The sequence below is a fragment of the Streptomyces sp. JJ36 genome, from assembly GCF_021696945.1.
Classification (GTDB): Bacteria; Actinomycetota; Actinomycetes; order Streptomycetales; family Streptomycetaceae; genus Streptomyces.
Genome location: NZ_JACYHE010000023.1, coordinates 1 through 56,542 on the forward strand (window position 1 = coordinate 1; position 56,542 = coordinate 56,542).

Below are 56,542 nucleotides of genomic sequence, written 5' to 3' on the forward strand. Positions count from 1 at the left end.
GCTGACCCGAGCCGGCGCGCACCCGCCGGTTCACCCCCGCCTGCGCGGGGACCACCGCGGCCGGCTTGTTCTTCGGCCGCGGCCGGGCGGTTCACCCCCGCCTGCGCGGGGACCACAAAGACCAGGTGAACCAGCACCAGCGGTACAACGGTTCACCCCCGCCTGCGCGGGGACCACAAGTTCAGCGCCGCCTGCGCGATGGTCCACAGCGGTTCACCCCCGCCTGCGCGGGGACCACCGCGGTATCTGGGGCGTCCAGTCCTGACACCCCGGTTCACCCCCGCCTGCGCGGGGACCACCTTCGCGACCTGCGACGCTATAGTCGCTTTGCCATTTCGTTATCCGTCTCCATGGGATTCATCGCCACCAGCGTCAGACCATCGAAGTCGATCGGCCGGCGCCTGCGTTCGCCCGCCGTCCGCAGCGCGTAGCCCTGCTCCGTCGCGGCCGGATGCAGGAGGACGGCCGCACCGCTGCCGATGGTTCCGACAACGGCCTCCCATAGCTCGTCCCGGACCCGGGCGGACAGCGTTCCGACGTAGAGCCCCGGCATGGTCTCCGTCATCCACCGGCTGAGAGCACCACGCACATGGTCGGGTACTGCTGTGGTGGCGATGACGGTCATCTTGGCCATGGCTACACCTCGTCCTGGCCGTAGTTGACGCCGCCGCTGACGCGTCCGGTCTCCGGGTCCCAGAGGTCGACGAGTTCCTCCGTGGCTTCCTCCACGTCGTCGTCGGAGGCTCCGGAGCCCGGCTCGAGCAGGTTCTGGATGTCGGCGACGATCCGCGGGAGCAGGGCGAACAGCCGGAGTCCCTCGCGAAAGGACCGTCGGGCCTCGCCTTCGGGGTCTCCGGAGCTGTGCAGCGAGAACGCCAGGGGCAGGGTCAGCCGGGTCTTGTAGAGGTCGGCGACGTCGTAGACGAAGGACTGCGACGTGCCGGTGTGTACGAACCCGAGACCAGGCGTGCATCCAAGGGCGTTCACCGCCGCATGGACGATTCCGTACAGGCACGTGTTCGCCGCGGAGAGGGCCTGGTTGACGGGGTCCTGGGCGTCCCAGTCGTCCGGGTTGTAGGACCGCTTGAACGGCCGGACGCCGTGCTGGGTGGCGAGCATCCGGTAGAGCGCCTTCATCCGTTGGCCTTCAAGGCCGCGGAGCCGGGCGATGGTCGCGTCCGGTGGTGCGCTGTCGCCGAAGCGCATGCGGTACATGCGGCGTGCGACTTCCGCACGCTGTGCCTCGTCGGCCCAGACGCGTGCCTGAGTCTCCAGCCAGCGGGTCGGGAGCGAGTCGGCCACGGTGGTGCTGTAGCAGCGGACGCCTGCGGTTCCCGTGCACACGACGGTGGTGCGATGCCGCGCGAGCGTGGTGAGGGCACGTGTGGTGATGGACGCGCCGGGGCCCAGGAGCAGGCAGCTCAGTGCCGCGGTCGGCAGAGGGATGCGTTGTTCTCCGTCAGCGGTCTCGACGACGGCGTCGACGCCGGTGTCGTCCTGCACCACACGGACGATGTCCAGGTACAGGAAGGACAGGCTGTCGCCGATGCGCGGCAGCATCGCGGCGGTGGGGACGGCCAGGCGCCGCCGCGCCTGGCCGTGCGGGCGTGCGCTCATCGCGCCGGTGCGATGCTCAGGAGGCCGCAGCCGTAGGACTTGCCACGCCCGAAGCCCGAGGCCAGGTGTTCGGCCAGCGCTTCCGCGTCACGGACGACCGCCTGCCCGTCGAAGCGGGTGCGGGCATGTGTGACCGTATGCCGGTCGCGGCGTGCGCCGACGGCGTCCCCCAGCTGCACGCTGGTGAGCGTGCGGACCGCGAGGCCGGCGCGGTCGGCCTGGCGCAGCCACCACTCCTCGGCCTCCTGGCCGTGCAGGGGCACGACCTGTTTCGGTCGCCCGGCAGTGGTGTTCTTCCCCAGCTTCCGGGTGGCGTTGGCGGTGATCCGGTAGTGCACCGTCGTCCCGTTGCGGAGCTGTTCCAGCAGGGGTGTGAGTTCCTTGGCTCGTGCCATCCCGTAGGCCGGGTCGAGACGGGCAGGGTCGGGCTTCACGGCGCTCTGGACGAGAATCATGTGCCCGGATGGCGTCTCGTCGAGCCGGAAGAGCACGCCGGCCTGTCGGCGTGCGTCGGCGCCGAGGTCGTCGGGGAAGAGGCTCATCACGCGGTGGTGCAGTCCGACGGCGCTGCGCACGTCGCGTCGGGCGTCCCGGCTGTTGCGGGTGTCGGGGCGGATCTGCGTGACCCACAAGGGCTTGGTGATCACGAGACCTCCGTGCGGTGGTCGGGGGCTAGGTAGTCGTGAAGGGCTTCGAGGTAGTCAGCGCCGTAGCCGCCGCAGAGTCCGGCGGGCAGTTGCAGCGTGATGCGGTGGACGGGCCGCGTTCGGTAGCGCCGGTCGAGCGGCGCGAAGGAGACGGGGTCGTCCTGGGCCTCACTGGCGATGTGTGCGGACCCCTCGCTCACGGTGTCCCCCGCGAGTCCGTCCAGGGGCCGGTCGGAGGTGAAGCCCACGGCCACCGTCCGCCCTGCCGCCGGTTTCCCGCTGTCGTGCGGGGCAGGGCGGGCCAGCGGAAGGTGCAGGAGTCGCCGTTCCGCTTCCGGGACGGGGCCAGTGAGCAGCAGCGGACCGCTGGGCGGACACGAGCGGCGGCCGAGGTAGGGCGGCCACTCAGGGCGGCGCAGGGCCTGCGCACAGCGTTCCAGCAGCGCGTCGTCCGTCGCCGTGGCGGCGACCGTGAACACGGCGTCCTGCAGGTAGTACCTGTGCGAGAGGAGCGTTCCGGTGTCTCCCGGACGCCGCTTGCCTTCGGCGGTGGCGACGGTGAGGTGACGCGGCAGTCCGCCGCCGACGGTGTGCAGGTCCCGCATGCGGGTGCCGGGACGGTCGATGCGCACGGTGAAGCCCAGGGCCGCCAGGTCGTCGCAGGGCTCGTCCCTGCGGCGTCCCAGAGCAGCGCTGATCAGGCCGATGAGTGCGGACCGCGTCGGTGCCGGGGCGGTGTCGCGCTTGTGGGTGAAGCGCGAGTGCTCACCCCAGGACTGCAGGGGTGCGGCGAGCTGGAGCAGCAGCCCCTGGGCGTTCGGGGCGTCGGACGTCATGCGGTCTCCGCCGCGGAGTTGTCGAGGGCGGCCTGAACGGCTCCGCTGGTGAGGTCCTCGAAGGAGTCCACACGGCGTCCCAGGGCGGCGAGGTCCTTGGCCTCCAGGGAGGCGTGGGCGCTGTAGATGGTGCCGGAGTCGCCGAGGAGGCGTCCTGCCGCCGCGGCGTAGGTCTCCAGGGCCTCGATGGACGGCCGGGTGTAGCCGCCCTCCATGTCGGCGCGGACGGGCCGTTCGAAGGCAGAGGCGTAGGAGACGGGCCGGTCGGTGCGGACGCAGACGTGGGCCAGGTCGGGGATGGTGTGGGGGGCCGTGGAGTTCTTCTTGGCCGCCGGCATCGACAGCAGGGCCGCGTCGAGGAATGCGACGGCGAGGCGGCGGGCGTCGTCGGTGTCGCCGCCGAGGTTGTGCAGCAGGTCGGCCAGGTCGAGGACGACGTAGCGGTAGAGGACTCCGGCGCTGTGCTCGGCGTGACCCATGTGGGCGCTTCCCGTGCTGTCACCCCAGCCGTCGGTCACGTCGTCGACGGCGCTGAAGTAGTCGATCTCGGTGTCGGTGCCGTGCGTGGTGAAGGCGTGCGCCACCTGGACGGCACCGTCGACCTTGGCGTCCTCGACCTGGGCGAGCATCCGCCCGAAGAGGTTGATCACGCCGTTCCGGGAACGCAGCACGGCATCGACGCGGTCGGTGGGGACCACGGCGTCCTTCTGCTTGAGCGTCTTGGTGTCCTTGGCCGACTCCAGCGCGGAGCGGTGTTCGGCGGCCAGGGCGGCGAGTTCGGCCACAGCGGTGTCCGGTACGTAGACCATGGCGGCGCTGGACCAGGCTGCGTCGCCCGCTTCCTTGCTCGGGGGCTCGGCTCCGACACTGCTGGCGACCACGATGTGGCGGCCGGCGCGGGCGGCCAGGCCCTGCGGCCAGTTGTGCGGTTCGGCGGTGAGGTGCCGCTCGATGCGCTCGGCGAGACGCCGCGTGCGCAGGGCGCCCTCTCCCACCTGCTGCTGCAGGCGGAGCCGCATGACGCGCTTCCAGGACTGGCTGCTGATGCGGGTGCGGTTGACGCCGCCGAACTCGACGGTCTTGACCGAGTTGGTGTCGTCGCGGTTGAGGTTGGCGTAGGGGATGGTCTGCAGGATGTGGGCTTCGATGAAGCGGCCGGGGACGGCGGTCACGGGGGTCTCCTCGGGAGTCGGTGCGGGGTCAGCTGTCGTCGTGTGCGGTGTGCTGGTGCTCTTCGGTGTCGGCCGCTTCGGCGGCCTCCTGCGCGGCGCGCATCCGCCGCCGGTAGTAGGTCTGCAGCCAGGTGCGGCCGATGCGTTGGCGGTGGCGATCCCAGTAGGTGAGGTCGAGCAGGAGCTGGGCGAAGTCGACGTGGTCCTGCCGGGTGGTGATGAGGCGGACGGCGGCCGGGATGTGGCGGTGCAGGCCGCTCACGCTCTGCCGGGTGAGAAGGCTGAGGCGGGCTTCCGCCGCGCTCTCACGGACGCGGCCCCCGTCCACGGCGTCGGCGAGACAGCGTCCGAGGTTGCGGGGCTTCCTCTCCTGCTGCTGGGCGCTCTGCTCCTCGTCGGCGCGGCGCCGGGCTGCAGGGGGGAGGGACGCGATCATCGAGGCGACGGCGTAGTAGGCGCGCTGCCTGCTCTCGGGGAGGTCGTCCGGGACGTGTCCTGCGATGACCGCGTGCATGCGCGGGCTGCGGTCCAGCGTGCGTCCCAGTCCGCTGCGCAGTGCCGCCCGCCGGCCGGGGTCGTCGCAGAGATCGTGCACTCGGCTGACGTACTTCTCGGCACGGGCGTATGCGGCAGACGGACCGCGCGCCTCTGCCGGGTCCTTGGAGGGTGGGGAGAGCGTGTCGGTCATGGTGCTCCTTTCGGGTGCCGGTCGGGCGGTGCTTCCCGGGCCGGTCGGGTGGGAGTGCTCTATCGGCGCCGGCGACCGCCGAAGATCTCCAAACGGGCTTCCTCCACGGCCCGGACGGCCCGCGGCGTCGGCGGGGCGGAATCGGTGACACGCTCGAAGGTGTCCAGGGCCGATCGCCGGAAGTCCCGCCAGCCGCCCTCGAAGTCGCGGGCCTGCAACCGTGTCCAGAACAAGGCCTCGGCCGCCGGCCAGTAGAGCGCGGCCGCCTGGTCGGACCAGGCGCATTCGCCGACCTTGTTGCTCTCGGTGATGTCGGCCCACGCCTTCTTCACCGCCCAGGCCAGACGTCCGCCGTAGCGCTCACCCGCGACACGGAGGGCGCCGATGCTGTGCGCGAGCTCCGGTTCGTTGTCGTCGATGTTCGCCAGGACGGGCGGAGTCGTTGCGGATACGTACTGGACGTCCTTCGTCTTGCCGTCCTGCTCGAAACCGAGGGCGCGCACGGCCAGGTTGTCCAGCACCTCTTCCAGTTCTGCGGTACTGGCGAGCACGGTCGGCCGACGCGGCCGGCCGGCCCCGGTGGCGTTCTTCAGAAGGAGAGCGTCCAGGTCCCGCCACAGCGCGCGGCCCGAATCCGCGTACCGCGGGTAGGGATTGCCCTGCTGGCTGGTCTGCCAGATCAGGTACGCGTCATCGGTCCTGGGGAGCTTCTGCCGGTGTGCCCAGGTGACGTACGCGTCCTTGACGGTCCGGCCGTCTTCGTCCGGGACGAGGAGAACGGCGTGCTGCCATCCACTGGTGAGCCGCGAGCAGGGCCCCTTGCCGGTTTCCGGGGCGGAGAGCGGATCGAGCGGACCGGGCCGCTCCCACGGGCACAGGTCGGTCTCGGCTCTGTCGGTCGTCTCCGGCGGCACGAGTCCGGCGAGCAGGCTCTCCAGGAGGGTCGAGCCCTCGGGGTGGTAGGAGAGGCTGGACCGGAGCGGGCCTGCGGAAACGTCTGCGGCGCTGGCCTTCTCGACGTTCCGCGTGCCGCAGCGTCCCGAGGGCCCGTAGTAGAGCCACATGAGGAGGTGCAGGGCGGCTTCCGGCGCCTGAGGCAGGTGAGGTGCGGCGTCGCGATGGTGGCCGAACCAGGAGTGGTTGTTGCCGGCGGAGCGGCCGAACAGCAGCTTGTTCACCCCGGCGGGCTTGGGGCACTGCTCGGCGAGCCGCGGGTCCTGCAGGAAGGGGCGCGGGCCGAACAGGTCGAAGGATTCGGAGAGGGGCTCCAGATAGTCGTCCACACGCTGTGCGTCGATGCCCGTGTGAAGAACGTCCGCGCGCCGGTCCAGCCAGTCCTCTCTGCCCTTCCGCGCCTCGTCCAGCCCGGTGACGCGTGCGGTCAGGGCGTAGAGGATGCGGTAGAGAGCCGACAGGGCGGGGGGCGGGCTCACGGTCAGGGCGGCGATGTCCTGAGCGTGGACGAGCACATCGCGCAGCCCTACCGCCGGTGGGCCCTGGTGGCCGGGTTTCCACCTCACGCCGAGCCACGGCTTCGTCGTCAGCGGGTAGCGAGCCCCACGAGGCATGGTGATTCTGCCTTTCTACGGCTGGGCAGGATGAGAAGCGGGAGAAGAGCTGCGTCACGGGCCTGGACCTGGGAACGGAGCAGGGGACGCTTGCGTCAGGCCCCTGGCTGGGCAGCGTCCTCGGCAGACCGGAATTCGCCCGCTGAGCCGTCCGGCTCCGAAGCAGGCGCAAGCCCGTCCTCGCCATAGGCCACAGCCCCGGGCTTGAGCTTGCCCCGCCAGACGCCGCGTACATCCCGGCGCATCGGCATCAGTGCCCAGGAGCGCAGAACGGCGTTCTCCTCCCACGCTGCGGGCCGCGGCATCATCTCGGCGCCTTCACCCAGCCAGCGGCCGGGCACCGGAATCACGTGGTGCGCGACCAGCTGGGCCTCGTCACGGGTGATCCGCTGAGGGCCGTGGGCCCCGGGAACGGGAAGCGTGCCGGCCTCGTCGAGAGTCCAGCCGGACTCGCCCTGCTCGTACGCGCACACCACCCGTGCGGAGTCCGCGCCGAGACGCGTGGCGATCAGGGACTCGTCGACCGGAACGGAGGTCTCACTCAGCCGACGCAAGTCCTTCCCGAGGCCCCTCGGGGAAGGGATGCGCACCATGGCGGCAAGCTGTTCCTCGGCCGCCTCCCCAGCGAGTCGCTCGGCATCCGCCGACGCCAGCCGGCGTTCCATATCCTCGCTGAGGTCTTCCACGTCGAACTCTTCGGCGTACACGGCATCCACGAGGCTTTGCAGGTCCCGGGGGACGTCGAAGGCCCGCTCCTCCGACGACGCGAGCAGCCGGCTGGTCCGCAGCAGGAGCCCTTCGTCGTAGACGGCGCCCCACTCCTTCGGCCTTTCGAACGTCCCGTCGGAGCTGACGGGGTCGAGGACGACCACATCAACCGTGGGGCGCCCGGCGTGGGCGTCCGAGAGCCACCGGGGCCGCCGGGCGGCATGGGGATCGGGCACGTCGGGATGGAGTCGGTGCCGCTGGCAGCGTCCGGCCCGCTGGACGAGCTGGGCAACCGGGGCAAGGTCGCTGATGACCAGATCGAAGTCCAGGTCCAGCGACTGCTCGACGATCTGCGTGGCCACCATCACCGCACCGTGGCGTGGCCGGCCACCGTGCTTCCCGAATGTCGCCTCGGAACCGTCCTGGATCTCGGCGCGGTCGCGGGCGCGGAACCGCGAGTGCAGCAGGGACAGTTCAGGGACTTCGCCTTCCTGGGACTTCAGTTCGGCGAGCCACTCTCGGAGCACGTTCCAGGTTGCCTGTGCTTCAGACACGGTGGTGCAGCACACGAGCACGCAGCCGCCGTCGTCCAGGACCGGGCGCAGGAGGTCCTTGATCACGAAGAGTCTGTGTTGCGGGTTCGAGGGCTCCAAGTCCCGCCGTACCGGCTCGACCTGGAAGCGCAGCCGATGCGGGCGTTCGCTCGGCACCTCACGAGGCCGGCTGACGGACCCGTCGGCATCCACCCATGCCCAGCCGGGATAGTGAAGTTGCAGCCCTCCCGTGCCCGCTGGGGCTTCCTCCTCTTCGCCGCGGCCACGTACGTAGGCCGCGAGCAACGATCGTGCCGTGTCGCCCGTCAGCGTCGCGGACAGCACGACGACGGGTACGCGCATCGCGCCCAGCCACTCCAGGAGTCGCACCAGCAGGGCGTGCATCCACGGGCCGTAGGCGTGAGCCTCGTCGATGACGAGAACCTTCCCGGACAGGGCCAGCATCCGCAGCACGTTGTAGCGGACGGGGAGAACCGCAGCCAACGCCTGGTCGATCGTAAAGACGCTCAGCGGCGCCAGGAGCCCGCGCCGGCCACCGTGCAGCCATCGCCCGGCTTCGGTGGACGACCGCCGTCCGGACAGCACCTGATCGGCTTCGGACGACTCCGCTGCCGCGGAACCCGCTGCGGTGGTCGCGAGCCACGCCATGCTGTGCACCCGGGTCAGAGCAGCGTCGTTCTGCAGCGCTCGCCGTGCGAAGGCGTCGACACGCTCGTACATCGCATCGGCAGTCGCCATGGTGGGCAGCGAGAAGCCGATTCCGGTGGAGCCGGTTGCTTCAGCGAGCACCGCGGCCGCCTCCAGTGCGGCCTCCGTCTTGCCGTCCCCAGCGGGAGCGGTGATCAGCAGCAGACCGCTCCCCGATCCCTGGTCCACGAGTCCGGGCAGGTCGCTCGCCAGGGATGACTGCAGCCGGTTCGGCTCGAAGCCGTAGCGTCCGCTGAAGGACGTTGCCGAGGTGAGCCGGGCGCGGCCGAGGCCGGCATCGCGCACGACGCCTGGGGCATCCATGACCGACTGCTTCCAGTGGGCCTGGAGGTCGTCCTCGTCAGCGGCCCATCCACCAGCAGGCAGGCGAGGGGCGATGAACGCTTCCTGGCTCGCCAGCCAGTCGGCGACCACCACCAGCCCGGAGACCACGACGGCAAGCGCAGGCGGCAGAGACGCGGTGAGAGCCCCGGCTCCGGTCACACGCTGCAACGCACGTACGTGCGCGCGGCATTGGTCGTCCCATGCAGGCCCTCCGCCGAGGGCCGGGCAATGAGCCCGCGGAGCCGTGAGCGCCCCGCGCTGCAACGAGTCCCAGAACCGGCCGTGATGGCCGCCGAGTATCTGAGCGACCTGATGGCCGACGTGCCTTCGCGCGGTGCGGCCGGACGGGTAACCGAGCTCGGCGAGGAGCTCCGGCAACACCCTGTGCGTGGCCTCGCTGTGGTGCAGTCGCCGTTCCTCGTCGGTGACCTTCCCGGAACCGTAGTCCTGTTCCCCGGCCATCAGCGCCTCGTACAGCTCGGGCACCTTCACCTGAAAGGGTGGGCTGATCTTGCCGACGTCGTGCAGACCCGCCCAGAAGCTCACCAGTTGACGTAACTCTCCTGGCGACAGCCCAGTCTCCGCCGCGGCCCGTTCAGCAGCCAGGCCCTCAAGCCAGACGTCCCAGAGCGCCCCCGCCATGGCAGCGGTGTCCAGCAGGTGACATACCAGCGGATACGCGCGATCCAGTCCCGCCTGCTTCCCCCACAGGCGAGAATCAACTTGAGTGCGCAACCGAACCCCCACACGCAGTGCTGTCCGATCAGCAAAGCACGCACCTCTGACAATCGGACCGACCAGGCGAAAACTCTTATCACAGGTGAAGAGCGCGAAACATGGAAAGAGCATGATGCGACTGACTATGCGAAGCTTGCTGGCTTCGCCCGTTCATAACGGAACGGCAAAGACCCGATAGCGCCGCAGGTCGCGAAGGGTGGTCCCCGCGCAGGCGGGGGTGAGCCTTCGGGCTTGAGCGCCATTTCAGGGTCTCACTTGTGGTCCCCGCGCAGGCGGGGGTGAGCCGGTCCGTTCCCTGAATTGCTTTGAAGGGGTTCCGTGGTCCCCGCGCAGGCGGGGGTGAGCCGGAGATAGACCCGGCGGCGGACCACCCGTTCGAGTGGTCCCCGCGCAGGCGGGGGTGAGCCGGACACGCTGTCGTCCTCGGAGTCGGTGCGGTGGTGGTCCCCGCGCAGGCGGGGGTGAGCCGGCGCGCTCCGCGAGGCCCTTCTGCTGGCACGAGTGGTCCCCGCGCAGGCGGGGGACCGTGAGTGCTGCCGCCATGACACAAGTGGTCCCCGCGCAGGCGGGGGTGAGCCGGCGGGTGCGTTTTGCCGTTTCGCCACCCGGGCGGTGGTCCCCGCGCAGGCGGGGGTGAGCCGCCCCGACCGGTCATCCGGGAACACGCTGACCGGTGGTCCCCGCGCAGGCGGGGGTGAGCCGGTAGCCCGCTGTAGCTACAGGCAATGACCGTGGTCCCCGCGCAGGCGGGGGTGAGCCGCTGCACTGCCGCCTGGCGGTGAACGAGGAGCAGTGGTCCCCGCGCAGGCGGGGGTGAGCCGGCGACGAGCACGGCCGCGGTGGGGCGGCTGGAGTGGTCCCCGCGCAGGCGGGGGTGAGGAGAAGCCCACGACGACGTACTACCTGGACACGGATCACCTCCGCCTGCGCGGAGAGCACTGCGCGAGGCCCGTCTGCGGCGGCTCACGGGGCGGATCACCCCCGCCTGCGCAGGAAGCACAGGAGCGGCTGCCCGTCCTCGCCGCAGACGACCGCATCACCCCCGCCTGCGCGGGGAGCACGCGGCTCATGTGCGGCCCGGACCACTGGCAGACGGATCACCCCCGCCTGCGCGGGGAGCACGTCCTCGATGCCGCGCAGCCGGTCCAGGGTGGCGGATCACCCCCGCCTGCGCGGGGAGCACGGCCCGACCCGGCGCGCGTTCGCCAGCTCGGCCGGATCACCCCCGCCTGCGCGGGGAGCACGTGATCTTGCCGTGCGAGCGCTCGTTGCCGTCCGGATCACCCCCGCCTGCGCGGGGAGCACTGACTTTCGTTTCACTCGACCGTCCTCCAGTCCGGATCACCCCCGCCTGCGCGGGGAGCACTCGGACATGTTCTTCCGCGTGAAGCCCAGCACCGGATCACCCCCGCCTGCGCGGGGAGCACACCCCGCAGGAAGTCGCCGGCCTGCGCTCGTGCGGATCACCCCCGCCTGCGCGGGGAGCACCGGGCGTTTCCATCTCCCTCCCTCTCCTCCATCGGATCACCCCCGCCTGCGCGGGGAGCACCGGCGCCGAATGTCCGCGCCCTGCTTCGCCCACGGATCACCCCCGCCTGCGCGGGGAGCACGTACTCGAACGTCCACCCCGACGGCGGCGGGCCGGATCACCCCCGCCTGCGCGGGGAGCACCCCTCGGGCAGCCGCTCGGCGGCCCGGCGGGCCGGATCACCCCCGCCTGCGCGGGGAGCACATGCGACCTTCGCGGAGCAGTCGCTCCAGCTCCGGATCACCCCCGCCTGCGCGGGGAGCACACCAGGGCGTGTGTGACTGTCGGGGCCGAGAGCGGATCACCCCCGCCTGCGCGGGGAGCACGGCTCGGCCGGGATGACGACACTGTCGGCGGTCGGATCACCCCCGCCTGCGCGGGGAGCACCCTTCGCGACCTGCGGGTCTATGCGGGCTTTGCCATTTTGTGATCTGCAGGACGCGGAGTCATGGGAGCAGTCTAGAGAGACTGTGGGGCCGACGAGAGAGGACCGTCAGCAGGGGCTCGCGGCCTCTCCAAGGCGTTGGCGGCGCAGCGCTGGTCGCCGGCGGCTGCGGGGCGGCGCGGGTGCCGCGGTGACCGTCCGTGGCCGGGGCAGCGGCGCGATCAGGACACCGAGGGCTGCGTGGACGGCCTTACGGCGGTGCGGAGAAGGCGATCAGCAAGGGGATGAGCAAGCAGACACGAGAGGGCCCGCGGAGCACGTCCTCGGGCCTGTGACCTGGAGCCGCCTGTCGGATTCGAACCGACGACCTTCTGTTGACAAGTGTGCAGGAAACCCTCCGGCACACTCCGGCCACGCCGGGCAACTCCGAAAAGCCCAGGTCAGCAGCACCAGCACTCCGACACACACCAGCAACCCCGACCCACGGCGGGACCCCCGCTCACGCACGGCTCACGCAAACAGCCCCCGGGAACGAGCCCGCCCCGGGCCGCCACTACCGCAGACCCGAGGCGGAACACCTACCAGCCCCGGTCAGCCGCCTCCGGGGGGCCGGGCCCCTCCCGCTTCCCACCCCGCACAAGGAGACGTCCCCGACTACCGACCCCGGGACGGTGACCGGTCATGCCAGGACGCCAGCGACCGTGCCGCCGAGAGGACGGTTCCCGTCCACGGCGCCGTGCTGGCGGCCGCGACGTCCTCCCACATAGCCGAAGCCATCACGGCGTAGGCCCGGAGAGCCGCCGGGGCGGCACGCTGATAGGCCGGGACCCGGCCGGCCCACCCGTGGGCCGCTTCAGGCGTGTGCCCGTACGCAACGAGCCAGACGGCCCACGCCGCCGCGTCGAGCCACGGCGCGCCTACGGTGGCCCACCCCCAGTCAACGAGCCGCGGCGTGCCCCCGCCGGCGATGAGGACGTTCTCCGGGTTCAGATCCGTGTGCAGCAGCGTGCCGCCCACAACATGCCGTAGCTGCTCCCGCGTCCCGTACGCAGCGAGACGCTGTTCCGCGCGCCGAAGCTCGACGGCGCCCGGCACACGGTGCTGAGCGACCGACCGGAGCAGCGCGGCAACCGCGGGCAGGTCCGGCGAGCCGGGCCGGTAGTCCGCCTGGCGGGCACCGTCGAGATGGTCGAAGGCGACCAGGTACCAGCCTCCGGCTCGGATCTCCCAGCGCGCCCGGGGCGCGAGACCTCCCAGGTGACGGCCGATCTCGTATTCACGTCGCTGTGTCGCGACCCGCCCGGGGGACGTGTCAGGCAGGCCCTTGACGAACAGCGGCCCGGTCGGGGTGTCGAGCCGCACGGACAGCGGGCTGTTGTGTCCGGCGTCCACCCTGTTCATGGACAGGATCAGACCAGTGCGTCTCGACACAGCGATACGCACGGGGAGTGGCATCTCTGCCAGCGTGACCGTGTCCATCACTCGCCCTTCGCCATCTCGGCCCCGTAGTGTGCTGCTCCGCCGCACGACCATGGAGCTTCTTCCTTGTACCGCATGCGTCCCGCCGCCGTGGGCGACCGCGACACGATCGAGCGCCTGGCGACCGCCCGCTTCAAGTGGATGGCCGACCGGGGATACCCGCCGTGGCCCCAGGACGCCGCCGAAATCGCGGGCAAGGCCGGCCACGCCCCGATGTGGTGTCTCCTCGAGGGCGCCCGCGTGTGCGGCGTCACGATCATCGTCGGCAGGCTGGGCACCGCGGCCTGGACCGAGGCGGAGCGCCGGGAGGCGAGCCTCCTCCTAACGGCCACCCTCACCGACCCTGCACGGGCCGGGCAACGCCTCGGCCACCGCATCGCCACGTGGGCTGTCGACCACGCCGCCCGGCAAGCCAAGCCCTGGGCACGTCGCGTCACCACGGAGCCGCGTCTTGCCGACTACTACCAGCGGCAAGGCTTCACCCTGGTGCGCGAGGGGACCTATCAGGGCCGCCGCCTCTACGCCCTCCAGCGTCGAGCCGAGCGCCTACCGAACCCCCTGGGGGACTGAGCAGACCCGGGGGCCCGCGCGAGCGGACCCCCAGGCTTCACGCCTTCGCCATACCGGCTCGGCGCTGCCGGCTCAGTACGGGTTGTCGTCGCCGGCGTTGCAGGAGCACTTCTCGCTCTCGACGACCGTCTCCAGGTCGTCGACGAGGACGATCGCGCTCTGCTTGCTCGGCGCGATGTCGACGGGCACGGGCCCGGTCGCGGGCAGTTCGGTGGTGACGGCGGTCATGCCGTTGCCTCCTTCGTGGCGTGTTGACAGTACATCCCCAGTGGGGCCTTCGCCTCCTGGTAGAGCTTGGCGAGCGGCCTGCACACCCGGCAGGTGCCGGACAGGGCGCAGCCGGAGCAGCCACCGGTGCGAAGCATGAGGCGATCCGCGATCTGGCTGAGGCGGGCGAGCCCTTCGACGCCTTCAGCGACGAGATTGATCTGCTCGTCCCGGCCGACCTTGCAGATCGAGACCCGGCCGTGCGGGTCGGAGTGGAAGAACGTGTGCCCGGCGTGGCAGCCCGCGAACGGCTTACGCTCGCGCAGGTGCTCCTTCGACTGGGCGGGCAGCGAGTCAGCACCGCCGTAGATGGTGGGCGACATGTTCGAGAAGACGTGGAACGGGAGGCTCCAGGCCTTCGCCATGTCGATCATCTGCTGCTCCTCGTGAGCGCAGCTCTCTGTGATGATCAGGTTCAGCGTCAGCGGCAGACCGGCGTCCAGCGCGGTCTCGACACCTCGCCGGAACTTCCGGAACGCCCCTCGGCGCTTGGTCAACCCATCGAACGAGTCCTCGGTGGCTCCGTACACGCTGACGGTGACCCGATACGGGCGTCGCTCAGTGAGGAGGGTGATGTTCTCCGGCTTCCACATCACCGAGGCGTTCGTGCTGACCGACAGCATCATGCCCAAGTCGTAGGCGTACCGGTACGTCTCCGCCCACAGTCGGTCGATCATGGGCTCGCCGCCGGTGAGCTGAAGCCAGACGACACCCGCGTCACGCATCGCGGTAAGCAGCCGCTCCCGGTCCGGCCACTCCAGGCCCTCGAAACGCTTCTGCGCGAGGTAGCAATGCGCGCAGTCGAAGTTGCAGCCGAGGTTCAGCTCGTAGGAGGCACGGCAGTAGCCGTAGGGCGAGGGTTCCCGCACCAGGACGGTGCCCTCGATGGGGCGGCCGGCGATCTCGAGCCCCCAGGCCTCCTCCGCGGTGTCGGCCAGCCACACCGGGACCTCCCCGCCGTCGCGTGCCGTAACCCGTAGCTCCTCGTACAGCGACGCCGGCAGAGTCGCGCCGCTCTGGCGACCTGGCCGTAGCAGGAGATGCTTCTCCAAGAACGGTGCCGCTAATACCTCGTAGCCCATGTCGCTCCCTGGGTGTCGTGTGCGGATTGGCGAACGGTCTGTGTCTGCGGTCGGCGGAGTTCGCGCCGGGCACAGCCGGGGCCCGTGTCAGCGCACACGGGCACGGAACGCGCGGAGTTGGCGGCCCGCCGGGAGGTCGTACGTGCCGCCGCCGGCGAGGTGCAGCCGCTTGCCGCCGCCAGCCAGCGGTTGCATCGTGACGACCTCCACACTCTCCCTCCGCCGGTGGGGAGTTGTACGCGATCCCCGAGCCGTACGATCGTCGAGTCCACGTCGACCCAGTCCTGTGCCACGCTCGTCCTCCTCTTCGCTCATCGGCGCCGGGCCCCTCCTGCCGGCCTCCGGTCCGGAGGGGGTGTTGCGGTGCGGCCCTGACCCTGCGGTCGCCATGGGGTGGGGGCGCCGCGCCCGCCGACGGGTAAGGCGCGGCGCCCCGGTGAGGAGCACCGTCGTCGGCCCGGTCGGGGGAGTCCGGGCGGTGCTCCTCGCCTGCACCGCCCCTGGCCTCCAACCGCCGTCACGCGGCAGGGGCGGGGCCCAGGTGTGGGGGGCCGGCCGCCGCCGGCCCCCCACGCTGCGGTCCCTCTCACCGCAGCCGCATGCCTGCTCGCCGGTCATCCGGCGAGCTCCGCGTCCAAGTCGACCGGGACGCACCCGTGGAGGCTCACGACCATCCGGGCAGCGAGCACCCACCGGAGGAGCGGCGAGCCGTAGGACACCTCCTCCAGCTCCCGCCCCGGGATGCGCTCCAGCGTCTCCGGGTCGTGCAGCACGCCGGCGACGCCCCACGCCGGGGCGTGTTGCACACGTACGGCGACATGCCCACGGCGCAGTGGCGGGCACTCCTCCACCGCCGTGCCTGCGCAGGGCACGCACAGCGGCGGTGCCGTGGTGCGCTCGCCCTCGGCCACCGGCCGGCCGACGTCCCGCAACAAGAACAGGTGCCGCCCCTCATCTTCCGGGATCGTGTGCTTACCGCACACCTGGCAGAGCAGGTCGAGCATCGCTCGCCGCTGCCGCAGGGCATGCACCGTCTCGAACTGCGGCTCCCCGCGGCGGTCCCTCGGGACGATCGCCTGCCGTACCCACAGGGCGCCGTCAGCGTCCCGGTCGTACGGCGTCTCGTTCCGGTAGCCGAGGCCCTGCCCACCCCAGCCGTAGCGCCGTACGACCGGCGGTGAGACGTGCGGCTCACGCTGGTGGGCGGTGATGTACGGGACGACACTGGGCGCCGGGGGCGCTCCGGTAGGCGGTCTCACGGTCGGTGCCTTCCATGTTCGGCTCATAGGGTGCAAACGGGGGCGTGCGGCGGCCCGAGGAGGGCGAAGTCGGGCGGCCACGAGCGGCATGCAGGGCGGCGGCGCACTGGCCGGTCAGGCCGGCGCGGGGGCGTCCTTGTGCAGGAGGTAGGCGCGGACCTTGGCCGTGAGCCGCTGGAGGCATGGGGCGCAGGCGTAGACAGGGGCGTGCTGGCCGAGCCACTGCGCCGGACCGACCCACGTCACGGGCACGTCCTGCCGCTCGCAGTACAGCCAGCACTCACCCACGAGCCAGGTCTGGCCGTCGGGCCCGAGGGCGGGCCGGTCCGCCGGGGTCACGCGGTGACGTGTTCGCCGAGCACCTGGTCGAGGGCATCCTGGAGGGCGAGGCGCAGCAGCTCGGGGTCGGTGAGGCAGTGATCCGCGCGGTAGGGGCGGGCCCAGTACACGCCGTCTCCGCGGAGACGGTCGCGGCCGGGAACCGCGACGTAGCCGGCGGTGCCGATGATGCGGACGTAGCTGGGGTCGGTGAGTGCGGAGGCCGGGTTGAGGACCCAGTCGTCTGCCGCGCGGCAGGGGACGAGCCAGTAGAGGTAGTGGCTCCAGTTGTCCCGGATCACCGCACCGTTGGCGTCACCGAGGGCGGCCAGGGCCCGGTCCCCGATGGAGGAGTTGGCTTTTACGGCGTCCCACCACTGGCCGCAGGATTGGGCCATGATTTCCGATCCTGCGGGCGGGGCCCACGCGGAAGACAGGGAGGGGACGGTGCTGCCGGACGGCATGTGCCCCGTCGCGATGTCGGAGAGGGAGCTGCGGCGGGCCGCCTGCCCGGGGATTCGGTTACTCGTCATGGTCGGCTCCATGAACGGATCGTGTGCTGACGGTCACAATCCTCCCGGGCAGAAAGGCCCCAACTATCAGAGGTGACTGATAGCCGGGGCCAGAGGTTTGACGTGCTGTGAGCGCTACATGCCCAGCCACGAGCCATAGTTCGCGAACGTGCCCGGCATCCGCCGCTTCGCGGACTCCAGACCCGCGAAGGTCTCCCGCACCAGCGGGTGATACTTCGTCTGCTGCGGCGCCGTCCGCCGCGCCTCCTGAAGGCTGGCGAACGACCCGTCAGTGTCGCCCATCCAGAGCTGCGCCCGCGCGACCTCCGCCAGGTGATGACTCGTCCTCGACTTCGGCCAGTCCCCCGGCACCGTCAGTCCCCTCGCCTCCTGCACGGCCTCCTCGTATCGGTCCTGCTCGGACAGGGTGGACACCTTGTGCACGCCCACGTTGGTCGGCCCGAACGCCAGCCAGTGCATCTTCACGGCCTCGCCGGTGCGCCCGGCGATCCGCTGGGCCTCAGCCAGGTGTCCGTCGGCGCTGTCACCGTCCTGGCTACGGGCGGTCAGCACCGCTGCGCCGAGGTGGAGCTGTCCGGTGACCACGTCGCGCTCCCGGCCCGGGACGGCCTGCTCCAGCGTGGAGAGGCCCAGACGCACCAGGCGCCGCCCGATGCCGTACTGGCTGGCCCGCAGGTGCACCAGCGACCGCATGTACTGGCGGATGGCCGAAGTCACCGGATCGCTGCCCCGGTGCGCTGCCCAGTCCATGCGGTCCAGCGCGACCGTGCACAGATCGACATACCCCAGCTTGGTCGTGACGTCGTACGCGGTGCGGTAGGTCGAGGCCAGGGCACGCCACGCCCGGTCCGAACCGTCGGTGTGCGCCAGCGTCGTCGCCTCGCAGATCAGCGACGGCAGCCCGCCGGCGGCCTTCTTCAAGTCTCCGGCCCGAACGGCCACGCACATCGCCTCCGCGTCCTGGCGGACCTCCTCCAGCGGGCGCGGCGTGACGTCCGGGTCCGGCCCGAGGTCGTAGACGTCAAGCGCATCACGGATCGGCTGGATCAGTTTGTCCAGGTCATCGGCCTGGAGCTCCTCCACGTACGGCTGGCCAGTGAGGTCGGTGACCGGGATGGACATGGCCCGGGCCAGCGCGCCGATGACGGACGGGCTGGCCGGCATCACGCCTTGCTCGACCTTCGTGACGGTGGAGTACGAGACATGCGACAGATCAGCGAGCTCACGCTGCGTCAACCGTCGGATCTTCCGCGCACGCTTGATCCGCGCACCCGCGTACTGTTCGGCAGTGCGGTGCATACTGGTCTCCGTTCTGTGCTGACACCCAGAACGGTACCCGCGGTCGGCTCCGCTGGTACGGCAACGGCCCCCAGCCCCTTGCGGGGTGGGGACCGTCGTGTGCCCGGAGGGCGCGGTGCATCGACTGGGTAATAATCACCTCAGGGACTGCTGCATGATCGGGTGACATCTGATCTGGCTTGCCCGTAGGGCGGCCTGGAAGGATGTAGTCGTGCCAGTTCCCTATCCCCAAGACTTCCGTGACGACGTGGTCCGCGTCGCGCTCAACCGCGAGAAGGGCGTCACCCTCGCGCAGATCGCGAAGGACTTCGGCGTCCATGAGATGACGCTGTCGAAGTGGATCCGCCAGGCCGCGATCGAGGACGGCGAGAAGCCCGGCGTCACCAGGTCTGAGTCGGCGGAGAACAGTGAGCTGAAGAAGCGGGTCCGGCTGCTGGAGCAGGAGAACGAGGTCCTGCGCCGCGCGGCGGCCTACCTGTCGCAGGCGAACCTGCCGGGAAAAGGCTCTACCCGCTCGTGAGAGAGCTCGCCGCCGACTCAGTCCCCGTTGCGGTCGCGTGCCGAGTACTCAAGCTCTCTCGCCAGCACTACTACCGCTGGCTGCGTCAGCCCGTGACCGGCTCAGAGGTCACCGCGGCCTACAGCGCGAACGCGCTGTTCGACGCCCACCGCGACGATCCCGAGTTCGGCTACCGCTTCCTCGCCGGCGAAGCCGAGACGGCCGGGGAGCGCATGAGTGAGCGGACCGCTTGGCGGATCTGCCGGGACAACTCCTGGTGGTCGGCGTTCGGCAAGAAGCGATCGAAGAACGGCAAGAGACCCGGGCCGCCCGTCCACGAACGATCTCGTCCAGCGCGACTTCACCGCGACCGGCCCGAACCAGCTGTGGCTGACCGACACCACCGAACACCCCACCGGCCAGGGCAAGCTGTACCTGTGCGCGGTCAAGGACGCCTTCTCCGGCCCGATCGTCGGCTACTCCATCGACACCCGGATGAAGGCCCGCCTCGCGGTGAACGCGCTGGATAACGCGGTCACCAGGAGAGGGAACGTGGCCGGCTGCGTCGTCCATTCGGACCGCGGGTCCCAATTTCGATCAAGGAAGTTCGTCCACGCTCTGCACCGCCACGGCCTGACCGGGTCCATGGGAAGAGTCGGCGCCGCCGGCGACAACGCCGCGATGGAGTCCTTCTTCGCTCTGCTGCAGAAGAACGTCCTCGACCGCCGCACGTGGACCACCCGGCAGGACCTCCGCACCGCGATCGTCACGTGGATCGAGCGGACCTACCACCGGCGCCGCCGACAGCTACGGCTGGGCCGTTTGACGCCCATCGAGTACGAGACGACCATGAGGCCCGCCGCTCTCGCGGCATGAAACCCGACTGTCACCTATACGTGCAGCAGTCCCTTTGCCGTGCGCATCCGGCAGGCAGGCGTGCGGCAGATCCCGCTCCGGAACACCCGCCACACCACCGGCTCACTCCTGGTGGCGCTGAAGGTGCACCCCAAGGTGGCGCAGCGCATCCTGCGGCAGTCACAGCTCACGATCACCTTCGACGTCTACGCGGAGGCGAGTGACGAGGAAATCCGGGAGGCACTGCAACGGCTGACGCTGGGCTTCGGCCAGAGCCGGGAGGTCCCGCCCGGTCCGTAGCGATCACGGCGGTTGCTGTACTTCGCTGCTGTACTCACGCGAGAAGGCCCCGTTCCGATCATGGGACGGGGCCCTCTGAGCCGGAGCCGCCTGTCGGATTCGAACCGACGACCTTCTGTTTACAAGGCGTGGGCACCGCCACTCGGCGTCTCGGCCAGTGGGAGCCCCGGCGGGGACGTCCCCACTTGGCTCTGTCGGCCCTACCTGGAGGACCGCCTGCGTACGTTCTTGTTGATGTCAGGCGCTGATGTCACAGGGAGGCATAACCAGGCGACACAGGGCCACTAGGGCGGGCACCATTGTGGGGGCATCACAGGGGGCCACATGGGGAGAGCAAGCAGGAGACGGTCAGAGCTTCGGAAGTCGCCTACGACGGAGCAGGAGCGGCAGCGCCGCCAAGCGCGCTACGCCCACAGAGCACAGAGACGTGCCGCAAAGCACGGTTCCACTGTTCAGGAGTATGAGGAGATAGCGCGTCGACATCACAAATACATCGGGGAGGCACTGCTAGCCAGACACAATCGACGCATGGCGAACATGTCCTCGGCTGCGTCTAACTTGGCAACGGAAGCTGTCCTGGAAGTGCTCGCTTCAGCTTCAACGATGGACTTTGCCTTGCACAAGCTGGGTGCCACAAGAAATAGATTCCCCATGCACACAGGCGAAAGATGGATTGACCAGATCGCTTGGGGCATAGATAGCGCGTATCAGATTGCGCGATTCATTTTCAGCGGCCAGTTCGTCGGAGCTGCGGTAGTACTGCGGACTCAATTCGAACGATGGACGGAAAACGCTGCCTACAACTGCGGCGTGCGCCATCGTGCGGGCGAGTCCTCTGGAAGTTTCGCGGCACGCGCTTGGTCGCACTGCCATTCAAGTTACCCCCTATCGCCGGTCACATTGTACGAACACGTCAGAAAATACGGATTCGAACTAGAAGAGGCTATCTTCCCCTGGGAAAACGAGTCACATGCAAACGAAGGGAGGGGACTCGGAGTACACCTCGGCGACGATAAAACGGTATACCCAGAACAAATGATGGGTGAGCTGTCTGAATTTTTGCACGGACGCGGCCCTTGGCTCCCAATAGTGCATTGGGAAGCGGCCGATCTACTGGGTTCCAACCCGCCCTCCTTCAGCGACGCATCCTCCTGCCTCATCGACGTTATGCGACTGAATCTTCGACAGCTTCGCCTCTGTTTAGCGACTCTAGCGCAAGAAGAGCAAATACCTGAACTGCCTAGCAGGTACCTATTTGCGCTTCCAGACACCTTGCCAGCTGGCGACACGCCCCCTCCTTTGATGCTGCTAGAGCCCTTGTTGCCCCGCACAGGTTTGCAGTCGGACGTCCTGGAGTACTACGCGCAGATCCGTAGTGCCCACACTGAAGTCTTGCACCGCAGAAGGCCGGCAGGCCGCCTATACCGCGATGACGAGATGGCGCACCTCGCCTTTGCCGAGCGGCGATCCCGTGCAGCTCACCACGCCCTGAAAGCGCTCGCAAGCGAGAAGCGCGAACTAGGAGCCGATTTCAATCTGGATGGCCTGGAATTTCGAGCAACGAAGTATGTTTTTGCAGCCGAGATGGCTGGACTACTCGCGGTCTGGAAGCACGGAGAACCACAGGCAGACGCGGCTGCCACGTGCTCTTCGGTGCTGCGCACTGCCTCTTGGCTGTGGCTTGAGGATGACGATCGTGCACTAGCACAGATGCGAATCTTGCTTGAGCAGTGCGCGAGAATGCGGGTATGGAGCCTAAAGCCCGAAAAGGCGAGGCGGCTTGAGGATTCTCGACAAACGACACCGAAGGATTGGATAATCGCCGCAGGGTGGAAGCGCCTCAACGCATTGAACCGAGCGCTAGGGGAGTTCGCTCACGCCCATGCTCGCGTGAGACAAGACGGGGCTCGGGAAATCCTTTGGAAAATTCAGCTCGACGGGGCGGAGTCTTCCATCCGCACAGCTCGGGGCCACACAATGGATGCACTGACTGCTGTCACAATGTTGGAGGCAGCAAGAGCCGTGAAACACGTCTCCCCTGCGATACACGAGGCTTTCATTGCTCTATCAGAGGACATGGAAGTATGTGATGAGCGCGTTAATGAACTGCTCGATAGAGTAATGAGACTAAGAGACGCTTCGCTTGGAAGCTACTCCTTCGTCGGGCCCGCAGCCGAGTGGCGGGATCAGAATTCGAAGCAATAGCAGCTGGCAAAAGCATGCACTAGCCGCTTGCACGCACCGCCAATGCCCCGTAGGCAATCCGCTTGGTCAAGGTCCGCCCTCGTACCGTGCGCGACGGCCGGGTATCGGCCACGGGAGATCGTCGATGCTCATACTCCGCTCTTTCTGCCCCGAGGGACGCGCCTCTCTCAGCGCGTGGAGCTGTTGCTCCGTCATGCCACTGAACAGCCCCTCCTCGCGAATCAGTCCGGTTGCGTTACTCATCCAAGGTCTGCCGCGAGTGTCCGGCTGAGGCAGGTATAGCCCCCCGAGCGGCGACTCGTCGGGATGGTGGTAGACGTACCTTCTTGCCCTCACCGCCGTCTCTTGATTGATAGTTCTGGCGATGCTTGTTGTGCCTTGTTGAATGAAATCCGGAACCTTCGCCTCTTCTGCCAGGAACTTGGAGAGTCTTCGCCGAGGCTGAATCGTCATGGCCACTCGGCGACTGAGTGGTATCAGGAATATCTCGGCTGTCGCAATGCCGACTCCTTGCCACTCTGGGTGGTCCAAGGATTCAATAAGAGAGACAGGGTGGTCAGAAGTGATGATGGATCGTCTCTTGAACTGAAAAAGGGTCCAGTGGCAGTCGTGTAGGTATGCCGTGGTCCCGGGAAGCAGGTCTACTAGAAGACGCAGGTGCTGATTTATGTCTGCAACAAGGTCAGGACCTCCAGGTTTGGTGATGTCTCGCCACTCCCAGTCCAGCTCTTCGTCAGAAACTACCCTAGACTCGGCTTTCTGGATCAGTACACGCAGAGCTTCCTTACCAGAGACTCCGACAAGTAGTCGGATCACTTCGGCGTTGAAGTGCCCCTGGCCAGACCTAACGTCCTCCGACCGCAGGTGCTGAAGAGCGATCCATTCAGCAAGCGCTTCTCTGTGTTCACCGCCAATCGGCCAAATGCCCGAGAGGATGCGTCGCAGCGCCTCTGCGGCAGCACCTTCCACGTCGCCAAATAATTTCTCAAAAAAGTCCGACTTGGAACCGTCGGGCAATGTGATCGTGTAAAAATCCTTGATCACGCTCGCGTCGCCGGTGGATAGCACTACCGCAGGCTCCCCCGGCAGGGCTAGGCGACGGATTCGGCCTGCTGCGTCAGCGAACCCTTTCAGGTAAAATCTAGATACAGTGTGTTGCCGCCGCACGCGCTGAGCCACTTTTCCTCCGTACATATCGAGTAGGCGGCAGTACCTCATCCGAGCCTTTCGAGCCCGCCACAGCGGTTCCGTCAGCCGCGCACCAGATCGGTCGCCTGCACCGGAGCTGGTCGCATCCGGCTGTTCATACCTGACTAGACCTGCGAGTGGGTGGGGAGGTTGTGTCCTGGAACCCGTGCTTTGCAGGCCATGTGCGTCGCTGTGCTAGCCACCCAGACACCCGCGGGCCGCCGTTCACAGCGACGCCGCCCCGTACCGTTCGCACGTGTTCGAGCCCTTGCCGAAGGTAGTAGCGCTGGAGGCCCTCGTTCGTCGTCCATGCATCGAGTCGCAGCCACTTCGCGCCGGCACGGTAAGCACGATCACTTGCCCAGTCGAGCAGCCGCCCGCCGAGGTTGCGGCCGGCATGGCTGCGCGCGACCGTGAGCTTGGTGATGAACAGGGACGGCTCTCCCAGTTCCTGATCGGTCCAGAGCCCCTCCTCCGCTTGCGCGTCGAGGGTGATCGTCGCCGCTGTGACATCCCCATCGGTGACCATGAATACCGACCCTGCCTCGATCGCCGCAAGGAGGCGGTCCGCCGGATACGGGCGCTGCCACTGGTCGCTGCCGAGGCGGTGCAGCCAAGCTGCGGCCTCCTCACGGAATCCGCCGAGTACGGGTTCACGACCTGCGGCACACATGCGCCTCGCTGCTGCTCCTCCAGGGCGTGGATGCCCGGACCATCATGGAGACGCTCGGGCACAGCACCATCACGCTGACGCTGAACACCTACGCCCACGTGATGGACACGACACTCAAGGCTGCCGCCAATCGCCTGGACGACGCGCTCGGCTCAGGTGACGAGGAAGGGGGCGCGATCGGCGACGGAAATGCCGACTGAGCCCCCTACTGATGTCAGAGGGCCCCTGCGCTTCCGCAGGGGCCCTCTGAGCTGGAGCCGCCTGTCGGATTCGAACCGACGACCTTCTGTTTACAAGACAGATGCTCTAACCAGCTGAGCTAAGGCGGCCTGCCGCCCGTGCAGTGTACCGGTCCGCGACGGGGTGGTGACGGGGTGGCGACGGGTGGTTTCCCTGCGGCACACCTGCTGACAAGGGTGGCCACGCCGGGTTAACGTCACCGCAACGTCCTCCCGGTGGGAAGCGTCCTGCCGGAGGACAGACCCCCTTTACTACGGATCGTCCGGCACGTACCTGCCGGTGAAGGAGACACAGGACCATGGCCACGGTCACCTATGACGCGGCTTCCCGGGTCTACCCGGGAGCCGACAAGCCCGCCGTCGACAAGCTCGACATCGAGATCGAGGACGGCGAGTTCCTCGTCCTCGTCGGCCCCTCGGGGTGCGGAAAGTCCACCTCGCTCCGCATGCTCGCGGGCCTCGAGGACGTGAACGAAGGCGCCATCCGGATCGGTGACCGAGACGTCACGCACCTTCCGCCGAAGGACCGGGACATCGCGATGGTGTTCCAGAACTACGCGCTCTATCCGCACATGTCGGTCGCCGACAACATGGGCTTCGCGCTCAAGATCGCCGGTGTGCCGAAGGCGGAGATCCGGCAGAAGGTCGAGGACGCGGCGAAGATCCTGGACCTCACCGAGTACCTGGGCCGCAAGCCCAAGGCGCTCTCCGGCGGTCAGCGGCAGCGTGTGGCGATGGGCCGCGCGATCGTCCGGGAGCCGCAGGTCTTCCTCATGGACGAGCCGCTGTCGAACCTCGACGCCAAGCTCCGCGTCCAGACCCGTACGCAGATCGCCAGCCTGCAGCGCCGGCTCGGCATCACCACGGTGTACGTCACGCACGACCAGGTCGAGGCCATGACGATGGGCGACCGGGTGGCCGTGCTGAAGGACGGGCTGCTGCAGCAGATCGACTCACCGCGGCACATGTACGACAAGCCCGCCAACCTCTTCGTGGCCGGCTTCATCGGCTCCCCGGCGATGAACCTGGTCGAGCTGCCGATCATCGACGGCGGCGTGAAGTTCGGCAACAGCGTGGTGCCGGTCGAGCGCGAGGCGCTGGCCTCGGCCACGGAGAAGGGCGACACCACGGTGACCGTGGGCTGCCGCCCGGAGCACTTCGACCTGGTCAACGGCGAGGCGAAGGCGCTGGCCAAGGACGAGCCGGCGGGCCTGCCGGTCCGGGTGGACGTCGTCGAGGAGCTCGGTGCGGACGGCTACATCTACGGCAACGCCCAGATCGGCGGCCAGGAGAAGGAGCTGGTGATCCGGGTCGGGGGCCGCCAGGTGCCGGAGAAGGGCTCCCTGGTGCACGTGGTGCCGAAGGCCGGTGAGACGCATGTCTTCTCCACCTCCACCGGTGAGCGTCTGAGCGACTGACCGCACCGCGCCCGGCGGGTTCGCAGCACCCGCACGGGACGTGGCGTGAGAGGGGTCGTACTTCCCGGACTCTCCGGGGCGTACGGCCCCTTTCGGCGTGCGGGGCGAGCAGCATGCGGGGGGAGCGGTATGCCGTGAAAGGGCGGCGGGCGCGGGTCGTTCGCCGTGGTCGCGCGGGCCGGTCGGGACACTGCGGGGCCGGGCGGCCGGCGGTCTGTACGGCGCCCTACTCGAACACCGCAAAATTAATCTCCCTCATCAGAGTGACCAAATGTCTCCACATCGCTACTCCTCGCTACCATCGCCACCGTGAACCACGCAGCCCGCCGAATCGGCCGATCACTCGCACTTGTCCTCCCGGTCGTCCTCGTCCTCTCCGGGACGCTCGCGGTCACCCGCGTGCCCTGGGCGTCCGCGCCGTCCGACTCGCAGATCCTCACCGCCGCCGCGGAGAAGGCCTCCAGCCCACGGGGCACGGAGGCGTCGCGCGCGCCGCAGGCCGTGCTGCGCGAGCGCCTGGTGGCCCAGCTCCAGGAGAAGGACCCGGGCACCGCGCTGACCAGCCTGCAGCGCGAGATGCAGCGCCGCCCGTCGCTCGCCCGGCACTGTTCCGGCATCGCCCGGGCGCTGGGGCGCGCGGCGGTGCAGAAGTACGGCGGCGCCGTGCACCGCGCGCAGGCGTTCGCCCGCCCGGTCTGCGACACCTCCTACGCGCAGGGCGTGGCGCAGTTCGACTGACCGGCTCGTAGGGTGCGGGCATGACCCGTGACGAGCCGGACCGCGTACGGGCGCCGAGGCAGGAGCCGGCGCCCGCGCGGCAGCAGGCGCCGGCGCAGCCGTACCCCGCACATCCCACCCAGGCCGTGGTCCTGGCCGGGGGTCAGGGGTCGCGGCTGCGCCCGTACACCGACGACCGTCCCAAGCCGATGGTGGAGATCCCGGGCACCGGGACGCCCATCATCGGGCATCAGCTCGCCTGGCTGGCCGCGGAGGGTGTGACGGACGCGGTGGTCTCCTGCGGTCATCTTGCCGAGGTGCTCCAGGAGTGGCTGGAGCGCGCCGAACTGCCCCTGCGGGTCCGCACCGTGGTGGAGCGGGAGCCGCTGGGACGCGGTGGCGGGCTGCGCTTCGCGGCCGCCTCGCTGCCCCGCCCGCAGGAGCCCTGGTACGCCACCAACGGGGACATCTGGACCCGCTTCTCGCTGCGCGAGATGGCGGAGTTCCACGCCGAACGTGACGCAACCGCGACGCTCGCCCTCGCCCGCCCGCGGATTCCGTGGGGCGCGGTGGAGACCGACGAGTTCGGGCATGTGCTGGACTTCATCGAGTCCCCGCTGTCGCCGTATCACATCAACGCGGGCGTCTACGTCTTCTCCGCCGCCTTCACCGGGCTGCTGCCGGAGCGCGGCGACCACGAGCGCACCACCTTCCCGCGGCTCGCCCGCGAGCGTCTGCTCGCGGGCTTTCCGCTGCCGCAGGGGGCGTACTGGCGGGCCATCGACACGGCGAAGGACCTGGAGGAGGCGGCCCGGGAGCTGACGGGCGAGCGGTAGGGCGCCCCACCGGGGCGCTGCCGGAGCGGGAGCGGCGCGTGCCCGAGCCGGGCACGAGGCGTGGGCGGCGCCTGGCCGGTCGTGAGGTCGGCGCATGCCCGGACGAGCGGGCCGTGTGACGCCGCATGCCCGCCCGCGCGGCCCGGGGACGGCCGGGCCGCCCGGCGGCTGGGGTGCCGTGTGACGCGAGCTGCTCCGGACGCGCCCGCACCGTACGGGCTACGCCGGGCTCGCCCGCACCGGGGCCTCGCCCGGGGCGCGCCCGCAACGGACCGGAGCGGCGCGGACGGCCGGCGCACGCGCGCAGGGGGTGGGCCGCAGGACGCGGCCCACCCCCTGGGGCGGGGCGGCTCAGCCCAGGAGCCCGCCGAGCGCACCGCCGCTGCTGCCGCCCTCCTCGCCGCCCGAGGACCCGGAGGTCTCCGAGGAGCCGCCGGAGGAACCGGACTCCCGGGAGGTCGAGCCGCCGCTGGCGCCGGTCGTCGCGCTGCCGGAGGCGGTACCGCCCGGCGTACCGGTGGCGCCGGCGGAGGGTGCGGTCTCCGGGGCCTCGGCGGCCGGCGGGGCCGTCGGCTGCGGCGCCCGTACGGTCTGCCGCTGGCTCGGCGAGGACCCGGTGCCGCTGGTGCGGCCGCTCGGCGTACCGGAGCTGGAGGCCGACGGGCCCGGGGAGTTCCCGGCCTCCGGGGCGCGGGAGCCGGGGCCCTGGGTGCTGCGGGTCTCGCGGCCGCCGGGTTCGCCGGGGAGCGGGGAGCCGGGGAGGTGGTTGGTCGGCGGCTCGCCGGGCTCCGGCACGGTGACGGTACGGGAGGAGCGTACGGCGCCGCCGAGCAGCGCGCCGACGAGCAGCGCGAGCCCGGTGACGACGGCGGCGAGGGTGGTGCCGCGGCGCAGCACCCGGCGCCGCAGGTCCCAGATGTCGGTGCGGGGGCCGAGCCGCCGCCATGCCTCCCCCGCCAACCGGGCGTCCATCGAGTAGACGGGTGCGCCCGCGATGATCAGCGGGCTCCAGGCGGCGAGGTAGACGATGTCCGGGGCGTCGTACGCCGGGACGGTGCGCCAGCTCACCGTCACCAGCAGGGCGGCGGAGAGCAGCGCGCCGAGCCCCGCGGCGAGCCGCTGCCAGAGCCCGCACATCGTCAGCACGCCGACGATGACCTGGAGGAAGGCGACCGTGAGCCCGGCGCCGACCGGGTGCGCGAGCGCGAACTCGTGCAGCGGCGCGGCGATCGTCCAGGGTTCGAGGGAGCGCAGCCAGGTCACCATCGAGCCGCGTTCGCCGCCGTCGAAGTAGACCGGGTCGCAGAGCTTGCCCATGCCGGCGTAGATGGAGATGAAGCCGAGGAAGACGCGCAGCGGGAGCAGCACGACGCCCAGGTTCATCCGCCGGCCCGGGTAGTAGGCGTGCCGCACCGGGTCCGCACCGCGGCGGACGATGCGCACGGTCTCCCGGGTGTCGGGGCCGTCGTCCGGACCGGTGGCGGTGTCCGGGCCGGCGGCACCGTACGGCCGCCCGCCGGTTCCGCCCGCCCGGCCGGTGCCGTACGGGCCGTGTGGCGCGCGCCCTGCGGGGGGCTCCCCGGGGCCGGCCGTACGGACCGGCTCGCCGGTGTCCAGGTCGTAGGCGCCACGGGCCGGGCGGAGACCCGTGAGCAACGGCTGTGTCGTCTCCGCCGGTTCCGGGTCGCGTGGGCCGACGACCAGCGGGGAGGCGGGCTCGTCGACGCGTGGCAGGGTCTGCGTGGTGGCGGCGGCGTGCCCGGCGCCGGTGGCGGGAACGCCGGGCGCCGGTACCGCCCCCGACGGGCCGGCGGTGCCGGCGCGGACCGTCTGGAGCAGCCGGTGTGTCCCGGTGTCCTCGGGGTTGGTGTGGCCGCTCCAGACGACGGGGCGCCGTCTGGCGGGCCGCGGCGCCGCGCCTCCGGCCCCCGCGGGGACGGCGGCCGCCCGGGCCCGCGCGGCGCGCAGGCGCGCGGTGTCGAGCGCGGCGTTGTGCGGGACGGGTGTGGCGAGCCGTACCCGGAAGCTCGCGTGGTTCACGACGACCTGGGCGGGGTCGCAGGGAACCTTGACCGTACTCAGCACGGGCTCCTCGTCGAGGAAACCGCGCGGCGTCCCCCCGGAGGCTGTGCGGGGTGTTCTGGTGTCCACACTCATCTAACCGAGTGATGGACGCAGAAGACACTGCCACGAACCGGTCGATCTGTCCGAGACCCGTCAAGGTCTCGTCAAACGGCCGGATGGCCACACCGAGCGATCGGTTCCGGTCGGATCTGCCCCCGGGGCGGCACGCCCCGGCACGGATCCGCCGCACGGGCCGGCACCGGGGTGCGGGGGACGGGGGGCGCTGCGGCCGGCGCGCCCGCGCCGACGTTCCCGCAGGCGCGCAGCGCCTCCGTCCTGCGCCTGAGGGGCCCGCGCCGTCCGTCCCGGACCCTCAGGCGCGGCGGCGCGCCGCCTCGTAGAGGACGACCCCGGCGGCCACGCCCGCGTTGAGCGACTCCGCACCGCCCGGCATGGGGATGCGCACCCGGAGGTCGCAGGTCTCGCCGACCAGCCGGGAGAGCCCCTTGCCCTCGGACCCGATCACCAGTGCGACCGGACCGTCCAGCGCCTCCAGCGCCGGCAGCTCGACGTCCCCGTCGGCGTCCAGGCCGACGACGGTGAGCCCGGCCTTCTGGTACGTCTGCAGGGCCCGGGTCAGGTTGGTCGCGCGGGCCACCGGCGTACGGGCGGCGGTGCCGGCGGAGGTCTTCCAGGCGCCGGCGGTCATGCCGGCCGCACGGCGTTCCGGGACCACGACGCCGTGGCCGCCGAAGGCGGAGACGGAGCGGACGACGGCGCCGAGGTTCCGCGGGTCGGTGACGCCGTCCAGGGCGACGATCAGCGGGTCCTCGCCCTCGTCGAAGGCGGCGGCGGTGAGGTCCTCGGGGTGCGCGTAGTCGTAGGGCGGGACCTGGAGGACGATGCCCTGGTGGTTCAGCCGGTTGGTCATCCGGTCCAGCTCGGGACGCGGCGCCTCCAGCAGGTGGACGGTGCCGCGCTCGCCGGCGATCCGGACGGCCTCGCGCACCCGGTCGTCGTTGTCGATGAACTGCTGGACGTAGAGGGTGGTGGCCGGTACGCCCTCGCGGAGCGCCTCGACCACCGGGTTCCGCCCGACGACCAGCTCGGCCGTCCCCTTGGCGCCGCCGCGGCGCGGCGCGGCACGGCGCGCCCGGGCCTGGGCGGCGCGCTGCTTGGCGTGTCCCTTGCGCATCTCGGCGGGCGGGGTCGGGCCCTTGCCCTCGAGCCCGCGACGGCGCTTGCCGCCGCTGCCGACCTGCGCGCCCTTCTTGCTGGACGTGCGCCGGTTGGGGCGCTGGCTGTTCCCGGCCATGAGGCCACCTACTTCTGTCTGCGTCTGCGGTGTGCTGCCGAATGGGGTGACGGGGGCGGGGCCGCCGCGGCGGGCGGCCCCGGCGGGCTACCGGGAGCCGCCGCGCAGTTCCCAGCGCGGCCCCGCGGGGGTGTCCTCGATGACCAGCCCGGAGCTCTGCAACTGGTCGCGGATGGCGTCCGCCGTGGCGTAGTCCTTGCGGGCGCGGGCCGCCTGCCGCTGCTCCAGCACCAGGCCGACCAGTGCGTCGACGACGCCGTGCAGGTCCTCGCCGCGGGCGGCCCCGGCGCCGGTCCACCGCTCGTCCAGCGGGTCGAGGCCGAGGACGCCGAGCATCGCGCGGACCTCGGCGGCATGGGCGGCCGCGGCGTCCTTGTCGTCGGCGGTCAGCGCGGAGTTGCCCTGCCGGACGGTCTGGTGCACCACGGCGAGGGCTTGCGGGACGGACAGGTCGTCGTCCATCGCCTCGGCGAAGGCGGTGGGCACCCCGTCGGCCGGGGCCACCTCCCCGGCGAGCTCGGTCACCCGCTGGAGGAAGCCCTCGATACGGCCGAAGGCGGCCTCCGCCTCGTGCAGCGACTCCTCGCTGTACTCGATGGTGGAGCGGTAGTGCGGGGTGCCGAGGTAGTAGCGGAGCACGATGGGCCGCCACCGCTTGACCATCTCGGAGACCAGCACGGAGTTCCCGAGCGACTTGCTCATCTTCTCGCCGCTCATGGTCACCCAGGCGTTGTGCAGCCAGTAGGCGGCGAAGTCGTCGCCGTACGCCTGGGACTGGGCGATCTCGTTCTCGTGGTGCGGGAAGACCAGGTCGACGCCGCCGCCGTGGATGTCGAAGGCGGAGCCGAGGTACTTGTGCGCCATCGCCGAGCACTCCAGGTGCCAGCCGGGGCGGCCGGGGCCCCAGGGCGTGTCCCAGCTCGGCTCGCCGGGCCGGGCGGCCTTCCACATGGCGAAGTCGCGCGGGTCGCGCTTGCCGGTCTCGCCCTCGCCCTCGGGCTGCCGCAGGCTGTCCAGCTCCTGGTTGGAGAGGGCCAGGTAGCCGGGGTGGGAGCGGACGTCGAAGTAGACGTTGCCGTCGGCGGCGTAGGCGTGGCCGCGGTCGATCAGCTCGCGCATCATGGCGATCATCTCGGGGATATGGCCGGTCGCCCGGGGCTCGTACGTCGGCGGCAGGCAGCCGAGCGCGTCGTAGCCGGCGGTGAAGGCGCGCTCGTTCTCGAAGCCGATGGCCCACCAGGGGCGGTCCTGCTCGGCGGCCTTCACGATGATCTTGTCGTCGATGTCGGTGACGTTCCGGACGAAGGTCACCTGGTAACCGCGGTACAGCAGCCAGCGGCGCAGGATGTCGAAGTTGAGGCCGGAACGGATGTGCCCGATGTGCGGCGCGGCCTGCACGGTGGCACCGCACAGGTAGATCGAGACGTGCCCCGGCCGCAGCGGGGTGAAGTCGCGGATCTGCCGGGCGCTGGTGTCGTACAGGCGAAGAGTCACGGGGACAAGCGTAGTCGGCCGCGGGCGGTGCCCGTGCGGGCCCGTCCGGCCGCCCGCGGGGCGGCCGGGCGGGACGGGCCCGGGACGCGGGTCAGAGGCGGCCCACGACCTTGCGCGGGGTGACGCGCACGACGACGCGCTGGGCGTCCTTGTGGGCCTCGGGGTTGAACTCGGCGTAGTTCTTGCCGGCGTACTTCCGGGCCAGCTCGTCGATCAGCTCCGGGCCGCCGTCGGTGGTCACGGAGGCGGTTCCGCGGATCTCGGCGTAGGTGTAGGGGTCGTCGGCGGGCTGCACCACCACGGTGACGCGCGGGTCGCGCTGGAGGTTCTTGGTCTTGCGCCGGTCGACGGTGGTGGAGAAGAGCAGCTCGTCGCCGTCCCGCTTCACCCAGACCGGCGAGACCTGCGGGCTGCCGTCGGGCTGGAGGGTGGCGACCTGGATGAAGATCTTTCCGTCGAGGACGCTCTTGAGCTTGTCGGAGAGCTCGGCTGCCACGGCGTTCCCTTCTTCGGTGGGTGACGTTCGGGTACCGCGATTCTCCGCTTCCCCCTTCCCCGTACGGCGATGCCGCGCCGCGCGGGGGGTACGCCGCCCCGCGCGAGCCGGGGTACGAGCGCGAGCGGGTTCGGGCGGGCGGGGGCGCTCGGGACCGGCGCAGGCTGCCGGGCCGGGGGCGGCGCCGGGGCGGGCTGCTCCGCGCCCCGGCGGCTCCCGCGTCAGGCGAGCAGCAGGGCGGTGGCGACGGCGGCGAGCCCCTCGGCGCGGCCGGTGAGGCCGAGGCCGTCGGTGGTGGTGCCGGAGACGGACACCGGCGCGCCCACCGCCTCCGTGAGCACCCGCTGCGCCTCCGCACGCCGGGTGCCGATCTTCGGCCGCACGCCGATCACCTGGATCGCGATGTTGCCCACGGTGTAGCCCTCGGCCCGTACGATCCGGGCCGCCTCGGCGAGCAGGGCGGTCCCGGAGGCGCCGGCCCACTCGGGGCGGGCGGTGCCGAAGTGGGCGCCGAGGTCACCGAGCCCGGCGGCGGAGAAGAGGGCGTCGCAGGCGGCGTGCGCGGCCACGTCGCCGTCGGAGTGCCCGGCGAGGCCGTCCCCGGCGTCCGGCCAGTGCAGGCCGGCGCACCACAGCTCACGGCCGGGGCCGAAGGCGTGCACGTCGGTGCCGATGCCGACGCGGGGGGTGGCCGCCGGGGGCGGCACCGGGGTACCGGGCCAGGCGGTGCGGTCCGCGGGCGCGGAGGCTCCGGGGTCCGCGCCGCCGGGGCGGGCCGTCTCCGCGGGGTCAGAAGCCATCGGTGGCCCTCCTCCGGGCGAGAACGGCCTCCGCGAGAACCAGGTCCAGGGGCCGGGTGACCTTGAACGCCTCCTCGTGCCCGGGCACCAGGACCACGGGCACGCCCAGCCGCTCGACCATGCCGGCGTCGTCCGTCGCGCCGTCGCCCGCCGCGCCGTCCGTGCGGGCGAAGCGGGCGTGGGCCTCGGCGAGGGTGGCGCGGGAGAAGCCCTGGGGGGTCTGCACGGCGCGCAGCAGGGAGCGGTCGGGCGTGCCGACCACCGGCTCCGGGTCTCCGGGCCGCTCCGCCGGGCCCACCTGCTTGACGGTGTCCGGCACCGGCAGCGCCGGCACGACCGCGGGGGCCCCGTCCCGTACGGCGGCGGCGACGGCGTCCACCGTGTCGACCGGCACCAGGGGGCGGGCGGCGTCGTGCACCAGGACCGTGGCGATGTCGTCGGGGAGGGCCGCGAGGCCCCGCCGTACGGACTCCTGGCGGGTGGGGCCGCCGGGGACCACGAGCACGTCGGGCAGGTTGTGCTCGTCCAGCAGGTTGCGGACGCCGGTCGCGCCGTCCGGCGGGGCGACCACGACGACCAGGGAGACCGCGCGGGCACGGGCCATCGCCCGTACGGCGTGGACCAGCATGGGTGTGCCGCCGAGCGCCCGCAGCGCCTTGGGCGCACCGGCGCCGAGGCGTACGCCGCGCCCGGCCGCCGGGATCACGGCTGCGGTGCGGGGCTCCGGGGCGGCGGGGGCGGGGTGATCTGACATTGGTTGCACGTTCAGGTTTGTGTCCTCAGCCGACATGGGTATGGCCACAGCGTGCCGGGCGCGACGCCTCGAACGGCCCCTTCCGTGACGACCGGTCGAGCGAGCTGCCCGGGCCCGGCACGCCCGAGAGCACGAAGCGTACTGAACGGCCGTGCCCGCCCCGGCGCGGGCCCGGAAAACGACATGCCGCAGCGCCCGGCAACGGAGTAGCGTCCCGGGCACCGCGGCATTCCTGTGCGGCGTTCACGCTGACGCCCGCGGGCGCCGGCGCCGTGCGTCACGCGTTGCTCCCGGCTTCGGGATTCCGTACGCCCGGTGTCCCTGGCGATCCCGGAGCGGCCGCAGCGTCGCCGCGACGCGGGTCAGGATGCGAGGACCTCGTCGAGCAGCGCCTCGGCCTTGTCCTCGTTGGTGTTCTCCGCGAGAGCGAGCTCGCTCACCAGGATCTGGCGCGCCTTGGCGAGCATCCTCTTCTCCCCGGCGGACAGTCCGCGCTCGCGCTCCCGGCGCCACAGATCGCGGACGACCTCCGCCACCTTGATCACATCGCCCGAGGCGAGCTTCTCGAGATTCGCCTTGTACCGGCGGGACCAGTTGGTGGGCTCCTCGGCGTACGGTGCGCGGAGCACCTCGAAGACCCGGTCCAGCCCGTCCGAACCCACAACATCGCGCACGCCGACGAACTCCGCATTGTCCGCTGGCACACGAACCGTCAAGTCGCCCTGCGCGACCTTCAGAACCAAGTAGGTCTTGTCCACGCCTTTGATCTGGCGAGTTTCGATGGCCTCGATCAGCGCGGCCCCGTGATGGGGATAGACCACGGTGTCGCCAACCTTGAACGTCATGTGTCAGGTACCCCTTCCGTGGCCATCCAGGATAACACGGGGGCAGCCGGTTCTGAATGACGTTTTCGCAGGTCAGGGCGCATCTCGGGGCTTGACAAGCGACCCCGCGTCGTGCTTCGCGAACCGAACGGAAGCAAATATCCGCAGGTCGGGACGGTTCTGCGGGGCCACCGAAAGCGGATCGGACGCCTCCTGCGCCGACTCGAACGTGCGACACCTTCGCCTGATTTGTCCGATTCTCGACGGTCACCCGTTCGACGGTTCCCGGCGAATTGATCAACCTTCGGTTGATCAATTCCACGGCGTTCTCCCATTCTTTCCGGAGAATCCGCGGCGCCGCTCCGGGGTGGATATTCCGCCACGCCGCCGCACCCGGAACCCGGCAGCGGTCCACGCCGCGCCGGAGGGGCGGGTGAGAAGCGTGCACGCGGGCTGGGTAACCTGTGGCCGCACCAACGTCATCGTGACCGTCCGCGACCGGGCACCCCAGGTTCGGCCGCACGAGCTCGTCCAAGGAGATGCCGCCGCCGTGAGCAGCAGCCTTCGACGCGGCACCCTCGCCGCCACCGCCCTCGCGCTCGCCGTCGCCACCCTCACGGCCTGCGGGGCGGGCAACAACGCCGAGACCCTGCAGGTCCGTCCGGACCACGCCTCGGAGACGGTGGGCAACATCAGCGTCCAGGCCGTCACGGTGGTGACCCCGACGCAGCCCGCCGGTTCCCCCACCATCAGCGCGCGCATCTACAACGCCTCCGACCGGGCGGAACGCCTGCGGTCCGTCCGGCTGCCCGGCAGCGACACCGAGGTGCGCCTCAGCCCCCCGAAGGGCGAGCAGGCGCTCACCGTGCCGGCCGGCGGGCACCTGCAGCTCGGCGGCACGGGTCACGCCTCCGCGCAGCTGACGCAGGGCGGCGAGACCCTGCGGGAGGGCGCGATGGTGCCGGTCGTCTTCCAGCTCAGCCGCACCGGCGACGTAGATCTGCGCGCCATGGTGATGCCCGCGGACGTCGACCGCTTCCACAAGTTCGGCCCGAGCACCTCGCCGACCTCCTCCCCCGCGCTGCCGGAGGAGTCCCCCGCCACCGAGGGTCCGGAGGCCCCGGGCGGCGAGGTCTCCCCCGAGGAGACGGCCACCGGCACCCCGGGCGGGACCGAGAGCCCCGCCGGTACGGAGAGCCCCGCCGCGCCGGGCGGCACGGCCCCCGGCGAGGACGCCGCCGGCGACGCCTCCGGAGACGACGCGCACGAGGACGACGCCGGGCACTGACCCGGACGGCGCCGCCCGTACGACCGCCCGCCCCTGACGACACCATCCGGCCGGGCCGCCCCCGAGGGGACGGCCCGGCCGGATGTGTACGGGCCGGCGGGCGGATGCGGCCCCCCGCGACCCGCCCGTCCAGGAACGCCGGCCTACGGCTCGAACTTGTACCCCAGGCCGCGGACCGTCACCAGATACCGCGGCGCCCCCGGGTCCGGCTCGATCTTGGCGCGCAGCCGCTTCACATGGACGTCCAGGGTCTTGGTGTCCCCGACGTAGTCCGCGCCCCAGACCCGGTCGATGAGCTGCATCCGGGTCAGCACCCGGCCGGCGTTCCGCAGCAGCATCTCCAGCAGGTCGAACTCCTTGAGCGGGAGGTCCACCTTGGCCCCGGAGACCGTCACCACGTGCCGGTCCACGTCCATCCGCACCGGCCCGGCCTCCAGGGCCGCCGGGGCGGCCTCCTCCGGCTCGCCGCGACGCCGCAGCACCGCCCGCACCCGGGCGACCAGCTCCCGGGAGGAGAAGGGCTTGGTCACGTAGTCGTCGGCCCCTATCTCCAGCCCGACGACCTTGTCGATCTCGCTGTCCTTGGCGGTCACCATGATGACCGGGACGTTGGAGCGGCCGCGGAGCTGACGGCAGACCTCGGTGCCGGGCAGGCCCGGCAGCATCAGGTCGAGCAGCACGAGATCGGCGCCGTTGCGCTCGAACTCGTCCAGTCCCTCCGGACCGGTGGACGCGATCGCGACCTCGAATCCTTCCTTACGGAGCATGTACGACAGTGCGTCGCTGAACGATTCCTCGTCCTCGACGACGAGCACTCGGGTCACGGGAGGACCTCCGGGGCAGAGAGTTGATCGTCAGTGGTGAAGGTCTCGTCGCCGTCTTCGTCCTCGAAGTCGGCGGGTCTGCGCAGCGCCCCGCTCAGGCGCCGGCGGCTACGACGGTCCGCCTCGGCCTTCTCCCGCGCGCTGCCGGCCTCCGGCAGCCGCAGGGTGAAGGTGGAGCCCTGTCCCTCGGCGCTCCAGACGGTGACCTCCCCGCCGTGCGAGGCGGCCACGTGCTTCACGATGGCGAGTCCGAGACCCGTACCCCCGGTGGCACGGGAGCGGGCCGGATCGACGCGGTAGAACCGCTCGAAGATCCGCTCCTTGTCCGCCGGGGAGATCCCGATGCCCTGGTCGGTCACCGCGATCTCGATGAGGTCACCGCCGGGCGCCGCCACACGGCGTCCGGCGATACCGACCCGGGTACGGGCCGGAGAGTAGTTGACGGCGTTCTCCACGAGGTTGCCGAGAGCCGCCGCGAGCTGTCCGCGGTTGCCCCACACGTGCAGGCCCTCGGTGCCGCCCGAGGCCAGGGTGATCTGCTTGGTGGCCGCGCTGTGGCGGCAGCGGTCGACGGCCTCCTCGACCAGCTCGTCGACGCCCACGGCCTCCGAGTCCTCCAGCGGGTCGTCGTTCTGCACCCGGGAGAGATCGATCAGCTCCTGGACCAGGCTCGTCAGCCGGTTGGCCTCCGTCTGCATGCGGCCCGCGAAACGCGTGACCGCCTCCGGATCGTCCGCCGCGTCGTGCACCGCCTCGGAGAGCAGCGACAGCGCGCCCACCGGCGTCTTCAGTTCGTGGCTGACGTTCGCCACGAAGTCGCGCCGCACGGCTTCGATGCGCCGCGCCTCGGTCAGGTCCTCCACCAGCAGCAGGACCAGGCGGGACCCCAGCGGGGCCACCCGTGCGGACACCGCCAGCGCGTCGCCGCGTCCGGAGCCGCGCCGCGGCAGGTCCAGCTCGACCTGCCGTATCTCCCCGTCGCGGCGGGTGTCGCGGGCCATCCGGAGCATCGGCTCCACGGCCAGCTTGCCGCCGCGCACCAGGCCCAGCGCGTACGCCGCGGAGCTGGCCTTGACCACGTCGTCGCTCTCGTCCAGCACCACGGCGGACGAGCGCAGCACGGACAGGACGGTGTCGACGCCCGGGGGCAGCACGGCGGCCTCCGCGTGCTGGGCGGTCCGGGTGGGGCGGGCCTGCTCGCGCTCGCTCCAGCGGAACGCCAGCATCGCGATCACACCGGTACACACCCCGGCGATCGCGGCCACTGCGGCAACCGCCGCATTCACGTCCATGCGTCCCAGGTTATGCGGCCTTCAGGACAGCCCCCCAGCCCTTCCCCGGGCCGCTCGAACACTCGTCCCCCAGAGTTCACCTCGGTGACGGAGCTGATTCACTTGTGGTGGCCTCTCCGGACGCATTTCGGACGGAGCGTAAGGCGTAGGGTTCGACAGGAGGCTCCCGACGGCCACTGGAAACGCCCACGAATCCGGCCATGCGAGGGAAGGACAGTCATGCGGGACGCGTACCACGAGGACCTGGACTCGATCAGCGACAGCCTGGTCGAGATGGCCCGGCTCGTCGGCTCCGCCATCGGCCGCGCCACCACGGCGATGCTCGACGCGGACCTGAAGCTCGCCGAGAGCGTGATCGCCAGCGACGAGAAGGTCGACGAGCTCCAGCGCGACCTGGAGACCAAGGCGATCCAGCTGCTCGCCCGGCAGCAGCCGGTCGCCACCGACCTGCGGATCGTGGTCACCTCGCTGCGGATGAGCGCGGACCTGGAGCGCTCCGGCGACCTGGCCCAGCACGTCGCCAAGGTCGCCCGGCTGCGCTTCCCCGACTCCCCGGTGCCCCGCGACCTCCAGGCCACGCTGCTGGAGATGGGGCAGCTCGCGCAGCGGCTGATGGCGAAGGCCGGCGAGGTCATCATCACCAAGGACGTCGAGCTCGCACTCCAGCTCGAGACCGACGACGACAAGATGGACGACCTGCACCGCACCCTCTTCCAGCACCTGATGGACGACCGCTGGCAGCACGGCATCGAGACGGCGGTGGACGTCACCCTGCTCGGCCGCTACTACGAGCGGTTCGCCGACCACGCCGTGTCGGTGGCCCGCCGCGTCGTCTACCTGGTGACCGGCGACTACGCCGACGAGCTGGACGGGGACGCCGCCTCCGTCCCGGCGACCGACGGCACGGCGCCCGTCGAGAGCACCTGACCCGGGGCCCGCGCCCGTACGCCGGGGCGCAACCCGGCGCCACCCGCGCCGCCCCTGCACCGTGCACCTGCGCCCCCGCCCCCGGCCGGCACCCGCCGCCGGGGGCGCGGGCGTTCCGCACAGGCGTCCCGTACGAGGGACCGCAGGGCCGGGGCGGTGCCCTGCGAGCCCGTATGCGCGCCCCGCCCGGGGAAGCGCCGAACCGGGGCGGTGCTCCTTCGGGCCCGCCCCTGTCCCGTACGGGGAAGCGGCGAGCCGCGGCGGTACGTCCGCGGGACCCGTACGCCCGTCCCGTGCGGGGAGGCCCCGAGCCGGGCCGGTGCCCTGCCGGACGGCGCCGTGCGCCATGCTGTCCACATGCTCGTGCTCCGCGCCGTATCGCTCGGGTTGCTCGCCGGGAGCGCCGGCGCCCTGCTCGCCGAGCCCCGCGGTGACGGCCCCGGCCACCTGCGGCTCGCCCTGCTCACCGGCCTGCTGATCGGGCAGTTCCTCACCGTGCCGCTCTCCCTGGCCGGGGCCCTGCTGTGGTCCGCCTTCTCCTCCGGCGAGCGGCGCCGTCCGCCCGGTGTGCCGCTGGGCACACTTCTCCTCGGCTTCGGAGTGCTGGTGGTGCTCCAGGCCCGGGCCGTACTGGGCTGGCTGGACACCGAACCGCCGCCCGGCGGCGTCGGCGACCCGGACGGCGAGACCGGCGTCGCCCTTTTCACCGGCCTCTCGGGCGGTCTGGCGATCCTGCTCGGTCTCACCGTCCTCACCCGCCGCCTCCGCGCCCACCGCTGACGCCCCTGCGGAACCGCCCCTCAGTCCCCGCCCCCGACAAGCGACAAGCCCCCTGCCGGCAGGGAAAGCGCAGACAAGGGGCTTGATCGTGTCTGGGGTTACTTCTTCTTGCCCTGGTTCCTGACCGCCTCGATGGCCGCCTTGGCGGCGTCCGGGTCGAGGTAGGTGCCGCCCGGGTTGACGGGGCGGAAGTCGGCGTCGAGCTCGTACTTCAGCGGGATCCCGGTCGGGATGTTGAGCCCGGAGATCTCGTCGTCCGAGATGCCGTCCAGGTGCTTGACCAGGGCGCGCAGCGAGTTGCCGTGCGCCGCGAGCAGCACCGTGCGGCCGGTGAGCAGGTCGGGCACGACGCTGTCGTACCAGTACGGCAGCATCCGGATGACGACGTCCTTGAGGCACTCGGTGCGCGGCCGCAGCTCGCTGGGGATGTCGGCGTACCGCGGGTCGTCGCTCTGCGACCACTCGGCGCCGTCCTCCAGCGGCGGGGGCGGGGTGTCGTACGACCGCCGCCACAGCATGAACTGCTCCTCGCCGAACTCCGCGAGGGTCGCCGCCTTGTCCTTGCCCTGGAGCGCGCCGTAGTGCCGCTCGTTCAGCCGCCAGCTCCGGCGGACCGGGATCCAGAGCCGGTCGGCGGCCTCGAGCGCGAGGTTCGCCGTGCGGATGGCCCGCTTCTGCACGGAGGTGTGCACGACGTCGGGCAGCAGGCCGGCCTCCTTCAGCAGCTCACCGCCGCGGACCGCCTCCTTCTCGCCCTTCTCGTTGAGGTTGACGTCCACCCAGCCGGTGAACAGGTTCTTCGCGTTCCACTCGCTCTCGCCATGGCGGAGCAGGATCAGCTTGTACGGTGCGTCGGCCATGCCCCTGAGACTAATCGACCCCCGCACGGCCGCCGCGGGCCTGTCCAGAGCCCGGAACGGGGGGCGTCGCGGGGTCCCGCGCAGGCGCCGCCAGTTGACAAGGTCCGGCGATCCGTTGGCCGCGCCCGCCCCCCGCTACGTAACGTCCGAGGACCAGGGAAGGTCCTGACACCCGGGGGGTTCGCATGTCGTTCGCACGCCTGCGGCAAGCCGTGGTGGAGAGCGTCGGCGGGCTGCCCCGGCAGTTCTGGTGGCTGTGGACCAGCACCCTGGTCAACCGGCTCGGCGCCTTCATCGCCACCTTCCTCGCCCTCTACCTGACCGTCGACCGCGGCTACTCGCCGACGTACGCGGGCCTGGTCGGCGCGCTGTACGGGCTGGGCGGCGCCGTCTCCTCGATCGGCGCCGGCGTGCTGGCGGACCGGCTCGGGCGGCGCCCCACCCTGCTGATCGCGCAGCTCGCCACGGCCGTCTCGGTCGCGGCGCTGGGCTTCATGGAGCATCCGCTGGCCATCGCGGCGGTCGCCGGGGTGGCCGGCATGGCGACCAACGGCTCCCGCCCGGCGACCCAGGCGATGATCGCGGACATCGTCGCCCCCGAGGACCGGATACGGGCGTTCGCGCTGAACTACTGGGCGATCAATCTCGGCTTCGCCGTCTCCTCCACGGCCGCCGGGCTGCTCGCCCGCTACAGCTACCAGTTGCTCTTCCTCGGCGAGGCGGTGATGGTGCTGGCCTGCGCGCTCGTCGTCTACACCCGGTTGCCGGAGTCCCGGCCGGAGCGGGGCCGTACGGGCGGGGCCGGCGCGAAGCCGTCGGCGCCGGGCCGGGCGGTGAGCACGGGAACGGCGGACGCCGCACCGGACCGGGAGCGGGTCTCGCTGCTGACGGTGGTGCGGCACGGCCGTTTCATGGCGGTGGTCGGGCTCAACCTGCTGCTGGCGCTCCTCTTCCAGCAGGGCTTTGTGGCACTGCCCGTCTCCATGGGACTGGAGGGTTTCTCCAGCACCGACTTCGGGCTGGTCATCGCGGTGAACGGGCTGCTGATCGTGCTGCTCCAGATCCCGGTCACCCGGCTCCTGGAGCACCGGGACCCGCTGCGGCCGCTGGTGCTGTCCGCACTGCTCACCGGGGTCGGTTTCGGGCTGCACGCCTTCGCGGGGTCCGCGGCCTTCTACGCGGTGGCGGTGAGCGTGTGGACGCTCGGCGAGATCATCAACTCACCCACCCAGATGGGGCTGGTCGTCCGCCTCTCCCCACTGCACGGGCGCGGCCGCTACCAGGGGATGTACACCTTCTCCTGGTCCGTGGCGGCGCTCTCCGCACCGCTGCTCGGGGGCTTCGTCATCGACACGCTGGGGGCGGACACCCTGTGGGCGCTGTGTGCGGTGCTCGGCGTGGTGGGCGCCGCCGGGTACGCGCTGCTGCTGCGCGGGCTGCCGCCCGCGGAGGGGAACGTGCGGGAGGGCCCGCCGGGACCCGCGGAGGCCGCGGAGGCCGGGCTGCCCAGCGGGCAGCCGGAACCGGAGCGGCCCGTGCCGGATCGTGCGGGCGCCGCCCCGGACCTGCCTGCCCCCGTGGCGACCCGGGCCGCCACGCCCGAGACGCCCCGGACCGAGGGCACGCCTGCCTGACCTCCCCGGGCCGCGCGGCCCGTACGGTTCAGGCGCCGGCTGCTCCGCCCGCCACGGCAGCCGTACGGCCTCCGGGGAGCCCGGTGCGGACGAGCGCGTCGAAGACCCGCGTCCCGAACAGCCGGCGGGTGTGCACCAGCATCTTCGCCGGGACGGTGACGACGTACCGCGGGCGCGGCCGGGAGCCGGTCGCCGCCCGCTCCACGACCCGGGCCACCGCATCGGGCGTGGTGGAGAGCAGCGAGGAGTCGAAGGCCCCGGCCATCTGCCGGTCGACGGCCGCGACCAGCCCGGCGTACGGCCCGGAGCCGCTGGAACCCGCGGAGCCCGCGGACCCGCCGGAACCCGACGCTCCGGCGAGCGTACGGGCGGCCGTGGCGCCGAACCCGGTGCGGATCAGCCCGGGCTCGATCAGGCTGACCCGGATGCCGAACGGGGCCGTCTCCAGGCGGAGGGCGTCGGTGAGGGCCTCCACCGCGTACTTGCTGGCGTGGTAGTAGCCGCCGGCGGGGAAGACGAGCCGGCCGCCCATGGAGCCGATGTTGACGATCCGGCCGGCTCCCGCGGCGCGCATGCCGGGCAGCACGAGCTGGGTCAGGCGGGCGAGTCCGAAGACGTTGGTCTCGAACTGCCGGCGCACCGCGTCCAGCGCGGTCTCCTCGATCGTGCCGTACTCGCCGTATCCGGCGTTGTTGACCAGCACGCCGACCGCGCCGTGGGCGCGCTCCACCTCCTCGACGGCGGCGCGCATGGAGGTCTCGTCGGTGACGTCGAGGGCGAGGGTGCGCACGCCGCTCTCCTCGAGGTCGGCGATCTGCTCGGGGCGGCGTGCGGTGGCGTGGACGGTGAGGCCGGGGCGGCGGGCCAGCCGCAGGGCGGTGGCCCGGCCGATGCCGGACGAGGTGCCGGTGATCAGCACGGGGACGGTCATGGTTTCTCCTGGTCGGAAGGGGTCCGGTCGAGCCCCGCGACCATCAGCGCCACACCGCGGCGGAGCCGCCGGCAGGGGGCCTCGGGGTCGGACAGGTCGGCCTCCAGCCCGCGGGTGAGGGCGAGGAGCAGGTCGGCGAGCTCCCGCGCCTCCTCGCGGGGGAGGGTGTCGGCGGCGACGTCGGTGAGCAGCGTGCGCAGGGCCGTCTCCCAGCTCTCGATCAGGTCGCCGGAGAGCCGGGCGTCCTCGCCCAGCAGTTCGGCGGCGTGTGCCGGGCTGTCCCGCCACACGGTGCGCATGAGGTCGAGCTTGGCCTGGAGCACGGCCGTGAGCCGGGCGGCGAGGTCTCCCGGGGTCCGGGCGGCCTCCTCCGCGGTGGCGAGCGCCGCGTCGAGCATGCGCTGCGCGAGGCGGCGGAAGGCGTCCTGCTTGTTCCGCACGTGCTGGTAGACGGCGGGGCGGGAGATGCCTGCCGCGCGGGCGATGTCGTCCATGGTCGTACGGCGGACGCCGTGCCGGGTGAAGCACGTGTACGCCGCGTCGAGGATCGCCGTGACCCGGTCCTGCTGCTCTGACATGCTGACACTCTACGCAGGAAATGTCAGAGCGTCAAAGCAGGCGACCGGCAACCGTGGACACCCCGGCCCCGGCGCCCCGGACAGCACGAACGCCCGCCCCCGGAAGGGGACGGGCGTGGTGGCCGCCTCGCGGGCGGGCGTACGGGCGCCGGCGGCGCACGGGTCAGCTCTCCGGGGGCCGCTCCGGTGCCGCGGACTGCCCTCCCGCGGAGGACGCCCCCGGTTCGCCGCCCTCCCCGGTCACCCGGCCGAAGGCCGCCAGGTTGCGGGTGGACTCGCCGCGCTCGACGCGCCAGGCGTACTCCTTGCGGATGGCGCTCGCGAAGCCCATCTCCAGCAGCGTGTTGAAGGAGCCGTCGGCGTGCTCCAGCACGGTGCCGAGCAGCCGGTCGATCTCCTCCTCGGTCACCGCGGCCAGCGGGAGCCGGCCCACCAGATAGATGTCACCGAGCTTGTCGATCGCGTAACTCACCCCGTAGAGACGGGTGTTGTGCTCCAGCAGCCAGCGGTGCACCTCGGCGTGGTTCTCGTCGGGGCAACGCACCACGAAGGCGTTGACGGAGAGCGAGTGCCGCCCGACCACCAGCGAACAGGTGGTGGACAACTTGCGGGTGCCGGGAAGCGTCACCACGTACGTCCCCGGGGACGGGCTCTCCCAGTCCAGCTCGCCCTCCCGGAGCACCCTCTCGATCACAGCCGACGGGCTGTCCGGCTCGGTCTGCGGTGCCGGTTTCGGTTCAGGCATGCGGCGATCGTAGGCGACGACGACGCCGATGCAGCGCTGCGGCATAGCTCTCGGCGGTCGCGGCGGCCGTGGCGTCCCAGCCGAAACCGCGCGCGTGGGCGGCGGCGGCCGCGCCCATCGAGTCCGGCAGCACCGGGTCGGCGACGAAGCGCCGCAGGGCGCGCGCGTACTCCTCCGGGTCGTGCCCGGCGACGAGGTAGCCGCTCACCCCGTCCCGTACGGCCACCGGAAGCCCGCCCACCGCGGCGGCCACCACCGGGGTGCCGCAGGCCTGCGCCTCCACGGCGACCAGGCCGAAGGACTCGCTGTAGGAGGGCATCACCAGCACACTGGCCGCCCGGTACCAGTCCGCCAGCTCGTCCTGGCCGACCGGTGGCCGGAAGTGCACCAGGTCGGCGATGCCGAGCCGGGCCGCCAGCTTCTGCAGACCCTCCGGCTTCGCCAGCCCGCTGCCGCTGGGCCCGCCGACCACCGGCACCAGCAGCCGGGAACGCAGCCCCGGCTGCTCCGCGACCAGCCGGGCGACCGCGCGCAGCAGGATGTCCGGCGCCTTGAGCGGCTGAATTCGCCCGGCGAAGAGGGGGACCAGGGCGTCCTGCGGCAGACCGAGCCGGGCGCGGGCGGCGGCCCGCCCGTCGGCGGGGCGGAAGCGGTCCAGATTGACGCCGGGGTGCACCACGTCCGTGCGGTCCGGGTCGGCGTCGTAGTGGCGCACCAGCTCGTCCGCCTCCTCGGCGGTGTTGCCGATCAGCCGGTCGGCGGCCCGGACGATCTGGGTCTCGCCGATGACCCGGGCGGGCGGCTCCGGGTTGTCACCCTCGGCCAGCGCGGCGTTCTTCACCTTGGCCATGGTGTGCATGGTGTGCACCAGCGGCACGCCCCAGCGTTCGGAGGCGAGCCAGCCGACATGGCCGGAGAGCCAGTAGTGCGAGTGCACCAGGTCGTAGTGGCCGGGGCGGTGCCGGGCCCAGGCCTGCACCACGCCGTGCGTGAAGGCGCAGAGCTGCGCGGGCAGCTCCTCCTTGGCCAGGCCCTCGTACGGCCCGGCGTCCACGTGCCGTACGAGCACCCCGGGCGCCAGCTCCACGACGGGGTCGAGGGCGCCGGTGGTGGCGCGGGTGAAGACCTCCACCTCGATGCCGCGGGCGGCGAGCTGCCGGGCGAGTTCCACGATGTAGACGTTCATCCCGCCCGCGTCGCCCGTACCGGGCTGGTGCAGGGGGGAGGTGTGGACGCTCAGCATCGCCACGCGGCGCGCCTGCCGGGGCACGCGTCGCAAGCGCGGAGGGGGTGCCAGGACGCCATGGGTGCGGCCCTTGAGGCCGCCGAGCCGGGGTACCTGCGGGCTCACGGTCCGGTCCTCCTCCGGTCGGATCACCTCGCACAACAATCCGGGGGCGCCGCTGCTTCCGGCTTTGCCGAAACTTGACCGGGCGCGACTCACCCGTCCGGGCGCCGGGCGCGTCCGCCGCCGGCTCCACCGGCCGCCGGCGGGCGGCGGGTCACGCCGCACCGCGGCCCGCCGGCCAGGCTCTACGCTCGGGGCATGCCCGGCCGTGCCCCCGTTCCCCGCTCCCCCGGCGCCGCGGCGCGCCCGGTCGGCACGGTCACGCGCGGCACCACCAGCCCGAACCGGCTGCGCCGCATGGACCGCTGGATCGCCCACGCCCTCGTCCCGGCCCTGCGGCGTGCCGACGCCCCGCCGCTCGCCGTCGACCTGGGCTACGGGGCGACGCCCTGGACCGCCGTCGAGCTGCTGCTGCGGCTGCGCCGGGTACGGCCGGACGCCCGGGTGGCGGGCGTCGAGATCGACCCGGCGCGGGTCGCCGCCGCGGAACCGTACGTGCGCCCCGGCCTGGACTTCCGGCGCGGCGGCTTCGAGACGCCGGTGGAGCGCCCGCCGCTGCTGATCCGGGCGGCGAACGTGCTGCGCCAGTACGACGAGCGCGAGGTACCGGCGGCATGGGAACGGCTGTGCGGGCGGCTGGCCCCGGACGGGCTGCTGGTGGAGGGGACCTGCGACGAGATCGGGCGGCGGCACGTCTGGGTGGCGCTGGGCCCGCAGGGCCCGCGTACGGTCACCTTCGCGGCCCGCCTGGCCACCCTGGACCGCCCCTCCGACCTGGCGGAACGGCTCCCCAAGGCGCTGATCCACCGGAACGTGCCGGGTGAACCGGTGCACGCCTTCCTGCGCGACTTCGACCGGGCGTGGGCGGCGGCCGCGCCGTACGGCGCGCTCAGCGCCCGGCAGCGCTGGATACGGGCCGCACGGGCCCTGACCGGGAGCTGGCCGCTGACCGACGGGCCACGCCGCTGGCGGCAGGGCGAGGTCACGGTGCGCTGGGCGGCCCTCGCCCCGGGCGGCGGCTGAGCCGCCGGGGGCGGCGACGCGCCGGGGGCGGCGACGCGCCGGGGGCGGGCGGCCCCGCCCGGGTGCGGGTGGCCGCACCCCGCGCCGTACAAGTGGCCGCACCCGCACGCGGGCCGGCGACAGGCGGGTACCGCCGTACGTCTTCGGCCGTACGCAGGTGCGGGCCGTAGGCATGGGCCGGCCGTACACGTGCCCGGGCCCGTCCCCGCATCTCCGTGGCCGCCCCGGACGGCCCGGACCGCGCTCACGGGTGCCCCGGCGCCTCCGTGTCCTCCGGCGTCACGGCGAACCCGAGCGTGCCGGTGAAGCCCGTGCCGCCCACCGGGAACGTCCACGCGCCGGACGCCTCCTGCTCCGCACGCACCGGCCGGTCCGGGCGGTCCGCGGGCACGGCGTCCAGCGCCTCCGGGTCGTTCCGCGCGAGGTACCGCTCGCCGGTGTGCAGGTACAGGGCCGCGGGCGGGTCGCCGGGCAGCACCTGCAGGTAGTACTGCTTGCGGAAGACCAGGTTGTCGTGGAAGCCGATGCCGAGGGTGTCGCGCTCGCCGACCTGGAGGTCGATCCGGAGCACCAGGGTGCCGTCCTGGTCCCGGCCCTCCGGCTTGGCGGTGCGGTCCAGCCAGCCCTCCCAGATCCAACGGCGGTTCGGCGGTCCGGTGCGGAGCCAGCCGGTGGTCGGGTCGCCGGGAGCGGAGAGCGGCATCGAGAGCGCCTCCCGCAGCTCGGGCAGCCGGGACCGGAACTCGCCGTTCCGGTCCAGGTCGAACGGCCCGTAGCAGTTCTCGGCCTCCGGACGCTGGTCGAACAGCGCGAAGTCGACGTAGCGCGGCTTGACGGAGACCCCGAACCAGAACTCGCTGCGCCCGAAGAAGTCCTCGCCACGCGTCACCTCGGCGGCGTCGAGCCACAGCCCCACCCGGTGCGTGCCGTGGAAGAAGCGCATCGCGATCTCGTACGCCTCCCGGGAGGTGACCAGCGAGTCCCGGCCGCCGTGGCACTTGTGCACGAACGTGCGCGGCGCCCCGGGGAGCTGGGCCGCGGACTGCTTGACCAGCCCGTCGCTGCGGTTGGTCTCCAGCGTGTCCTGGTCCACCAGGGAGGAGAGGCGGTTGGCGAGGCTCGCCGCGCCCGGCCCGTAGCTGCGGTAGTCGGTGCCGACCACGGTGAGGATCCGCTCCACCGGGAACCAGCGGCCCACCTGCAGGAACTCGGTGCTGCCGGGGTCGAAGGCGGCGAACTCGTCGGCCGCGTCGCGGAACCCCGGCAGCGCGCGGAGCAGCCGGTCGGGCAGGAGCTGGAAGGCGATGCCGCGGTGCGGGGTGCCCAGCGTGACGATCCGGTGCACCAGCTCGGCCGGGTCCTTGCCGGCCTCCTTGAGCTGCCGCAGGGCGGACCGTACGACCAGCCCGCCCATGCTGTGGGCCACGATGTCCACGCCGGTGAACGGGCTCCGGCCGGCCGGCGGGGAGAGCCCGGCACCGTGCCGGATGATCCGGATCAGCCGGGCCAGGCCCTCGCCGTAGCGGTGCAGGGTGCGGGGCAGCAGGTCGTAGTAGCGGTAGACCCACACGGTGCCCGCCACGCCGTGCTGCTCGACGACCTCGCGGGCCGCCTCCGGGTGCACGGCGACGCTGCCGGAGGTGAGCTCGTCGGGCCACGCCGAGGCCGGGTCACCGCCCGCGGCGGCCGCGTCCTCGGCGCCGGCACCGGCGGAACCGGCGGCCGTGACCGGGCCGGTGGGGCCGGTCGGGCCGGATTCCCGCGGGTAGTAGCCGACGACGTTGGTCGCGTCCCGGTAGCGGCCCGACTTGAGGGCGCGGAGCAGGAAGCCCTCGTAGATGAAGTTCTCGCCCCGCCGGTGGCGGTAGACGGTGCCGTTGTTGAACCCCTGGTAGGGATCCGCCTGCTCGTCGCGCACATCCGGACCGCCGAATCCACGGATGAGGATCAGCGGCCGCGCGAACCGCTCCCCGGATGCTGCACCAGCTCGGTCGGCCATGACTCCGTCTCCCGGTCCCCGGGCCTCCCGGCACCGCCGAGGGGCTGCGCACCTCGCATACCGGGCCTTCTCGCACGACCGTACGAACTGCCGTCCGCACCGGCCGCCCGGGCTACGCCGAACGGGTGAGGCCACAGGGTGAGGGCCCGCGGTCGGCAGAACCGTCCCCCGCCTCACCGCCCCCGCAGCGCCGCTCTGCCGGCCGGCACCGGCACGGCGCGCCGTGCCGCGTCCGCAGCCGCCGGTGCGGCCCGGCGGCGCTGTCCTGCCGTGCCGGGGCTCACGCAGCCCGCCGACCACACGCCGAACCCACCGCCGTACGCCACTCCCACCGCGGGGGCCGGGGTCACCGGTCGGCGGCCCCGCGGTCCAGGGGGCTCAGCCCGTCTCCCGGTGACCCTCCGGCCCGAGGGTCTCCAGCAGGGCGTCGACCAGCGGACGGTCGCGCTCGTGCGTGAGGCGGCGGCGCGCCGCCACCGGGGGCAGCCAGTCGAGCCGGTCGACCTCGCGGTTCGGCTCGAACACCCCGCCGGTCGCCTCGGCGGCCCAGTACCGCACCTCCTTGGGGCGACCGGCCGCCTCGTACCGGCTGGTGGGCAGCGGCGCGCCCGGCACACACTCCATGCCGGTCTCCTCGCGTACCTCCCGGACCGCGCCGGCCAGCGCCTCCTCGCCCTCCTTGAGCTTGCCCTTGGGGTGCGACCAGTCGTCGTACTTCGGGCGGTGCACCACGGCGACCTGCACCCCGCCGTCCCCGGGCGCCCGCCGCCACAGCACACACCCGGCGGCGGCCACCACCTCCCGGCTCCCCTCGGCCCCCTCGGTCCCGGGGGCCCCGTCGGCCGGGGCCGGCGGCCGGCCGTCCCGCTCGGGCCGCATCAGAACCCGCCCCGCCCGCGGGCGCCCGGCTCGTCACCGCGCCGTCCCGCGCTCCACAGCCGCCCGAAGGCGAAGCGGGCAGCCTCCACCTCGTGCCGCTGGTCGGCGTGCAGCACCCCGAGCGCGTACGCGGTCGCCGGCGCGATCCGCGGCGTACGGGCCGCCGCCGCGGCCGCGGCCGCCGCCTCCGCCGCGTCCCGGTGCCGGCCCAGGGCCCGGCCGGCCGCCGCCGCGCGGGTCTCCGGCTCGCCCTGGCCGGCCCCGGGCCCGCGCAGCACCTCCTGGGCGTACCGGTGCGTCCGCAGCAGCAGCCGCACCTGCACCCAGGCGGCGTCGCCCTGCATGTCGGAGGTGAGCGAGCGGGCGAGCGCCTCGGCGTTGTACGGATGCTCGGCGCGGGCCAGCGGCAGCATCCCGGCGGCCTCCACGAGCCTGCGGTACGCCCGGTCCGCCAGCGGCACCAGCGCCTCATGGGCGGACCGGGAGCCCGCCTCCGGGGTGAGCGGCGCCTCGGAGGCCAGCAGGGCGACCGCGTCCGCGACCGCGTGGAAGCGGGACGAGCCCAGCGCCTGGAGCGCCGCCGAGTGCGCGCGGGTGCGAGCCAGGGTGAGCTGCCGCTCCAGCAGCGCGCCGGCCCGGGCGGCACCCACCGGGAGCGCCCCGCCCCCCTGCCCGGCGCCGCCCGCGCCGCCCCCGGCGCCGCCGTCGCTGGCCAGCCGGTGCAAGGCGCCGAGCAGCCGGTCCAGCCGGGCGGCATAGGCGTATTCGAGGGTCAGGGTGTCGGAGAGCCAGCCCAGCTCGGTGCGCAGCCGGTCGGCCCAGGCGCTGTCGACGAGCGGGCGGTAGGTGCGGAGCACGCCGTCGAGACGGCGCGCGGAGCGGCGCAGCCGACGCACCGCGTCGGCCGCCTCGCCGGCGGTCTCGGCGCTGCCGGCGGTCTCCCCGTGCGCCCGGAGGCCGCGGAGCAGGTCGGTGGCCTGCTCCCGCAGGTATGCCCCGAGCAGCTCGGCGGCGCTGCCGGGACCGGCCGCGGGGTCCGGCCCGGCGGACGGGCCGGCTCCCGAGCCGCCGCCGGAGGAGACGGAAGCGGGCCGGCCGGCGGAGGAAGCGGCGGACGGGCCCCCGCCCGCGTCGCCGGACGGGCCGTCGGGTCCGCCGCCCCGTGCGGCGGCTCGGCCGGTTGCCCGGCCCTGCGGCGCGTGGGCCGGCGCGCCCTGACCCTCCGGCGCCTCGCCGGGCCGGGGACCGGGGGCCGTACGGGCGCCTCCCGCCCCCGGGCCCGTGCCTCCGCCGGGTCTCCCGGATCCCGCCCCCGCCGGACCCGGACGGCCGGGCTCGCCCTCACCGCCGGCGGCGGCCCCCGGCCCGGGCCCGGCCACGGGTCTGCCCGTACCCCGCGTCCCGGCGCCCCGCGCTCTGCCCGGCCCCGCGGGCGCGGCGCTCACCAGCTCACCCGCTCCCCGCTGCCCTTCGGTCCCCCGCTCGGGCTGCTCCCCGGTCACTGCCCTTCCCCCGTTCTGCGCAGGCTGTGCTGGTGGTCCCCCGCCGCGCGGCCGGTCGTGGTCGTGCCGCCCGGCACGCATGCCCCGTGGCGTACGCCCCCGGTGTGCCCGGCCCGCCGCCCCGCCGGGGCGCACACACGCCCGGGGCGTGCCCGCCCGCTCGGGCGCCCCGCCGACGGGTCGGCCCGCCGCGGTGCGTGCGTGCGGGGCACCGCGACTCTCCGGGGAACGGGCCTCCCGGGGCCGGGCACCCTGGCCGGCGTAAGCCTGTGGTGGTGAGGACGCGGGCGGTCATGTCGCTGGGCCACGTCGGCGCCTCCGGGCGTCGATGAGCGTTTCCTGGATGTTCCGCAGCGGCCGGCCCTCCGCGTCGTGCGCGACACGGCTCCAGTCGCCGTCGGCCCCGAGATGCCAGGACGCCGTGGTGTCCGACATCCCGGTCTCCAGCAGGCGGGTGAGGGCGCCACGGTGCCCGGGGTCGGTGACCCGGACCAGCGCCTCGATACGGCGGTCGAGGTTGCGGTGCATCATGTCGGCGCTGCCGATCCACACCTCGGACTCTCCGCCGTTCTCGAACGCGAAGATGCGGGAGTGCTCGAGGAAGCGCCCCAGGATGCTGCGCACCCGGATCCGCTCGCTCAGGCCCGGCACCCCGGGCCGCAGCGCGCAGATTCCGCGTACCCAGACGTCCACGGGCACGCCGGCCTGCGAGGCACGGTAGAGCGCGTCGACGACCGTCTCGTCGACCATCGAGTTGACCTTGATCCGGATGCCTGCCGGGCGGCCCGCGCGGTGGTGCGTGATCTCCTTGTGGATGCGCGAAACCAGCCCGTCGCGCAGCGAGCGCGGCGCCACCAGCAGCCGCCGGTAGGTGGCGCGGCGGGAGTAGCCGCTGAGGCGGTTGAAGAGGTCGGAGAGGTCCGCGCCGACCTGCGGGTCGGCGGTGAGCAGACCGAGGTCCTCGTACACCCGTGCGGTCTTCGGGTGGTAGTTGCCGGTGCCGACGTGGGCATAGCGGCGCAGCGTGTCGCCCTCCTGGCGCACCACCAGGGAGAGCTTGCAGTGCGTCTTCAGCCCGACCAGCCCGTAGACCACGTGGCAGCCGGACTCCTCCAGCTTCCGCGCCCACTTGATGTTCGCCTGCTCGTCGAAGCGGGCCTTCAGCTCGACCAGCACCAGCACCTGCTTGCCGGACTCGGCCGCGTCTATCAGCGCGTCCACGATCGGCGAGTCGCCGGAGGTGCGGTAGAGGGTCTGCTTGATCGCCAGCACGTCCGGGTCGGCCGCGGCCTGCTCCAGGAAGGCCTGCACGGAGGTGGAGAAGGAGTCGTACGGGTGGTGCAGCAGCACGTCCCGCTCGCGCAGCGCGGCGAAGACGTCCGGGGCGGAGGCGGACTCCACCTCGGCGAGGTCGCGGTGGGTGCCGGCCACGAACTTCCGGTACTTCAGGTCCGGCCGGTCCATGGAGGCGGCGACGCCGGAGAGGCCGGTCAGGTCCAGCGGGCCGGGCAGCGGGTAGACCTCGGCGTCGGACACCTTCAGCTCGCGGACCAGCAGGTCCAGCACGTACGGGTCGATCGACTCCTCGACCTCCAGGCGCACCGGCGGCCCGAAGCGGCGCCGCATCAGCTCCTTCTCCAGCGCCTGGAGCAGGTTCTCGGCGTCGTCCTCCTCGACCTCCAGGTCCTCGTTCCGCGTCACCCGGAACATGTGGTGCCCGAGCACCTCCATGCCCGGGAACAGCTCCTCCAGGTGCGCCGCGATCACGTCCTCCAGCGGGACGTACCGCTGCGGCGAGGCCTCCAGGAAGCGCGAGAGCAGCGGCGGGACCTTCACGCGCGCGAAGTGGTTGTGCCCGCTCACCGGGTTGCGGACCACGACCGCGAGGTTGAGGGAGAGGCCCGAGATGTACGGGAAGGGGTGGGCCGGGTCCACCGCCAGCGGGGTGAGCACGGGGTAGATCTGCTGCCGGAAGAGGGTGAACAGGCGGGCCTGCTCCTTCTCCGTCAGCTCGTGCCAGCGGACCAGGTGGAGCCCCTCGTCGGCCAGTGCGGGGGCGACGTCCTGCTGGAAGCAGGCGGCGTGCCGGGCCATGAGCTCCCGCGAGCGGTTCCAGATCAGCTCCAGCACCTCGCGCGGCTGGAGCCCGGAGGCGGACCGGGTCGCCACCCCGGTCGCGATGCGCCGCTTGAGGCCGGCGACGCGCACCATGAAGAACTCGTCCAGGTTGCTGGCGAAGATCGCCAGGAAGTTCGCCCGCTCCAGCAGCGGCGTGTCCGGGTCCTCGGCCAGCTCCAGCACTCGCTCGTTGAACGCCAGCCAACTCCGCTCCCGGTCCAGGAAGCGACCCTGCGGCAGGTCCGTGGCCTCGGCGTCCTCCGGGCCCTGACCCGGCTCGTACGAGTCGGGGTCGGCGTCCAGGTCGGGCTCCAGCGTGGGCGCGGTCTCCCCCGCGACGGCGTGCGGCCGGTGCGCCGCGATCGAGCCCACCGACGGCTGGGCGGGCTGTGCGGGCGCCGCCTCCCCCGGGCGTACGGCCTCCACGCCGTCCGCCGCGGCGGTACCGCGGCGCGCGGCCGCGCGGCCGCGGCTGGTGGTGTCGCTGCGGGCGCCGGCGCCGGTGGGGGCCGTGTCGGTGGCGTCGCCGGTGTCACCGGTGCCGGTGGCGTCCGTGAGGTCGGTCGTGTCCCTGGCGTCGCTGGTGCGGCTGGCGTCGGTGGCGGACCTTGCGGCGGCTTGCTGGCTCATGTCCCCATTGTTCCGCGTACCCCGGACAGGGCCGAGCGCGGCGGGACGGGAGCGAGCGACGGGCTGCATCCCGCGATGCTCGCAAGCGAGTTTGAATCAATGGTTAAGCGCACATGGCTGCCAGGGGATCACCACCCAGCGCATGCGGACGGCCGCGCGGGGGCGCCGGACAGGGCCTGTGCTGCTCACCGGGCGGGAGCCGTCGCCTACGGCCCGTAGGGAGGCGGGGACTGCGGAGCGCGTGCGGGCCGTCCCTGGTCGAGGTCACCGATTGGCGGGCTACGAGGGGAGGGGTGCCTTGCTGGGGCGCGCTCATGCTGCGGGCGCGGGTGGCGTGGTGGGCTGGGGTTCACCCGCCTGTGACGGGGCCGGGCGGCGGGGCGGCCGGTAACCGGAGACGGGCGCACCGTGGCGGGCTGCTGCCGCGCGGTGCATGCGGGTTCGTCTTCTCGCTCCGCTCGTGCCACGCCGGTGGCACTGCGGGGTCTGCCTGCGGGCCGTTCCGGAGTGGGGGTGCGCGCGGCCGCCAGTCGGTAGGCCGGGCAGGCACTCGGGCTGCGGCCCGGCGGGCGCCAGGCTTCCCTCGCCGACCCGGGCCGGCGAGGGCCAAGCGTCCGCCGCCCGGCCTCCGAACCAGGACAAGATCGTCATAGGTGCCGCCCACTGAGACCCCTTACACCCGGCCCGCAGCAAGGGCGGCCCCGCCAAGAAAAGGGACATAGGGGGCATTCCGTGAGTGGATCATGTACTGGTCCACGCTTTTGACAAATCTGGGCCCTTGGGTTCAGTGGGTCGTTGCAACACGTTCTTTGAGGAGCGTGTGATGCGTCCTTTGGTGCCTCGTGATGTGAAGGTGGCTTTCTGGGACGGTGTGCGTGCGGGCCTGGATGTGGAGAAGGCGCGTAAGCGTGCCGGCGTCGCACGCGGGACTGCGGTGGGGATGTTCCAGAAAGCTGGGGGCGTGATCGCGAACGCCCCCGGCCCCGCCTCGGGCCGTTACCTGTCGTTTGGGGAACGGGAGGAGATCGCCGTCGGGTTGGCGGCAGGGCACTCCCTGAGCCGGATCGCCCGCGGGCTGGGCCGTGCCCGGTCAACGATCTGCCGGGAAGTCCAGCGCAACAGCAGCCGGCGTGGGGGCTACCGCGCCGGCAGGGCCCAGTCCGAGACCCAGCGCCGCGCCCGGCGCCCGAAGACAGCGAATCTCGCCGCACTCCCGGTCCTGCGCGCACGGGTCGAGGCAAGACTCCAGGAGTGCTGGTCGCCTGAGCAGATCGCCCGCACCCTGGCAGCGGAACACCCCCACGATGCGGAGATGCGCGTGTCCCACGAGACGATCTACCAGTCGGTCTACGTCCAGGGCCGCGGCGCCCTGCGCCGGGAACTGGCCGGCTGCCTGCGCACCGGCCGAGCCCTGCGCAAACCCGCCACCACGTCCAGCGGCAGAGGCCGCCTGCAGGGCATGGTGATGATCAGCGAGCGGCCCGCCGAGGTCGAGGACCGGGCCGTGCCCGGCCACTGGGAAGGCGACCTGATCATCGGAAAGAACGGTGACTCCGCCATCGGCACCCTGGTCGAGCGCACCACCCGCTTCGTGATGCTCCTCCACCTGCCAGGCGACCGCACGGCCCAGGCCGTCCGCGACCAGATGATCGCCACCATCCGCACCCTGCCCGACGCGCTCAAACGATCCGTGACCTGGGACCAAGGCCACGAGATGGCTCACCACAAAGAAATCAGCATGGCCACCGACATGGCCATCTACTTCTGCGACCCCCACTCACCCTGCCAACGCGGCACCAACGAGAACACCAACGGCCTCCTGCGCCAGTACTTCCCCAAAGGCACCGACCTCTCCGTCCACACCCGCGAACACCTCAACAACGTCGCCGACGAACTCAACGACCGCCCCCGCAAAACCCTCAACTGGCGCTCACCCGCCCAAGCCCTCCGTGAGACCCTCGAAACAGCCGACAACTAACCCCTGTTGCAACCACCAACTGAATCCGCCGCCGATTTTTGTCAAAAGCGTGGACCAGTACAAGATCGCCCGGAATTCGTCAGGGCCGGTGCCCACATACGACCCTTACCTCCGGACCCGGGGGCGGCTCACCGGGCACAGGACCGACCCACCAAGCCACGGAACGGCGCCCGTAGCCCACGCACGGAACGCCCGGCCCCACCAGACCGCACCAAGCCCCGCCTGGGCCTCACCCACCCGCAGGCCAAG

Annotated in this window: 48 protein-coding genes, 1 tRNA gene, 2 pseudogenes and 3 CRISPR repeat arrays; of the genes and pseudogenes, 15 read left to right on the top strand and 36 right to left on the bottom strand. The window is 72.0% G+C overall.

The features are described 5' to 3' along the window. Positions 1 to 26 precede the first annotated feature (26 nt). A CRISPR array of direct repeats spans positions 27 to 299; the repeat unit is 29 nt; unit sequence CGGTTCACCCCCGCCTGCGCGGGGACCAC. Positions 300 to 316: 17 nt separating this feature from the next. The 9 genes from cas2e to HOY81_RS11940 all read right to left on the bottom strand — a co-directional run bounded on the left by cas2e (position 317) and on the right by HOY81_RS11940 (position 12,874). Further along, a complete protein-coding gene (gene cas2e / locus HOY81_RS11900) occupies positions 317 to 634 on the bottom strand; it encodes a type I-E CRISPR-associated endoribonuclease Cas2e (RefSeq protein ID WP_237320270.1) in 318 nt (105 codons plus the stop codon). Positions 635 to 636: 2 nt separating this feature from the next. Beyond that, entirely contained in the window at positions 637 to 1,617 is a 981-nt protein-coding gene (cas1e, locus tag HOY81_RS11905) for a type I-E CRISPR-associated endonuclease Cas1e (RefSeq protein ID WP_237320271.1), read from the bottom strand. After that, the gene (gene cas6e / locus HOY81_RS11910; RefSeq protein WP_237320272.1) at positions 1,614 to 2,264 is read right to left on the bottom strand and encodes a type I-E CRISPR-associated protein Cas6/Cse3/CasE; all 651 of its coding nucleotides are present in this window, start codon (positions 2,262 to 2,264) and stop codon (positions 1,614 to 1,616) included. Before cas6e ends, cas1e begins: the two co-directional genes overlap by 4 nt. Further along, entirely contained in the window at positions 2,261 to 3,100 is an 840-nt protein-coding gene (cas5e, locus tag HOY81_RS11915; protein ID WP_237320273.1) for a type I-E CRISPR-associated protein Cas5/CasD, read from the bottom strand. The genes cas6e and cas5e overlap by 4 nt, the downstream gene beginning before the upstream one ends. Then, a complete protein-coding gene (cas7e, locus tag HOY81_RS11920) occupies positions 3,097 to 4,272 on the bottom strand; it encodes a type I-E CRISPR-associated protein Cas7/Cse4/CasC (RefSeq protein ID WP_237320274.1) in 1,176 nt (391 codons plus the stop codon). Before cas7e ends, cas5e begins: the two co-directional genes overlap by 4 nt. Positions 4,273 to 4,300: 28 nt before the next feature. Beyond that, the gene (locus tag HOY81_RS11925; RefSeq protein WP_237320275.1) at positions 4,301 to 4,960 is read right to left on the bottom strand and encodes a type I-E CRISPR-associated protein Cse2/CasB; all 660 of its coding nucleotides are present in this window, start codon (positions 4,958 to 4,960) and stop codon (positions 4,301 to 4,303) included. A gap of 59 nt (positions 4,961 to 5,019) precedes the next feature. Beyond that, positions 5,020 to 6,528 carry a type I-E CRISPR-associated protein Cse1/CasA gene (casA, locus tag HOY81_RS11930; protein ID WP_237320276.1) on the bottom strand — a complete coding sequence of 503 codons (1,509 nt, stop codon included), beginning with the start codon at positions 6,526 to 6,528 and terminating at the stop codon, positions 5,020 to 5,022. A gap of 95 nt (positions 6,529 to 6,623) precedes the next feature. After that, a complete protein-coding gene (gene cas3 / locus HOY81_RS11935; protein WP_237320277.1) occupies positions 6,624 to 9,671 on the bottom strand; it encodes a CRISPR-associated helicase Cas3' in 3,048 nt (1,015 codons plus the stop codon). An 85-nt stretch (positions 9,672 to 9,756) separates the two neighbouring features. After that, a CRISPR array of direct repeats spans positions 9,757 to 10,442; the repeat unit is 26 nt; unit sequence GTGGTCCCCGCGCAGGCGGGGGTGAG. 28 nt (positions 10,443 to 10,470) lie between these two features. Continuing rightward, positions 10,471 to 11,475: a CRISPR direct-repeat array (repeat unit 29 nt; unit sequence CGGATCACCCCCGCCTGCGCGGGGAGCAC). Between the two features lie 652 nt (positions 11,476 to 12,127). Further along, the gene (locus HOY81_RS11940) at positions 12,128 to 12,874 is read right to left on the bottom strand and encodes a phosphotransferase family protein (protein WP_237320278.1); all 747 of its coding nucleotides are present in this window, start codon (positions 12,872 to 12,874) and stop codon (positions 12,128 to 12,130) included. 144 nt (positions 12,875 to 13,018) lie between these two features. Between HOY81_RS11940 and HOY81_RS11945 the strand changes: the two genes are divergently transcribed. Further along, a complete protein-coding gene (locus HOY81_RS11945; RefSeq protein WP_237320279.1) occupies positions 13,019 to 13,522 on the top strand; it encodes a GNAT family N-acetyltransferase in 504 nt (167 codons plus the stop codon). 72 nt (positions 13,523 to 13,594) lie between these two features. Here the strand turns inward: HOY81_RS11945 and HOY81_RS11950 are convergent, their stop codons facing one another. The 6 genes from HOY81_RS11950 to HOY81_RS11975 all read right to left on the bottom strand — a co-directional run bounded on the left by HOY81_RS11950 (position 13,595) and on the right by HOY81_RS11975 (position 18,280). Further along, a complete protein-coding gene (locus tag HOY81_RS11950; protein WP_237320280.1) occupies positions 13,595 to 13,750 on the bottom strand; it encodes a hypothetical protein in 156 nt (51 codons plus the stop codon). After that, positions 13,747 to 14,841 (bottom strand): radical SAM protein, encoded by a 1,095-nt coding sequence (locus HOY81_RS11955; protein ID WP_306423470.1) that lies wholly within the window; start codon positions 14,839 to 14,841, stop codon positions 13,747 to 13,749. The genes HOY81_RS11950 and HOY81_RS11955 overlap by 4 nt, the downstream gene beginning before the upstream one ends. A 644-nt stretch (positions 14,842 to 15,485) precedes the next feature. Then, a complete protein-coding gene (locus tag HOY81_RS11960) occupies positions 15,486 to 16,130 on the bottom strand; it encodes a hypothetical protein (protein ID WP_237320282.1) in 645 nt (214 codons plus the stop codon). A gap of 114 nt (positions 16,131 to 16,244) precedes the next feature. Then, positions 16,245 to 16,469 (bottom strand): hypothetical protein, encoded by a 225-nt coding sequence (locus HOY81_RS11965; RefSeq protein ID WP_237320283.1) that lies wholly within the window; start codon positions 16,467 to 16,469, stop codon positions 16,245 to 16,247. Continuing rightward, entirely contained in the window at positions 16,466 to 16,846 is a 381-nt protein-coding gene (locus HOY81_RS11970) for a hypothetical protein (protein WP_237320284.1), read from the bottom strand. The genes HOY81_RS11965 and HOY81_RS11970 overlap by 4 nt, the downstream gene beginning before the upstream one ends. Before the next feature lie 249 nt (positions 16,847 to 17,095). Then, complete coding sequence (locus HOY81_RS11975; RefSeq protein ID WP_237320285.1) at positions 17,096 to 18,280, bottom strand: helix-turn-helix domain-containing protein; 1,185 nt, start codon at positions 18,278 to 18,280, stop codon at positions 17,096 to 17,098. A 211-nt stretch (positions 18,281 to 18,491) separates the two neighbouring features. On the opposite strand from HOY81_RS11975, the gene HOY81_RS27340 reads away from it, so the two are divergent. The 4 genes and pseudogenes from HOY81_RS27340 to HOY81_RS11990 all read left to right on the top strand — a co-directional run bounded on the left by HOY81_RS27340 (position 18,492) and on the right by HOY81_RS11990 (position 22,139). Next, a complete protein-coding gene (locus HOY81_RS27340) occupies positions 18,492 to 18,800 on the top strand; it encodes a transposase (RefSeq protein WP_308340981.1) in 309 nt (102 codons plus the stop codon). A gap of 216 nt (positions 18,801 to 19,016) precedes the next feature. Further along, complete coding sequence (locus HOY81_RS27345) at positions 19,017 to 19,655, top strand: IS3 family transposase (RefSeq protein WP_308340982.1); 639 nt, start codon at positions 19,017 to 19,019, stop codon at positions 19,653 to 19,655. Positions 19,656 to 19,688: 33 nt separating this feature from the next. Continuing rightward, positions 19,689 to 19,934: pseudogene (locus tag HOY81_RS11985) on the top strand (site-specific integrase); the annotation flags it as partial. A 528-nt stretch (positions 19,935 to 20,462) separates the two neighbouring features. After that, positions 20,463 to 22,139: a hypothetical protein gene (locus HOY81_RS11990; RefSeq protein WP_237320286.1), complete on the top strand. Its 1,677-nt coding sequence runs from the start codon at positions 20,463 to 20,465 to the stop codon at positions 22,137 to 22,139. A gap of 66 nt (positions 22,140 to 22,205) precedes the next feature. On the opposite strand, the gene HOY81_RS11995 is transcribed toward HOY81_RS11990, so the two are convergent. After that, positions 22,206 to 23,357, bottom strand: coding sequence for a DUF4238 domain-containing protein (locus HOY81_RS11995; protein WP_306423471.1), 1,152 nt, complete (start codon positions 23,355 to 23,357; stop codon positions 22,206 to 22,208). Between the two features lie 85 nt (positions 23,358 to 23,442). Then, positions 23,443 to 24,000 (bottom strand): N-acetyltransferase, encoded by a 558-nt coding sequence (locus tag HOY81_RS12000; RefSeq protein ID WP_237320287.1) that lies wholly within the window; start codon positions 23,998 to 24,000, stop codon positions 23,443 to 23,445. A gap of 11 nt (positions 24,001 to 24,011) precedes the next feature. On the opposite strand from HOY81_RS12000, the gene HOY81_RS12005 reads away from it, so the two are divergent. Further along, on the top strand, positions 24,012 to 24,200 hold the full coding sequence (locus HOY81_RS12005; RefSeq protein ID WP_237320332.1) for a hypothetical protein: 189 nt from the start codon (positions 24,012 to 24,014) through the stop codon (positions 24,198 to 24,200). 52 nt (positions 24,201 to 24,252) lie between these two features. Here HOY81_RS12005 and HOY81_RS12010 read toward each other — a convergent pair. Further along, positions 24,253 to 24,329 (bottom strand) — tRNA-Thr (locus tag HOY81_RS12010). A gap of 209 nt (positions 24,330 to 24,538) precedes the next feature. Here HOY81_RS12010 and HOY81_RS12015 point away from each other — a divergent pair. From HOY81_RS12015 to HOY81_RS12025, 3 genes are all read left to right on the top strand, one after another. Beyond that, the gene (locus HOY81_RS12015) at positions 24,539 to 25,657 is read left to right on the top strand and encodes an ABC transporter ATP-binding protein (RefSeq protein WP_237320288.1); all 1,119 of its coding nucleotides are present in this window, start codon (positions 24,539 to 24,541) and stop codon (positions 25,655 to 25,657) included. A 309-nt stretch (positions 25,658 to 25,966) separates the two neighbouring features. Continuing rightward, positions 25,967 to 26,395, top strand: coding sequence for a hypothetical protein (locus HOY81_RS12020; protein WP_237320289.1), 429 nt, complete (start codon positions 25,967 to 25,969; stop codon positions 26,393 to 26,395). 20 nt (positions 26,396 to 26,415) lie between these two features. Further along, a complete protein-coding gene (locus tag HOY81_RS12025; protein WP_237320290.1) occupies positions 26,416 to 27,210 on the top strand; it encodes a nucleotidyltransferase family protein in 795 nt (264 codons plus the stop codon). Positions 27,211 to 27,561: 351 nt separating this feature from the next. Here HOY81_RS12025 and HOY81_RS12030 read toward each other — a convergent pair whose 3' ends face one another. From HOY81_RS12030 to HOY81_RS12060, 7 genes are all read right to left on the bottom strand, one after another. After that, positions 27,562 to 29,367 carry a DoxX family membrane protein gene (locus HOY81_RS12030; RefSeq protein ID WP_237320291.1) on the bottom strand — a complete coding sequence of 602 codons (1,806 nt, stop codon included), beginning with the start codon at positions 29,365 to 29,367 and terminating at the stop codon, positions 27,562 to 27,564. A gap of 280 nt (positions 29,368 to 29,647) precedes the next feature. Continuing rightward, complete coding sequence (gene rlmB / locus HOY81_RS12035; protein WP_237320292.1) at positions 29,648 to 30,589, bottom strand: 23S rRNA (guanosine(2251)-2'-O)-methyltransferase RlmB; 942 nt, start codon at positions 30,587 to 30,589, stop codon at positions 29,648 to 29,650. Positions 30,590 to 30,676: 87 nt separating this feature from the next. Beyond that, on the bottom strand, positions 30,677 to 32,083 hold the full coding sequence (cysS, locus tag HOY81_RS12040; RefSeq protein ID WP_237320293.1) for a cysteine--tRNA ligase: 1,407 nt from the start codon (positions 32,081 to 32,083) through the stop codon (positions 30,677 to 30,679). Positions 32,084 to 32,174: 91 nt separating this feature from the next. Next, positions 32,175 to 32,579, bottom strand: coding sequence for a PPOX class F420-dependent oxidoreductase (locus HOY81_RS12045; protein ID WP_237320294.1), 405 nt, complete (start codon positions 32,577 to 32,579; stop codon positions 32,175 to 32,177). Positions 32,580 to 32,800: 221 nt separating this feature from the next. Beyond that, positions 32,801 to 33,379: a 2-C-methyl-D-erythritol 2,4-cyclodiphosphate synthase gene (gene ispF / locus HOY81_RS12050; RefSeq protein ID WP_237320295.1), complete on the bottom strand. Its 579-nt coding sequence runs from the start codon at positions 33,377 to 33,379 to the stop codon at positions 32,801 to 32,803. After that, complete coding sequence (gene ispD / locus HOY81_RS12055) at positions 33,369 to 34,133, bottom strand: 2-C-methyl-D-erythritol 4-phosphate cytidylyltransferase (RefSeq protein WP_237320296.1); 765 nt, start codon at positions 34,131 to 34,133, stop codon at positions 33,369 to 33,371. Before ispD ends, ispF begins: the two co-directional genes overlap by 11 nt. Positions 34,134 to 34,495: 362 nt before the next feature. After that, complete coding sequence (locus tag HOY81_RS12060) at positions 34,496 to 34,978, bottom strand: CarD family transcriptional regulator (protein ID WP_016472332.1); 483 nt, start codon at positions 34,976 to 34,978, stop codon at positions 34,496 to 34,498. Between the two features lie 529 nt (positions 34,979 to 35,507). Between HOY81_RS12060 and HOY81_RS12065 the strand changes: the two genes are divergently transcribed. After that, positions 35,508 to 36,245, top strand: coding sequence for a DUF461 domain-containing protein (locus HOY81_RS12065; protein ID WP_237320297.1), 738 nt, complete (start codon positions 35,508 to 35,510; stop codon positions 36,243 to 36,245). Positions 36,246 to 36,388: 143 nt separating this feature from the next. Here HOY81_RS12065 and HOY81_RS12070 read toward each other — a convergent pair whose 3' ends face one another. Both HOY81_RS12070 and HOY81_RS12075 read right to left on the bottom strand, forming a co-directional pair. Continuing rightward, positions 36,389 to 37,069 carry a response regulator transcription factor gene (locus HOY81_RS12070; protein ID WP_237320298.1) on the bottom strand — a complete coding sequence of 227 codons (681 nt, stop codon included), beginning with the start codon at positions 37,067 to 37,069 and terminating at the stop codon, positions 36,389 to 36,391. Beyond that, positions 37,066 to 38,361 (bottom strand): cell wall metabolism sensor histidine kinase WalK, encoded by a 1,296-nt coding sequence (locus tag HOY81_RS12075; protein WP_237320299.1) that lies wholly within the window; start codon positions 38,359 to 38,361, stop codon positions 37,066 to 37,068. Before HOY81_RS12075 ends, HOY81_RS12070 begins: the two co-directional genes overlap by 4 nt. A 219-nt stretch (positions 38,362 to 38,580) precedes the next feature. Between HOY81_RS12075 and phoU the strand changes: the two genes are divergently transcribed. Beyond that, complete coding sequence (phoU, locus tag HOY81_RS12080) at positions 38,581 to 39,288, top strand: phosphate signaling complex protein PhoU (RefSeq protein ID WP_237320300.1); 708 nt, start codon at positions 38,581 to 38,583, stop codon at positions 39,286 to 39,288. A 357-nt stretch (positions 39,289 to 39,645) separates the two neighbouring features. Beyond that, entirely contained in the window at positions 39,646 to 40,068 is a 423-nt protein-coding gene (locus HOY81_RS12085; protein ID WP_237320301.1) for a hypothetical protein, read from the top strand. 98 nt (positions 40,069 to 40,166) lie between these two features. Here HOY81_RS12085 and HOY81_RS12090 read toward each other — a convergent pair whose 3' ends face one another. Further along, positions 40,167 to 40,928: a phosphoglyceromutase gene (locus HOY81_RS12090; protein ID WP_237320302.1), complete on the bottom strand. Its 762-nt coding sequence runs from the start codon at positions 40,926 to 40,928 to the stop codon at positions 40,167 to 40,169. A 185-nt stretch (positions 40,929 to 41,113) separates the two neighbouring features. Between HOY81_RS12090 and HOY81_RS12095 the strand changes: the two genes are divergently transcribed. After that, positions 41,114 to 42,562 (top strand): MFS transporter, encoded by a 1,449-nt coding sequence (locus tag HOY81_RS12095; RefSeq protein WP_237320303.1) that lies wholly within the window; start codon positions 41,114 to 41,116, stop codon positions 42,560 to 42,562. Positions 42,563 to 42,590: 28 nt separating this feature from the next. Here HOY81_RS12095 and HOY81_RS12100 read toward each other — a convergent pair whose 3' ends face one another. The 4 genes from HOY81_RS12100 to mshA all read right to left on the bottom strand — a co-directional run bounded on the left by HOY81_RS12100 (position 42,591) and on the right by mshA (position 46,113). Beyond that, a complete protein-coding gene (locus tag HOY81_RS12100) occupies positions 42,591 to 43,493 on the bottom strand; it encodes an SDR family NAD(P)-dependent oxidoreductase (protein WP_237320304.1) in 903 nt (300 codons plus the stop codon). Then, positions 43,490 to 44,071 carry a TetR/AcrR family transcriptional regulator gene (locus tag HOY81_RS12105; RefSeq protein WP_237320305.1) on the bottom strand — a complete coding sequence of 194 codons (582 nt, stop codon included), beginning with the start codon at positions 44,069 to 44,071 and terminating at the stop codon, positions 43,490 to 43,492. The genes HOY81_RS12100 and HOY81_RS12105 overlap by 4 nt, the downstream gene beginning before the upstream one ends. A gap of 163 nt (positions 44,072 to 44,234) precedes the next feature. Further along, positions 44,235 to 44,816 carry a YbjN domain-containing protein gene (locus tag HOY81_RS12110; RefSeq protein ID WP_237320306.1) on the bottom strand — a complete coding sequence of 194 codons (582 nt, stop codon included), beginning with the start codon at positions 44,814 to 44,816 and terminating at the stop codon, positions 44,235 to 44,237. Then, positions 44,809 to 46,113, bottom strand: a complete 1,305-nt coding sequence (gene mshA, locus HOY81_RS12115; RefSeq protein ID WP_237320333.1) for a D-inositol-3-phosphate glycosyltransferase — start codon at positions 46,111 to 46,113, stop codon at positions 44,809 to 44,811. Before mshA ends, HOY81_RS12110 begins: the two co-directional genes overlap by 8 nt. Positions 46,114 to 46,362: 249 nt before the next feature. Between mshA and HOY81_RS12120 the strand changes: the two genes are divergently transcribed. Beyond that, positions 46,363 to 47,187: a class I SAM-dependent methyltransferase gene (locus tag HOY81_RS12120; RefSeq protein ID WP_237320307.1), complete on the top strand. Its 825-nt coding sequence runs from the start codon at positions 46,363 to 46,365 to the stop codon at positions 47,185 to 47,187. Between the two features lie 244 nt (positions 47,188 to 47,431). On the opposite strand, the gene HOY81_RS12125 is transcribed toward HOY81_RS12120, so the two are convergent. The 4 genes from HOY81_RS12125 to HOY81_RS12140 all read right to left on the bottom strand — a co-directional run bounded on the left by HOY81_RS12125 (position 47,432) and on the right by HOY81_RS12140 (position 54,315). Then, complete coding sequence (locus tag HOY81_RS12125) at positions 47,432 to 49,186, bottom strand: triacylglycerol lipase (RefSeq protein ID WP_237320308.1); 1,755 nt, start codon at positions 49,184 to 49,186, stop codon at positions 47,432 to 47,434. Positions 49,187 to 49,564: 378 nt separating this feature from the next. Then, on the bottom strand, positions 49,565 to 49,984 hold the full coding sequence (locus tag HOY81_RS12130) for an NUDIX hydrolase (RefSeq protein ID WP_237320309.1): 420 nt from the start codon (positions 49,982 to 49,984) through the stop codon (positions 49,565 to 49,567). Between the two features lie 80 nt (positions 49,985 to 50,064). Then, positions 50,065 to 51,069: a CHAD domain-containing protein gene (locus HOY81_RS12135; protein ID WP_237320334.1), complete on the bottom strand. Its 1,005-nt coding sequence runs from the start codon at positions 51,067 to 51,069 to the stop codon at positions 50,065 to 50,067. A 789-nt stretch (positions 51,070 to 51,858) separates the two neighbouring features. Next, positions 51,859 to 54,315, bottom strand: a complete 2,457-nt coding sequence (locus tag HOY81_RS12140) for an RNA degradosome polyphosphate kinase (RefSeq protein WP_237320310.1) — start codon at positions 54,313 to 54,315, stop codon at positions 51,859 to 51,861. Positions 54,316 to 55,309: 994 nt separating this feature from the next. Between HOY81_RS12140 and HOY81_RS12145 the strand changes: the two are divergent. Further along, positions 55,310 to 56,293: pseudogene (locus HOY81_RS12145) on the top strand (IS30 family transposase); the annotation flags it as partial. Positions 56,294 to 56,542 lie beyond the last annotated feature (249 nt).

Excerpts from the sequence above, each read along its gene's own strand:
- cas2e (WP_237320270.1), bottom strand. The coding sequence starts at position 634 with ATGGCCAAGATGACCGTCATCGCCACCACAGCAGTACCCGACCATGTG.
- cas1e (WP_237320271.1), bottom strand. The coding sequence starts at position 1,617 with ATGAGCGCACGCCCGCACGGCCAGGCGCGGCGGCGCCTGGCCGTCCCC.
- cas5e (WP_237320273.1), bottom strand. The coding sequence starts at position 3,100 with ATGACGTCCGACGCCCCGAACGCCCAGGGGCTGCTGCTCCAGCTCGCC.
- HOY81_RS11925 (WP_237320275.1), bottom strand. The coding sequence starts at position 4,960 with ATGACCGACACGCTCTCCCCACCCTCCAAGGACCCGGCAGAGGCGCGC.
- casA (WP_237320276.1), bottom strand. The coding sequence starts at position 6,528 with ATGCCTCGTGGGGCTCGCTACCCGCTGACGACGAAGCCGTGGCTCGGC.
- cas3 (WP_237320277.1), bottom strand. The coding sequence starts at position 9,671 with ATGCTCTTTCCATGTTTCGCGCTCTTCACCTGTGATAAGAGTTTTCGC.
- HOY81_RS11940 (WP_237320278.1), bottom strand. The coding sequence starts at position 12,874 with ATGAACAGGGTGGACGCCGGACACAACAGCCCGCTGTCCGTGCGGCTC.
- HOY81_RS11950 (WP_237320280.1), bottom strand. The coding sequence starts at position 13,750 with ATGACCGCCGTCACCACCGAACTGCCCGCGACCGGGCCCGTGCCCGTC.
- HOY81_RS11970 (WP_237320284.1), bottom strand. The coding sequence starts at position 16,846 with ATGGCCCAATCCTGCGGCCAGTGGTGGGACGCCGTAAAAGCCAACTCC.
- HOY81_RS11975 (WP_237320285.1), bottom strand. The coding sequence starts at position 18,280 with ATGCACCGCACTGCCGAACAGTACGCGGGTGCGCGGATCAAGCGTGCG.
- HOY81_RS11990 (WP_237320286.1), top strand. The coding sequence starts at position 20,463 with ATGGCGAACATGTCCTCGGCTGCGTCTAACTTGGCAACGGAAGCTGTC.
- HOY81_RS11995 (WP_306423471.1), bottom strand. The coding sequence starts at position 23,357 with ATGAGGTACTGCCGCCTACTCGATATGTACGGAGGAAAAGTGGCTCAG.
- HOY81_RS12000 (WP_237320287.1), bottom strand. The coding sequence starts at position 24,000 with ATGTGTGCCGCAGGTCGTGAACCCGTACTCGGCGGATTCCGTGAGGAG.
- HOY81_RS12015 (WP_237320288.1), top strand. The coding sequence starts at position 24,539 with ATGGCCACGGTCACCTATGACGCGGCTTCCCGGGTCTACCCGGGAGCC.
- HOY81_RS12025 (WP_237320290.1), top strand. The coding sequence starts at position 26,416 with ATGACCCGTGACGAGCCGGACCGCGTACGGGCGCCGAGGCAGGAGCCG.
- HOY81_RS12030 (WP_237320291.1), bottom strand. The coding sequence starts at position 29,367 with ATGAGTGTGGACACCAGAACACCCCGCACAGCCTCCGGGGGGACGCCG.
- rlmB (WP_237320292.1), bottom strand. The coding sequence starts at position 30,589 with ATGGCCGGGAACAGCCAGCGCCCCAACCGGCGCACGTCCAGCAAGAAG.
- ispF (WP_237320295.1), bottom strand. The coding sequence starts at position 33,379 with ATGGCTTCTGACCCCGCGGAGACGGCCCGCCCCGGCGGCGCGGACCCC.
- ispD (WP_237320296.1), bottom strand. The coding sequence starts at position 34,133 with ATGTCAGATCACCCCGCCCCCGCCGCCCCGGAGCCCCGCACCGCAGCC.
- HOY81_RS12060 (WP_016472332.1), bottom strand. The coding sequence starts at position 34,978 with ATGACGTTCAAGGTTGGCGACACCGTGGTCTATCCCCATCACGGGGCC.
- HOY81_RS12075 (WP_237320299.1), bottom strand. The coding sequence starts at position 38,361 with ATGGACGTGAATGCGGCGGTTGCCGCAGTGGCCGCGATCGCCGGGGTG.
- phoU (WP_237320300.1), top strand. The coding sequence starts at position 38,581 with ATGCGGGACGCGTACCACGAGGACCTGGACTCGATCAGCGACAGCCTG.
- HOY81_RS12085 (WP_237320301.1), top strand. The coding sequence starts at position 39,646 with ATGCTCGTGCTCCGCGCCGTATCGCTCGGGTTGCTCGCCGGGAGCGCC.
- HOY81_RS12090 (WP_237320302.1), bottom strand. The coding sequence starts at position 40,928 with ATGGCCGACGCACCGTACAAGCTGATCCTGCTCCGCCATGGCGAGAGC.
- HOY81_RS12095 (WP_237320303.1), top strand. The coding sequence starts at position 41,114 with ATGTCGTTCGCACGCCTGCGGCAAGCCGTGGTGGAGAGCGTCGGCGGG.
- HOY81_RS12100 (WP_237320304.1), bottom strand. The coding sequence starts at position 43,493 with ATGACCGTCCCCGTGCTGATCACCGGCACCTCGTCCGGCATCGGCCGG.
- HOY81_RS12105 (WP_237320305.1), bottom strand. The coding sequence starts at position 44,071 with ATGTCAGAGCAGCAGGACCGGGTCACGGCGATCCTCGACGCGGCGTAC.
- HOY81_RS12110 (WP_237320306.1), bottom strand. The coding sequence starts at position 44,816 with ATGCCTGAACCGAAACCGGCACCGCAGACCGAGCCGGACAGCCCGTCG.
- HOY81_RS12120 (WP_237320307.1), top strand. The coding sequence starts at position 46,363 with ATGCCCGGCCGTGCCCCCGTTCCCCGCTCCCCCGGCGCCGCGGCGCGC.
- HOY81_RS12125 (WP_237320308.1), bottom strand. The coding sequence starts at position 49,186 with ATGGCCGACCGAGCTGGTGCAGCATCCGGGGAGCGGTTCGCGCGGCCG.
- HOY81_RS12140 (WP_237320310.1), bottom strand. The coding sequence starts at position 54,315 with ATGAGCCAGCAAGCCGCCGCAAGGTCCGCCACCGACGCCAGCCGCACC.